This is a genomic window from Xanthomonas sp. NCPPB 1062 (assembly GCF_041481705.2).
GTDB classification, from domain to species: domain Bacteria; phylum Pseudomonadota; class Gammaproteobacteria; order Xanthomonadales; family Xanthomonadaceae; genus Xanthomonas; species Xanthomonas euvesicatoria.
The window spans coordinates 2564722-2621298 of sequence record NZ_CM192987.1; the positions used below are offsets into that span (position 1 = coordinate 2564722).

Annotated in this window: 52 protein-coding genes and 1 pseudogene (2 of these 53 cut by a window edge); 27 read left to right on the top strand and 26 right to left on the bottom strand. The window is 64.8% G+C overall.

The annotated features are described in order from the left end of the window. Positions 1-284: the 5' portion of a posphoenolpyruvate synthetase regulatory kinase/phosphorylase PpsR gene (gene ppsR, locus ACCQ16_RS11295; RefSeq protein ID WP_003482830.1), read on the bottom strand. It extends 538 nt beyond the left edge of the window; 284 of the gene's 822 nt are visible here — the first part of the coding sequence; it begins with the start codon at positions 282-284; the stop codon falls past the left edge of the window. A gap of 142 nt (positions 285-426) precedes the next feature. Between ppsR and ppsA the strand changes: the two genes are divergently transcribed. Together ppsA and ACCQ16_RS11305 are read left to right on the top strand one after the other, a co-directional pair. Next, entirely contained in the window at positions 427-2805 is a 2379-nt protein-coding gene (gene ppsA, locus ACCQ16_RS11300) for a phosphoenolpyruvate synthase (protein WP_372379956.1), read from the top strand. Next, positions 2805-3797 carry a mechanosensitive ion channel family protein gene (locus tag ACCQ16_RS11305; RefSeq protein ID WP_008577156.1) on the top strand — a complete coding sequence of 331 codons (993 nt, stop codon included), beginning with the start codon at positions 2805-2807 and terminating at the stop codon, positions 3795-3797. The genes ppsA and ACCQ16_RS11305 overlap by 1 nt, the downstream gene beginning before the upstream one ends. A gap of 220 nt (positions 3798-4017) precedes the next feature. On the opposite strand, the gene orn is transcribed toward ACCQ16_RS11305, so the two are convergent. The 3 genes from orn to mntR all read right to left on the bottom strand — a co-directional run bounded on the left by orn (position 4018) and on the right by mntR (position 5653). Continuing rightward, on the bottom strand, positions 4018-4602 hold the full coding sequence (gene orn / locus ACCQ16_RS11310) for an oligoribonuclease (RefSeq protein ID WP_008577153.1): 585 nt from the start codon (positions 4600-4602) through the stop codon (positions 4018-4020). A 71-nt stretch (positions 4603-4673) separates the two neighbouring features. Then, positions 4674-5189, bottom strand: coding sequence for a tRNA adenosine(34) deaminase TadA (gene tadA / locus ACCQ16_RS11315; protein ID WP_008577150.1), 516 nt, complete (start codon positions 5187-5189; stop codon positions 4674-4676). Continuing rightward, positions 5186-5653 carry a manganese-binding transcriptional regulator MntR gene (gene mntR / locus ACCQ16_RS11320; protein ID WP_011347418.1) on the bottom strand — a complete coding sequence of 156 codons (468 nt, stop codon included), beginning with the start codon at positions 5651-5653 and terminating at the stop codon, positions 5186-5188. The genes tadA and mntR overlap by 4 nt, the downstream gene beginning before the upstream one ends. A 141-nt stretch (positions 5654-5794) precedes the next feature. Between mntR and ACCQ16_RS11325 the strand changes: the two are divergent. Together ACCQ16_RS11325 and ACCQ16_RS11330 are read left to right on the top strand one after the other, a co-directional pair. Further along, positions 5795-7126 (top strand): annotated as a pseudogene (locus ACCQ16_RS11325) (Nramp family divalent metal transporter); the annotation flags it as partial. A 773-nt stretch (positions 7127-7899) separates the two neighbouring features. Then, positions 7900-8724, top strand: a complete 825-nt coding sequence (locus tag ACCQ16_RS11330) for an alpha/beta fold hydrolase (protein WP_011347416.1) — start codon at positions 7900-7902, stop codon at positions 8722-8724. A gap of 304 nt (positions 8725-9028) precedes the next feature. Here the strand turns inward: ACCQ16_RS11330 and ACCQ16_RS11335 are convergent, their stop codons facing one another. The 7 genes from ACCQ16_RS11335 to ACCQ16_RS11365 all read right to left on the bottom strand — a co-directional run bounded on the left by ACCQ16_RS11335 (position 9029) and on the right by ACCQ16_RS11365 (position 14609). After that, positions 9029-9187 (bottom strand): XapX domain-containing protein, encoded by a 159-nt coding sequence (locus ACCQ16_RS11335; protein ID WP_008577142.1) that lies wholly within the window; start codon positions 9185-9187, stop codon positions 9029-9031. Beyond that, positions 9184-9414, bottom strand: a complete 231-nt coding sequence (locus ACCQ16_RS11340; protein ID WP_011347415.1) for a DUF1427 family protein — start codon at positions 9412-9414, stop codon at positions 9184-9186. Before ACCQ16_RS11340 ends, ACCQ16_RS11335 begins: the two co-directional genes overlap by 4 nt. Before the next feature lie 4 nt (positions 9415-9418). Further along, positions 9419-11047 (bottom strand): MFS transporter, encoded by a 1629-nt coding sequence (locus tag ACCQ16_RS11345; RefSeq protein ID WP_372379957.1) that lies wholly within the window; start codon positions 11045-11047, stop codon positions 9419-9421. Between the two features lie 94 nt (positions 11048-11141). Continuing rightward, entirely contained in the window at positions 11142-12989 is a 1848-nt protein-coding gene (locus ACCQ16_RS11350) for an amidohydrolase (RefSeq protein WP_011347413.1), read from the bottom strand. Between the two features lie 113 nt (positions 12990-13102). After that, a complete protein-coding gene (locus tag ACCQ16_RS11355) occupies positions 13103-13537 on the bottom strand; it encodes a DoxX family protein (protein WP_011347412.1) in 435 nt (144 codons plus the stop codon). Further along, complete coding sequence (locus ACCQ16_RS11360) at positions 13534-14190, bottom strand: hydrolase (protein ID WP_011347411.1); 657 nt, start codon at positions 14188-14190, stop codon at positions 13534-13536. Before ACCQ16_RS11360 ends, ACCQ16_RS11355 begins: the two co-directional genes overlap by 4 nt. After that, entirely contained in the window at positions 14187-14609 is a 423-nt protein-coding gene (locus ACCQ16_RS11365; RefSeq protein ID WP_029819527.1) for a helix-turn-helix domain-containing protein, read from the bottom strand. Before ACCQ16_RS11365 ends, ACCQ16_RS11360 begins: the two co-directional genes overlap by 4 nt. A gap of 517 nt (positions 14610-15126) precedes the next feature. Between ACCQ16_RS11365 and ACCQ16_RS11370 the strand changes: the two genes are divergently transcribed. From ACCQ16_RS11370 to ACCQ16_RS11385, 4 genes are all read left to right on the top strand, one after another. Next, positions 15127-18219, top strand: coding sequence for a sensor histidine kinase (locus tag ACCQ16_RS11370; protein WP_277572737.1), 3093 nt, complete (start codon positions 15127-15129; stop codon positions 18217-18219). Next, complete coding sequence (locus tag ACCQ16_RS11375) at positions 18212-18853, top strand: response regulator (protein ID WP_011347408.1); 642 nt, start codon at positions 18212-18214, stop codon at positions 18851-18853. Before ACCQ16_RS11370 ends, ACCQ16_RS11375 begins: the two co-directional genes overlap by 8 nt. Before the next feature lie 254 nt (positions 18854-19107). Then, positions 19108-20235, top strand: a complete 1128-nt coding sequence (locus tag ACCQ16_RS11380; protein ID WP_029819529.1) for a Cache 3/Cache 2 fusion domain-containing protein — start codon at positions 19108-19110, stop codon at positions 20233-20235. 44 nt (positions 20236-20279) lie between these two features. Continuing rightward, complete coding sequence (locus ACCQ16_RS11385) at positions 20280-20900, top strand: DUF8082 domain-containing protein (protein WP_031422913.1); 621 nt, start codon at positions 20280-20282, stop codon at positions 20898-20900. Between the two features lie 214 nt (positions 20901-21114). Here the strand turns inward: ACCQ16_RS11385 and ACCQ16_RS11390 are convergent, their stop codons facing one another. Then, on the bottom strand, positions 21115-22038 hold the full coding sequence (locus tag ACCQ16_RS11390; protein ID WP_372379958.1) for a LysR family transcriptional regulator: 924 nt from the start codon (positions 22036-22038) through the stop codon (positions 21115-21117). Positions 22039-22153: 115 nt separating this feature from the next. Here ACCQ16_RS11390 and ACCQ16_RS11395 point away from each other — a divergent pair, with 115 nt between their 5' ends. The 5 genes from ACCQ16_RS11395 (at position 22154) to ACCQ16_RS11415 (ending at position 27253) form a co-directional block, all read left to right on the top strand. Further along, positions 22154-23284 carry a YeiH family protein gene (locus ACCQ16_RS11395; protein WP_031422916.1) on the top strand — a complete coding sequence of 377 codons (1131 nt, stop codon included), beginning with the start codon at positions 22154-22156 and terminating at the stop codon, positions 23282-23284. A gap of 182 nt (positions 23285-23466) precedes the next feature. Then, a complete protein-coding gene (locus ACCQ16_RS11400; protein ID WP_372379959.1) occupies positions 23467-24378 on the top strand; it encodes a helix-turn-helix domain-containing protein in 912 nt (303 codons plus the stop codon). Between the two features lie 132 nt (positions 24379-24510). Continuing rightward, positions 24511-25692: a cytochrome P450 gene (locus ACCQ16_RS11405; RefSeq protein WP_011347403.1), complete on the top strand. Its 1182-nt coding sequence runs from the start codon at positions 24511-24513 to the stop codon at positions 25690-25692. Positions 25693-25701: 9 nt separating this feature from the next. Continuing rightward, positions 25702-26010: a 2Fe-2S iron-sulfur cluster-binding protein gene (locus ACCQ16_RS11410; RefSeq protein ID WP_277572735.1), complete on the top strand. Its 309-nt coding sequence runs from the start codon at positions 25702-25704 to the stop codon at positions 26008-26010. A 22-nt stretch (positions 26011-26032) separates the two neighbouring features. Beyond that, on the top strand, positions 26033-27253 hold the full coding sequence (locus tag ACCQ16_RS11415) for an NAD(P)/FAD-dependent oxidoreductase (protein WP_277572734.1): 1221 nt from the start codon (positions 26033-26035) through the stop codon (positions 27251-27253). A gap of 156 nt (positions 27254-27409) precedes the next feature. Here the strand turns inward: ACCQ16_RS11415 and ACCQ16_RS11420 are convergent, their stop codons facing one another. Next, positions 27410-28300: a LysR family transcriptional regulator gene (locus tag ACCQ16_RS11420; protein WP_057682188.1), complete on the bottom strand. Its 891-nt coding sequence runs from the start codon at positions 28298-28300 to the stop codon at positions 27410-27412. Between the two features lie 109 nt (positions 28301-28409). Between ACCQ16_RS11420 and ACCQ16_RS11425 the strand changes: the two genes are divergently transcribed. The 4 genes from ACCQ16_RS11425 to ACCQ16_RS11440 all read left to right on the top strand — a co-directional run bounded on the left by ACCQ16_RS11425 (position 28410) and on the right by ACCQ16_RS11440 (position 33781). Then, positions 28410-29981 carry a proton-conducting transporter transmembrane domain-containing protein gene (locus ACCQ16_RS11425; protein WP_218499749.1) on the top strand — a complete coding sequence of 524 codons (1572 nt, stop codon included), beginning with the start codon at positions 28410-28412 and terminating at the stop codon, positions 29979-29981. 27 nt (positions 29982-30008) lie between these two features. After that, the gene (locus ACCQ16_RS11430; RefSeq protein ID WP_506175196.1) at positions 30009-32447 is read left to right on the top strand and encodes a YbcC family protein; all 2439 of its coding nucleotides are present in this window, start codon (positions 30009-30011) and stop codon (positions 32445-32447) included. A 597-nt stretch (positions 32448-33044) separates the two neighbouring features. Beyond that, positions 33045-33248, top strand: coding sequence for an aldo/keto reductase (locus ACCQ16_RS11435; protein ID WP_228737344.1), 204 nt, complete (start codon positions 33045-33047; stop codon positions 33246-33248). Then, entirely contained in the window at positions 33248-33781 is a 534-nt protein-coding gene (locus ACCQ16_RS11440) for an aldo/keto reductase (protein ID WP_277572732.1), read from the top strand. Before ACCQ16_RS11435 ends, ACCQ16_RS11440 begins: the two co-directional genes overlap by 1 nt. A gap of 162 nt (positions 33782-33943) precedes the next feature. Here the strand turns inward: ACCQ16_RS11440 and ACCQ16_RS11445 are convergent, their stop codons facing one another. Next, positions 33944-34849 (bottom strand): LysR family transcriptional regulator, encoded by a 906-nt coding sequence (locus tag ACCQ16_RS11445; protein WP_029819539.1) that lies wholly within the window; start codon positions 34847-34849, stop codon positions 33944-33946. 96 nt (positions 34850-34945) lie between these two features. Between ACCQ16_RS11445 and ACCQ16_RS11450 the strand changes: the two genes are divergently transcribed. The 4 genes from ACCQ16_RS11450 (at position 34946) to ACCQ16_RS11465 (ending at position 37855) form a co-directional block, all read left to right on the top strand. Continuing rightward, the gene (locus tag ACCQ16_RS11450; protein WP_011347397.1) at positions 34946-35281 is read left to right on the top strand and encodes a nuclear transport factor 2 family protein; all 336 of its coding nucleotides are present in this window, start codon (positions 34946-34948) and stop codon (positions 35279-35281) included. After that, on the top strand, positions 35272-36057 hold the full coding sequence (locus tag ACCQ16_RS11455) for an SDR family oxidoreductase (RefSeq protein ID WP_065627473.1): 786 nt from the start codon (positions 35272-35274) through the stop codon (positions 36055-36057). The genes ACCQ16_RS11450 and ACCQ16_RS11455 overlap by 10 nt, the downstream gene beginning before the upstream one ends. 108 nt (positions 36058-36165) lie before the next feature. Beyond that, complete coding sequence (locus ACCQ16_RS11460; protein ID WP_011347395.1) at positions 36166-36747, top strand: DNA-3-methyladenine glycosylase I; 582 nt, start codon at positions 36166-36168, stop codon at positions 36745-36747. 136 nt (positions 36748-36883) lie between these two features. Continuing rightward, positions 36884-37855 (top strand): zinc-binding dehydrogenase, encoded by a 972-nt coding sequence (locus tag ACCQ16_RS11465; RefSeq protein ID WP_277572731.1) that lies wholly within the window; start codon positions 36884-36886, stop codon positions 37853-37855. A 161-nt stretch (positions 37856-38016) separates the two neighbouring features. Here the strand turns inward: ACCQ16_RS11465 and guaA are convergent, their stop codons facing one another. The 3 genes from guaA to folD all read right to left on the bottom strand — a co-directional run bounded on the left by guaA (position 38017) and on the right by folD (position 42254). Continuing rightward, positions 38017-39582 (bottom strand): glutamine-hydrolyzing GMP synthase, encoded by a 1566-nt coding sequence (gene guaA / locus ACCQ16_RS11470; protein WP_014090311.1) that lies wholly within the window; start codon positions 39580-39582, stop codon positions 38017-38019. 121 nt (positions 39583-39703) lie between these two features. Beyond that, positions 39704-41161, bottom strand: a complete 1458-nt coding sequence (guaB, locus tag ACCQ16_RS11475; protein ID WP_008572372.1) for an IMP dehydrogenase — start codon at positions 41159-41161, stop codon at positions 39704-39706. A gap of 181 nt (positions 41162-41342) precedes the next feature. Continuing rightward, the gene (gene folD / locus ACCQ16_RS11480; RefSeq protein ID WP_008572374.1) at positions 41343-42254 is read right to left on the bottom strand and encodes a bifunctional methylenetetrahydrofolate dehydrogenase/methenyltetrahydrofolate cyclohydrolase FolD; all 912 of its coding nucleotides are present in this window, start codon (positions 42252-42254) and stop codon (positions 41343-41345) included. 49 nt (positions 42255-42303) lie between these two features. Here folD and ACCQ16_RS11485 point away from each other — a divergent pair, with 49 nt between their 5' ends. After that, the gene (locus tag ACCQ16_RS11485) at positions 42304-42624 is read left to right on the top strand and encodes a DUF1244 domain-containing protein (RefSeq protein WP_029819542.1); all 321 of its coding nucleotides are present in this window, start codon (positions 42304-42306) and stop codon (positions 42622-42624) included. Between the two features lie 270 nt (positions 42625-42894). Here the strand turns inward: ACCQ16_RS11485 and ACCQ16_RS11490 are convergent, their stop codons facing one another. From ACCQ16_RS11490 to cmk, 9 genes are all read right to left on the bottom strand, one after another. Continuing rightward, positions 42895-44745, bottom strand: a complete 1851-nt coding sequence (locus ACCQ16_RS11490) for a monovalent cation:proton antiporter-2 (CPA2) family protein (protein WP_277572730.1) — start codon at positions 44743-44745, stop codon at positions 42895-42897. 173 nt (positions 44746-44918) lie between these two features. Continuing rightward, on the bottom strand, positions 44919-45812 hold the full coding sequence (gene galU, locus ACCQ16_RS11495; RefSeq protein ID WP_008572379.1) for a UTP--glucose-1-phosphate uridylyltransferase GalU: 894 nt from the start codon (positions 45810-45812) through the stop codon (positions 44919-44921). Continuing rightward, entirely contained in the window at positions 45812-47719 is a 1908-nt protein-coding gene (locus ACCQ16_RS11500) for a polysaccharide biosynthesis protein (RefSeq protein WP_372379961.1), read from the bottom strand. The genes galU and ACCQ16_RS11500 overlap by 1 nt, the downstream gene beginning before the upstream one ends. A 13-nt stretch (positions 47720-47732) precedes the next feature. Then, complete coding sequence (locus ACCQ16_RS11505; protein ID WP_218554675.1) at positions 47733-48701, bottom strand: MraY family glycosyltransferase; 969 nt, start codon at positions 48699-48701, stop codon at positions 47733-47735. Beyond that, positions 48701-49879: a lipopolysaccharide assembly protein LapB gene (lapB, locus tag ACCQ16_RS11510; RefSeq protein WP_003489647.1), complete on the bottom strand. Its 1179-nt coding sequence runs from the start codon at positions 49877-49879 to the stop codon at positions 48701-48703. The genes ACCQ16_RS11505 and lapB overlap by 1 nt, the downstream gene beginning before the upstream one ends. A 6-nt stretch (positions 49880-49885) precedes the next feature. After that, positions 49886-50191, bottom strand: coding sequence for a lipopolysaccharide assembly protein LapA domain-containing protein (locus ACCQ16_RS11515; RefSeq protein WP_003489650.1), 306 nt, complete (start codon positions 50189-50191; stop codon positions 49886-49888). A 66-nt stretch (positions 50192-50257) separates the two neighbouring features. Then, positions 50258-50569, bottom strand: coding sequence for an integration host factor subunit beta (locus ACCQ16_RS11520; protein ID WP_008572387.1), 312 nt, complete (start codon positions 50567-50569; stop codon positions 50258-50260). Positions 50570-50657: 88 nt separating this feature from the next. Continuing rightward, entirely contained in the window at positions 50658-52343 is a 1686-nt protein-coding gene (gene rpsA / locus ACCQ16_RS11525; protein ID WP_003489652.1) for a 30S ribosomal protein S1, read from the bottom strand. A gap of 182 nt (positions 52344-52525) precedes the next feature. Then, positions 52526-53209 carry a (d)CMP kinase gene (gene cmk, locus ACCQ16_RS11530; RefSeq protein ID WP_277572728.1) on the bottom strand — a complete coding sequence of 228 codons (684 nt, stop codon included), beginning with the start codon at positions 53207-53209 and terminating at the stop codon, positions 52526-52528. Between the two features lie 172 nt (positions 53210-53381). Between cmk and ykgO the strand changes: the two genes are divergently transcribed. The 5 genes from ykgO to ACCQ16_RS11555 form a co-directional block, all read left to right on the top strand. Further along, on the top strand, positions 53382-53507 hold the full coding sequence (gene ykgO / locus ACCQ16_RS11535) for a type B 50S ribosomal protein L36 (protein WP_005913193.1): 126 nt from the start codon (positions 53382-53384) through the stop codon (positions 53505-53507). Positions 53508-53747: 240 nt separating this feature from the next. Next, a complete protein-coding gene (locus ACCQ16_RS11540) occupies positions 53748-54089 on the top strand; it encodes a hypothetical protein (RefSeq protein ID WP_007970129.1) in 342 nt (113 codons plus the stop codon). A gap of 235 nt (positions 54090-54324) precedes the next feature. Beyond that, positions 54325-55359: an agmatine deiminase family protein gene (locus ACCQ16_RS11545; RefSeq protein WP_011347667.1), complete on the top strand. Its 1035-nt coding sequence runs from the start codon at positions 54325-54327 to the stop codon at positions 55357-55359. A gap of 125 nt (positions 55360-55484) precedes the next feature. After that, a complete protein-coding gene (locus ACCQ16_RS11550; RefSeq protein ID WP_011347668.1) occupies positions 55485-56369 on the top strand; it encodes a carbon-nitrogen hydrolase in 885 nt (294 codons plus the stop codon). A gap of 3 nt (positions 56370-56372) precedes the next feature. Further along, positions 56373-56577, top strand: the beginning of a protein-coding gene (locus ACCQ16_RS11555; protein WP_071117386.1) for a GNAT family N-acetyltransferase. Its footprint extends 335 nt past the window's final position; 205 of the gene's 540 nt are visible here — the first part of the coding sequence; it begins with the start codon at positions 56373-56375; the stop codon falls past the right edge of the window.

Consider the following 56577-nt stretch of genomic DNA (forward strand, 5'->3'; position numbering starts at 1 on the left):
AAGGGCGCGAACACATCCAGCATCAGCGCGCCACTTTCGGCCAGGATCATGCTCAATTGTGGATCGACGCACGAATTGACCACGACCGGCCGCACCTGGTACCGCTCGCCTGCGGCGCGCACACGCATGGCGGCGTCGCGCGCTTTATCTGCATCATCGATGAACGACATGCGGTCGGTGACGAAGTTGAAACCGCTGAACTGCGTGAGCAGGCTATGCCCAATCGTTTCAGCGGTGATACCGGTTCCATCGGAGACGTAAAACACCGGCCGAATTGTTGACATCAAGACCACCTCTTTGAACTGGTGTCCAAAACTTACGGATTCATGCTTGTGCAGGCTCCGCTGTGCACTGCATCATAGCGGCTTCTTCCTACGGTCGCGGCCATTCAGCCCGCTCGGGCGATGGCCTTACGGAGCATCGCGCTTGAACGAGAATATCCTGTGGTTGCATGAGCTACGCCTGGCCGACCTGGCCCGCGTAGGCGGTAAAAATTCCTCACTTGGCGAGATGATCGGCAACCTGGCTGGGTTGGGCGTCTCGGTTCCCGGTGGATATGCGACGACCGCGGAAGCTTTCAAGGACTTCATCGCACACAACGATCTGTCCAAGCGCATCTTTGACAAGCTGGCGACGCTGGATGTCGAAGACGTCAATGCACTCACGCTGGCCGGCAAGGAAATCCGCGGCTGGGTGATCGATGCCCCGCTGCAGCCGGAACTGGACCGCGACATCCGCACCGCCTACGCCCAGTTGTGCGCCGAGAACGGCGGCGGTGACGTTGCCGTGGCCGTGCGCTCCTCGGCAACCGCCGAAGACCTGCCGGACGCCTCGTTCGCAGGCCAGCAGGAGACCTTCCTCAATGTGACCGGCGCCGACGATGTGGTGCACAAGGTCAAGGAAGTGTTCGCCAGCCTCTACAACGATCGTGCGATCGCCTATCGCGTGCACCACGGCTTCAAGCATGAAGACGTGTTCCTGTCGGCCGGCGTGCAGTTGATGGTGCGCTCGGGCGTGGGCGCGGCAGGCGTCTTGTTTACGCTTGACACCGAATCCGGTTTCCGCGACGTGGTGTTCGTCACCTCCAGCTTCGGTCTGGGCGAAATGGTCGTGCAGGGCGCGGTCAACCCCGACGAGTTCTACGTCTACAAACCCACGCTGACCGCGGGCAAGCCGGCAATCCTGCGCCGCTCGCTCGGCAGCAAGGCCATCCGCATGGTCTATTCGGACGTGCCCGGCGAGCGTGTGCGCACCGAAGACACCCCGGTGGAACTGCGCAACACCTTCTCGATCAGCGACGAAGACGTGCAGGAGCTGTCCAAGCAGGCGTTGGTGATCGAAAAGCATTACGGCCGCCCGATGGATATCGAGTGGGCCAAGGACGGCGTCAGCGGCAAGTTGTTCATTGTGCAGGCGCGTCCGGAGACGGTGAAGTCGCGCAGCCATGCGACCCAGATCGAACGTTTTGCGCTGGAAGCCAAGGACGCCAAAATCCTGGCCGAAGGCCGCGCGGTCGGTGCCAAGATCGGTAGCGGCGTGGCACGCGTGGTGCGTTCGTTGGACGACATGAATCGTGTCCAGGCTGGCGATGTGTTGATCGCCGACATGACCGACCCCGATTGGGAGCCGGTGATGAAGCGCGCCTCGGCCATCGTCACCAACCGCGGCGGCCGTACCTGCCATGCAGCGATTATCGCGCGTGAGCTCGGCGTGCCGGCCGTGGTCGGCTCGGGCAATGCCACCGCCGTGATCAAGGACGGCCAGGAAGTCACCGTCAGCTGCGCCGAGGGCGACACCGGCTTCATCTACGAAGGCAAGCTGGCGTTCGAGCGCACCACGACCGATCTGGGCAACATGCCGCCTGCCCCGCTGAAGATCATGATGAACGTCGCCAACCCGGAACGCGCGTTCGACTTCGGCCAGCTGCCCAATGCCGGCATCGGCTTGGCGCGCCTGGAAATGATCATCGCCTCGCACATCGGCGTGCATCCCAACGCCCTGCTGGAATACGACAAGCAGGATGCCGATGTCCGCAAGAAGATCGACGCCAAGATCGCCGGCTATGGCGATCCGGTCAGCTTCTATGTCAACCGCCTGGCCGAAGGCATCGCTACGCTGACCGCATCGGTCGCGCCGAGTACCGTGATCGTGCGTTTGTCGGACTTCAAGTCCAACGAGTACGCCAACCTGATCGGCGGTTCGCGTTACGAGCCGCATGAAGAGAACCCGATGATCGGCTTCCGCGGCGCCAGCCGCTACGTCGACCCGTCCTTCACCAAGGCCTTCGCGCTGGAGTGCAAGGCGGTGTTGAAGGTGCGCAACGAGATGGGCCTGGACAACCTCTGGGTGATGATCCCGTTCGTGCGTACGCTGGAAGAAGGCCGCAAGGTGATCGAAGTGCTGGAGCAGAACGGGCTCAAGCAAGGCGAGAACGGTTTGAAGATCATCATGATGTGCGAGCTGCCGTCCAATGCGCTGCTGGCCGACGAGTTCCTGGAGATCTTCGACGGCTTCTCGATCGGCTCCAACGACCTGACCCAGCTCACCCTGGGCCTGGACCGCGATTCTTCGATCGTGGCGCACCTGTTCGATGAGCGGAACCCGGCGGTCAAGAAGCTGCTGTCGATGGCGATCAAGTCGGCGCGCGCCAAGGGCAAATACGTGGGGATCTGCGGCCAGGGGCCGTCCGACCACCCGGAACTGGCCGAGTGGCTGATGCAGGAAGGAATCGAATCGGTGTCGTTGAATCCCGACACCGTGGTCGACACCTGGCTGCGTCTGGCCAAGCTCAAGAGCGAGGACTGATGGGACTGATGGGTGCGATGTGGGCAGCAGCTGCAGGAGCAGCTGCTGCAAGACCGGTTGCTGCAGCAGGAGCGGCAGCCGCGAAGCCCGCCGCGACCAGCGAGCCGGCATTCAACTGGGCCGCCATTCCGTGGGCGCAGTACGCGGTCAACTGGGGAGTGGCACTGCTGATCGTCGTGGTCGGCATGTGGCTGGCCCGGCAACTCAGCCAGTGGTTGCACCGCGCGCTCACCCGCGCACGCGTCGAGATCACGCTGACCAATTTCCTGCGCAACGTGATGTACGCGTTGTTGCTGGTGCTGGTCTTCGTCAGCGCATTGAGTCAGATCGGTGTGCCACCGACCTCACTGATCGCAGTGCTCGGCGCAGCAGGCCTGGCGGTCGGCCTTGCCCTGAAGGATTCGCTGTCCAACATCGCCGCAGGCGTGATGCTGATCGTGCTGCGGCCGATGCGCGATGGCGACCACGTGTTGATCGCCGGGCAGGAAGGCATCGTCGACGAGATCCGGATCTTCCAGACCCGGATCCGTTCGTTCGACGAACGCATGATCACCCTGCCAAACAGCACGATTACCACCGCCCCCATCGTCAACTACAGCACCCTGCCCAACCGCCGCCTGGAAGTGACGGTCGGCGTGGGCTACCAAGACGATCTGAAGAAGGCGCAGCAGCTGTTGCTGCAGATCGCCAAGGACAACCCGAACATCCTGGAATCGCCTGCACCATTCGTGCAGGTGACCAATCTGGGCGAGAGTACGGTGGATCTGATGTTGTTCGCGTATGCGACCAACGGCAATTTCGGCGCCGCCAAGAGCACCACGCTGGAGCAGATCCGCAATCAATTGCTGGAAAACGGACTCAACATCCCCTACCCGCAGCGCGACCTGCACGTGTATCACCACGATGCCGATGGCAAGCCGATCTCCGACCTGTTGCTGAAAGGCATCGCCGACGATGGCGACCTGAGCAAGGGGCCTTCGTTGGCGCGCTGACGTACACAATGGCGCGATGGAAAGGCAAAAAAGGCCGCATCGAACGATGCGGCCTTTTTGTTGATGCCTTTCTTGTTGGATGCTTTTGTTGGATGGGTCGCCATCGAGTGGCCTGCACCCCGCGCAGTCGACTGAGGAGTCAACTGGCGCACGCATGCGTGCCATTGGAATGGGACACCGGCGACACGCCAACAGCCTGCAACAACGCCGTGGCCAACGCTCAGCCCTCCACACCCGCCGCAGCATCGCCACCGAGCGCGCCCATGAACTGACGGTAGTGGCGCAACTCGTCGATCGAATCGCGCACATCGCTCAGGGCGGTATGCGCCGAACTCTTCGCAAACCCGTTCGCCACCGAGGGCGCCCAACGTCGCGCGAGTTCCTTGATGGTGGACACGTCCAGATTGCGGTAATGGAAATAGCGTTCCAGGCGCGACATCTGACGGTGCAGGAAGCGGCGATCCTGGCAGATCGAGTTGCCGCACATCGGCGAGGCGCCCGCACGGATCCACTCGCTCAGGAATGCCACCGTCTGCGCTTCAGCCTGCGCGTGGGTCACCTGGCTGTCGAGCACGCGCTGCCACAGACCCGAACGGCGGTGCTGATTGCGGTTCCATTCGTCCATCGCTTCCAGGGTTTCCAGCGGATGCGCAATGGCCAGTTCCGGCCCCTCGGCAAGCACGTTCAACTGCGCATCGGTCACGATGGTGGCGATCTCGATGATGGAATCGCGATCGGTATCCAGGCCGGTCATTTCCAGATCGATCCAGATCAGTCGGTCGTTGCCTGCAAGGTTCTCTGCCATATCGCCGTCCTGTGGAGGCCGTCGCCGGCCGGATGCTGAAGAGGGCGCGCATCATACCGCGGCCACGTCGCTCAGGGCGCAAGTGGTGGCTTGCCGCGCTTGGCCCTGAAGTAATTGGTCAGCCGCAGGCTCGCCTCGGCCGCAAGCACGCCACCGCACACCTGCACGCGATGATTGTGGCGCGGGTCGGCAAGCAGGTCGAAGACGCTGCCGCAGGCGCCGGTCTTGGGATCGCTGGCGGCGAACACCACGCGCGCGATCCGCGCATGAATCATCGCCATCGCGCACATCGCGCACGGCTCCAGGGTGACGTACAGCGTGCAGCCGATCAGACGGTGATTGGCCAGACGGCGCCCGGCTTCGCGCATTGCCACGATTTCGGCATGTGCGCTGGGGTCGTGGCTGGCGATATTGAAATTCCAGCCTTCGCCAAGCACGTTGCCTTGCGCATCGACCAGCAGCGCGCCGACCGGGATTTCGTCATAGTCGCGCTCGGCACGCTCGGCCAATTGCAAGGCATGCCGCATCCAGTGCTCATCGATCGCCGCGTACGGCGTTTCGGTCGGCGCATCGATGGGCACACTCACGTGGCCGCACCGCCCTGGCGGTCCAGGAACGCGGCGAACGCGGCAACCGTGGCTTCGCTGACATGGTGTTCGATGCCCTCCGCGTCGCGGCGCGCGGTGGCTTCGTCGATGCCAAGCGCAAGCAGGAAGCGCTCCACGATCTGGTGGCGCTGCCGGCTGGAGGCGGCCAGCGCCTCGCCGGCCGGGGTCAGGAACACTCCGCGGTAGGGGCGCTGCACGACCCACCCATCGCGCACCAGCCGCTTGAGCATCTTGGCCACGGTGGGCTGCGCCACACCCAGGCGCGCCGCGATATCGACCTGGCGTGCCTCGCCGCCATCCACCAGCAGATCGGAGATGAGCTCCACGTAGTCTTCGACCAGCTCGGCGCGGCGCGCTTCGCGTACCTGACGGAAGCTCTCCATGTGCACCTGCGCATCGATCAGGACCGGCGCGGCCGCTTCCACCTTTTCGCTCTTGCCCACCCTCGTCCTCGTCATCGTCGCCGGCGTCGATGCCGGGCGCATAGTTTGAAGCACACGGCAGATCAATACGATTCAAATTGCCAATGCTCAACAGCATAGCAACTGCTATATGATGCATTGACCCCGTTGTGACCCGAGTGCATGTCCGCCAACACCGCCGCCTCAGCGCCATCGCCAGCCACCGCCAACGGCGGCCTGGGCGACCACCAGGCCAGCGTCTCCGTGCCCAAGGGCGGCCATTGGTGGTTCCGCCTGCTGGCCTTCCTAGGACCGGGCTACATGGTGTCGGTGGGCTATATGGACCCGGGCAACTGGGCTACCGATCTGGCCGGCGGCTCGCAGTTCGGCTACCTGCTGCTGTCGGTGATCCTGTTGTCGAACCTGATGGCGATCGTGCTGCAAGGCCTGTCGGCGCGGCTGGGCATCGCGACCGGGCTGGATCTGGCGCAGGCCTGTCGCGTGCGTTATCCGCGTGGCGTCAACCTGGCGCTGTGGGGCATTTGCGAACTGGCCATCATCGCCTGCGATCTGGCCGAGGTCATCGGTACCGCGATTGCGTTGAAGCTGTTGTTCGGGATTCCGCTCACCATGGGCGCGATCATCACCGCGGTGGATGTGGTGCTGGTGTTGCTACTGATGAACCGCGGCTTCCGCGCGCTGGAAGCCTTCGTGATCGCGCTGCTGCTGATCATCTTCGTGTGTTTCGGCATCCAGATCGCGCTGGCCGCACCGCCGGTTGCGGCGATCCTGGGCGGTTTCATTCCGCGTGCGCAGGTGGTCACCGACCCGCAGGCGCTGTATCTGGCGATCGGCATCATCGGGGCGACGGTGATGCCACACAACCTGTATCTGCATTCCTCGATCGTGCAGACGCGCGCGTATCCGCGGACCGATGTCGGCCGGAAATCGGCGCTGCGTTGGGCGGTCACCGACAGCACCGTGGCGTTGATGTTCGCGCTGTTCATCAATGCCTCGATCCTGATCCTGGCTGCGGCGGTGTTCCATGCGCAGGGCCGCACCGACGTGCAGGAGATCGAACAGGCGCATGCGTTGCTGGCGCCGATGCTGGGCGTCGGCCTGGCCTCGACGCTGTTTGCGGTGGCGCTGCTCGCCTCGGGCATCAACTCCACCGTGACCGCAACGTTGGCCGGGCAGATCGTGATGGAAGGTTTCCTGCAATTACGCCTGCCGCCGTGGATACGGCGCTTGCTCACCCGCGGTATCGCCATCGTGCCGGTGGTCATCGTGACCTGGCTGTATGGCGAAGCCGGTACCGCACGGTTGTTGGTACTCAGCCAGGTGGTGTTGTCGATGCAGCTGCCGTTTGCGGTGATTCCGCTGGTGCGCTTCGTGTCCGACCGGCAATTGATGGGCGCGCTGGTAGCGCCAGCGTGGCTGGTACGCATCGCGTGGGTGATCGCGGCGGTGATCGTATGCCTCAATCTGAAGCTGCTGTGGGATACCGCGCTGCATTGTGATGCGGCATCGGCTCGGGTGTTGCACCGGCGTTCGATCAATTGTTTCGCATCGCCCGGACAGCTGGAAGACGACGTCGCGCTTTCTTCCCTTCAACGCGCACCATCGCTGTTGGTGATGCTTGAGAGCTTACCCAGCGTGTCCTGCGATGATGGCTGGACACGCTCTCTGCAGCAGACTCGACTGACTCGAGGTGGCGGTGCCCTCGCCGCTCGCAGGACACGCCGCAAGTACCTCCCATGTAGGCTCGATGTCGGGATCCATGCTGCCAACGGTGAGCACACCGCACCAGACAGGTGCTCGGTGAGGTGATTGAAGAGCGAAACATCACGCTACCGCTTGAGCCCGTCGCCAGCGCTGTGCGCATGTATACGTTTCTTCCATTACGGCCTGCGCATCGCTCGAATCGACCACATTCTGCGCCAGTTCGCGCACTGCGCACGCATGTGCAATCTGCCTCGTGCCCCACGCGCTCTACTTGGCGCATGCACCGGTGTGTCTTTTGCCTGCAGTGGCCTTGCGCTGCGTAGGCATGCCTTGCATGACGCGCCAACGCGCGCATGCGACCGCCGGGCTGCATGCCCTCGCCTGCAGGAGTTCTTATGGATCCGTTCGAGACGTATCCGGCCGATGCCGGGCGCCGCCAATTTCTCATTTCCGGCACGGCAGCCGTGGCAGCGTTATCGCTGCCACATCTCGCCAGCGCTGCCGCGGCCACGCGCATGCCATCCACCTCCTCGCCCCACTCGTCCACTCACGGAGTCAAGCAGATGTCCAATTTCGTCAAACGTCCCGACGGCGCCAACATTTTCTACAAGGACTGGGGCAAGGGCCAACCGGTCGTGTTTTCGCACGGCTGGCCGCTCAGCGCCGATGCCTGGGATGCGCAGATGTTGTTCATGGGCCAGCACGGCTTCCGCGTGATTGCGCATGACCGCCGCAGCCACGGCCGTTCGTCGCAGACCTGGGACGGCAACGATATGGACACCTACGCCGACGATCTGGCCGCGGTGATCGAGGCGCTGGATCTGAAGGATGCGATCCTGGTGGGCCATTCCACCGGCGGTGGCGAAGTGGCGCATTACGTTGGCCGCCATGGCAGCAAGCGCGTGGCCAAGGTGGTGCTGGTAGGCGCCGTGCCGCCGCAGATGGTCAAGAGCCCGACCAACCCGGGCGGCCTGCCGATGAGCGTGTTCGACGGCATTCGTGACGGTGTGGCCAAGGATCGTTCGCAGTTTTATCAGGACCTGACCACGCCGTTCTTCGGCGCCAACCGCGATGGCCACAAGGTCACCCAGGGCATGCGCGATGCGTTCTGGCTGCAGGGCATGCTGGGTGGGCATAAGGGTCAGTACGACTGCATCAGGGAATTTTCCGAAGTCGATTACACGCCCGACCTGAAGAAGATCGATGTGCCGGCGCTGGTGGTACATGGCGACGACGATCAGATCGTGCCGATCGATGCGTCCGGCAAGATGTCGGCCAAGATCATCAAGAATGCAGAATTGAAGATCTATGCCGGCGCGCCGCACGGCCTGACCGTGACCCATGCGGACCAGTTCAACAAGGATCTGCTGGCGTTCGCAAAAGCCTGACCGAAGTTGGATGGATCGGCGAAAGGCCGGCTCGACAGAGCCGGCCTTTTTTGATCTGGCGCTAGTGATCGCGCAAGCACAGCTCACGCCCGGACAGGTTGTTGTCGGGCGGTATCGACGCTGCGCTCGGACCTACACCTTGCCAGTGATGGATCCCGATTCGCACACTGGCCAGGTCTGCCTGACGGTGAGAGTCGTTGCTGTTCGCTGCGCTTCTCAGGCTCAGTCGAGATCTTGGTTGACTGAGGGCATCATGCGCTCGCCGCTCTCAGGACACGCCGCATGCTCCCGGCACCGTGGCGCTTCAGCGCAGCAACCAGTCGGCCAGCAGGAACCCCACGCTCATCGCCACGACGAGCAATGCACCGGTCAGACGTGGCGGAGCGGGCAACGGCAAGTCAAGCAACCGGCAGCCGATGCCGATCGCCAATGCGAGCAGGACCCCGAGCACTGCCAGGCTCATGCATCGCCCTGCCGGCCAACGCGGCCGCTGGGTCCGCCGCAATGCTCTAAATTCCTCGCGGCACGCCGGGCCAGAAAGCGGTCGGCCAGTGCATAGCCGCACGTCATTGCCAGCACCAGCAGCGCGCCGACGAAGGCCGTTGGTGCAGGCGATGGAATGCCGGCCACACGGCAGCCGAAGCCGATTGCCACACCCAGCGCGACACCGCTGATGAACTTCCAATTCATGGCATCAGATATCCGAGTGCGCGTGCGGCGGCAGCGCAGCACCGCCGCCACCGACGAAGTGGCGCACCACCGGCGCGCGCTCGCCGTGATGCAGGGCGCGGATCTGTTCTTGCAATTGGCGGTCGTCGCCGGTGACGCGTTCGTGCTGCCGCAGATGCTCCAGCCATGAGGCGACGATGAAGTATTCCAATTGCACACCCGGCGTTGCAGCGTCTTCGGCAATGCCCCAGACCACGGCGCCGTCGCGGCGGCGCGCGTTGCCCAGTTGCGTCATCAACTGCAAGAACGCGACGCGTGCCTCGGCAGCGATACGGTATTCCACCGTGACCAGCACCGGGCCGCGGTCGTGCTCGACGCGATCGGTTTGCGCAGGTGCAGGCCAATGTCCGCCGGGGGCGAGGTCCAGCTGTTCGGTTCCGGCAATCCGCGCGCGTTTGACCAATAGCGCGGCGATCACTGCACCGGCAGCGGCGATCTGCAGTGCTGTCGCAATCGACGTGCGTTGCGCCAACGCACCCCATAACAGCGAGCCGCTGGCCATGCCTGCGGAAAACACCACGATGTACAGCGACAATGCACGCGCACGCACCCACGCAGGGACGGCGGTCTGTGCGGCGATCTGCAACGACGACAGCACCGTGATCCAGGCCAGACCGTTCACCACCATCACCACGCACAACACGCCAAGCAGCCGCGCCAACGCCAACCCCAGCAGCGATGCGGCGCACACCAGGGTGGCAACGAACACCAGCAGATCGCGGTCGTAGCGCGCACGCAGGCGCGGCAACAGCAAGGCGCCGCTGATTGCGCCCATGCCAATGCAGCCGAGCAAAATGCCGTAGCTGCCAGCGCCCAGCTGCATATCGCGGCGGACCACCAGCGGCAGCAGCGCCGTCAACGCGCTGGCGAACACGAAAAAACCGGCAGCCTTGATCAGCACCGCCTGCAGGCGACCGGCGCGCGCGGCGTAGCGCAACCCTGCGCGCAGGCCTGCGCCAAAGCTCTCCGGCGGCAGCGCCGAGGCACGCACATCGCGGCGCCACCGCCACAGCACGTACAGCATCATCCCAAAGGTCAGCCCGTTGAGCAGGAAGGCCCACGGCGGGCCGAATTGCGCCACGATCAGCCCACCCACGGCCGGGCCGATCGATCGCGCGATGTTCATGCCGATCGAATTGAGCGCCACCGCCGAAGCCAGCATCGGGCGCGGCACCAGTTCCGACACGATCGCCGCCTGCGCCGGCATCGCCATTGCTGCGCCCACGCCCATTGCAAAGGTGAGCGCCACCAAGACCCACGGCGTCAGCAACTGCAGATGCGCCAATAACGCGAGCATACCGCCCACCAGCAGCATCCAGGCCTGGGTCAACAGCAGGTAGCGACGACGGTCGACGATGTCGGCCAGCGTGCCGGCGACCAGTGCCAATAGCACCACCGGCAAGGTGGTGGCCGACTGCACCGCCGCCACCATCAATGGCGAGCCGGTCTGTTCGGCCATCACCCAGGACGCGGCGACATCATTGATCCAGGTACCGACGTTGCTGCCCAGGATCGCCAGCCACAAGGCACGGAAGACCGGCTCACGCAGCGGCGCCCAGGCACCACCTTCGGCAGGTGCGGCAGAAACAGTCATCGCGGCAAGGCTCCAGGCAATGGGACGAAACAGACAACGCACAGGTGTGCCGCGCGCAACGCACAGGCACGCAGATGTGCTGGCGATACCGCCATCAGAACGCGAAGCACGCGCATCCCAAGGCGCCCCAGAAGCTACGTAGATCATCGGTTGGGACCGCATGTCGCCCGGCGTGCGCGTGCGCGCCGTGGGCACGACACGCGTGGCCGTGTGCATGCGTGTGCGTTGCAGCGGACAGCCCGCTTACCGCGCCTCCAACCTGGTAGCCGCCGAACCGATTCACCGGCGACCAGTCCGGCATGGCAGGCGGCAGCGTGGGAGCGAGCGCAGCAAAGTCGCCATCGCCATGCACAACACGCCCGCCCAGCACGGTCAGCACGCTGGTGATGTCGGCGATGGCCGCATCGTCGATGCGGAAGTAATCGTCAGACAACACGATGAAGTCGGCCAACTGCCCTACCGCCAAGGTGCCCTTACGGGTCTCGTCGCCGGAAAACCAGGCGCTGCCCTGCGTCCACAAGCGCAACGCTTGTTCGCGATCGAGCAGATTCTCCTCGCCATACAGGGCCAGACCGCCTACCGTGCGGCCGGTGACCAGCCACGACAGCGCCACCCACGGGTTGTAGCTGGCCACGCGCGTGGCATCGGTGCCTGCGCCGACCGGAATTCCCGCTGCGAGCATGCGTCGCACTGGCGGCGTCTGTTTTGCAGCCTGCACACCGTAGCGCTGCACGAACGCCTCGCCCTGGTAGGCCATACGATGCTGCACGGCGATGCCGCCGTTCAAGGCGCGGATGCGGTCGATATTGCGCGGGGTAATCGTTTCGGCATGGTCGATGAACCAATGCAGGCCGTCGAACGGGATGTCGGCGTTGACCTTTTCATAGACATCGAGAATGCGCGCGATGCTTTGGTCGTATGTCGCATGGATACGAAATGGCCAGCGCTTTTCCACCAATAGCCGCACCACCTGCTCCAGCTCGGGCTCCAGCGCCGCCGGCAGCTCTGGGCGCGGCTCGCTGAATTGTTCGAAGTCTGCCGCGGAAAACACCAGCATCTCGCCGGCGCCGTTGTGACGCAGCAGGTCATCGCCCTTGCGCACCGGCAGTAAGTCGGTCCAGCCGCGGAAGTCCTCGACCTCCCTGCCCTTGTTCTGGGTGAACAGGTTATAGGCAATGCGCACGCTCAGTTGGCCGGCTGCGTGCAGCTGTTCGATGACCTGGTAATCCTCCGGATAATTCTGGAAACCACCACCGGCGTCGATCACCGAGGTGATCCCGAGCCGGTTGAGCTCGCGCATGAAATGGCGAGTGGAATTGGCCTGGTATTCCAGCGGCAGACGCGGGCCTTTGGCCAGACTTGCGTAAAGGATCAACGCGTTGGGCTTGGCCAGCAGCAACCCCGTGGGGTTGCCCAACTTGTCGCGCTCGATGCGCCCGCCCGGCGGATCCGGCGTGGTCTTGTCGTAGCCGCAGGCTCGCAGCGCGGCACGATTGAGCAAGGCACGGTCGTACAGATGCAACAGAAACACCGGCGTGTCCGGCGCGATGGCGTTGATCTCCTCGAGCGTGGGCAGGCGCTTTTCAGCGAACTGATGCGCAGTGAACCCGCCAACCACGCGCACCCACTGCGGCGCTGGCGTGCGATCGACCTGCACCTTCAGCATGGCCATGGCGTCGGCCAGCGAGCGCACGCCATCCCAGCGCAGCTCCAGGTTGTAGTTCAGACCACCACGGATCAGATGGGTGTGGCTGTCGTTGAGGCCGGGCAGCAACCGCCGCCCCTGCGCATCGATGGTGCGCATGCCCTGCGCCAAGGCCATGATCTGCGCATCGTCGCCGACTGCCACGATGCGTCCATCGGCAACGGCGATGGCAGTGGCACTGGGCTGGCGCGGATCGAGCGTGGTAATGCGCGCATTGCGAACGACGAGATCGACCATGGGAGACTTCCCTGACGCAGACGAGGCAGCCGGCAATGCACCCAACGCAAGACCGGCTGCGGCGCCCTGCATCCACAAGCGTCGACCGGCATCGTGATTGCCCGCAGTGGGGCTCATGCCGCGCGCCTACGCAGACGATCCAGCGACCAGTCGCCACCACCGACTGCAGCCAGTGACAGCAAGACGACCATCCACATCAGCGGATACTCCATGCCGCCGTGCATCCAGAACCATCCGTTGGGAATGGCAACCAGCACGGTGGTTGCGATGAACAGCGCTGCCAATGCGGCGCTGGCACGCGTCCACATTCCCAGCAAGACCGCCAGCCCGGAGAGGGTCTGCATCAGGGCCAGCAGCAGCGGTAACGGTGCAGCGGATGGAAGGCCGAACTGCTGCAACTCGGCGGCGAACCCGGTCAGGCCCGGTCCACCGAACCAGCCCAGCAACTTGCCCAGCCCATGCGGCAGCAGGAAGCCGCCGCCGGCGATGCGCAGCATCAGCAACGCTGACGAAAGTCCGGCGGTGCCACGTGGTGCCGATAGGTTCAATGCCCGCCTTCCTGCGCACCGAACATGCTCTTGGCGTACTGGATGCCGATCCCGTAGCCGCCAGCATGCGCGCGTGCAATGCCGGTGGTCAGCGCATAGGTGTCGCTACGTGCCCAGTCGCGCTGCAATTCCAGCAGGTACTGCACACTGGTCATGGGCGCAGCGCCGGCCTGCACCATGCGCATAACGGCACGTTCGTGCGCCTCGTCGCTCACGTCGCCGCAAGCATCGGTGATGACGTACACCTCGAACCCTTGGTCGATCGCCGACAGTGTCGGGCCTACGATGCACACGCTGGTCCACAGACCGGCGATCACCAGACGCTGCTTGCCGAGTGCGTTGATGCGATCGATCACGCCCTGGTCTTCCCAGGCGTTCATGCTGGTGCGATCCAATACCGGCTCATCCGGAAAGATGTCCGGCAACTCCGGGAACAACGGGCCGGAGAACGATTTTTCTGCGACGGTGGTCAGGATCACCGGCACCTTGAAGCCTTTGGCGCCCTTTGCAATCAAGGACACATTGTTGCGCAGCGCCGAAATGTCGATGGTGTGCGTGGCGAACGCCATCTGCGATTGATGGTCGATCAGAATCAGGGTGTGATCGCCAGGCGATAGCAAGGATGTGCCGGGCACGGCAATTGCAGTGGTCATGCGGGTTGCTCCATGGAAAGTGACACCGATTCATCGCCGCGCCGCTGCGATGAGGGCATGTGTGCAGCCCCGCATGTCTCCATCGCCGTCTGCGCGGCGAAACGCGCCGGCGTGCACCCGGTGGCGTTGCGAAAGCTGCGAACGAAGTGGCTTTGATCGAAGAAGCACAGATCGGTGGCGATCTGGCTGATGGTGTGGCGGCCTTCGCGCAACATCGCCTGGGCACGTTCGAGCCGACGATGACGCAGGTATTCCATTGGACTGGCGCCGACCGCATCGCGAAATACGCGGGCGAAATGGAAGCGGCTCAGACAGGCAGCTTGCGCGAGATGCGCCACGCTGACAGGTTCGTACAGATGCGTGTCGATGTACTGCATTGCGCGCGCAACAGCGCGCACACGCGGCGCCTGCGTTTGCATGCGTCCTGCAGCACGCGTCTCGGGGCAAGCGATGGCAGTCAGAGGTGCCACGGGGCGTCTCCGGGGGGAATGACCGCATGGTGCCGGGGACAGCCTCGTTGCCCTACCCCTGATGGTGAGGCGAATCTTTCCCTCTTTCGGGGGAGCGCTTGCACGTCTTCGCCACGGGCAGCGGCCTGGATGCAATGCGCGTTCGATCGAGCGCGGCGTCATGCCCCGGTGCAGTGCCAGTGCGATCCAGAGAGCGCAGACGCATCGCCACACATCGCGCTGATCAGACGGCGCGCGGTTGTTCAATATCGCGATCAACATGCAACAGCGCGTCGCGGCGACCGCCAAGCAACCGCAACCGCAACGCGGTGCAGTGAGGCTGCAGCATGCCGAGGCGTTGCGCGCCGCCCTACGGTTCGCGCATCACGCGCGCGGCCTGAGTCAGTCGCTAAACGAATTCTTCCCGCACGTCCCTCCCCCGAAAGAGGTGGTGGTGCTTCCCCCGATCCCGCCCGACAATGATGCGATGCCGCATGCGTCCGTCATCCATTCGCTTTGCTTGTCGCGCTTGCGCGCGGCAGCGGTGGTGGCGCTGTGGTGGCTACTCCTGCTCTGTCGTCCTGCCTGCGCAGCCGGCATCGCCGCGACTCGCGACGGGCTGCTGCAGTTCCACCACACGGCCTGGAGCATCGAGCGCGGTGCGCCGGCCGACATCTGGGACATCCAGCAAGCCGATGGCGGCGCGCTGTGGCTGGCGACTGGCTTCGGGCTGTTCAAGTTCGACGGCGAACACTTCACCCGGCAGGCAGCGCCGGAGGGCGAAGCCTATGCATCGCACAACATGACCGCACTGTCGCTGACCACCGACGACGGCGCGTGGATCGGCTATTTCAATGCCGGCATCGATCGCCTGGCCGACGGCCATCTCACCCATTTCGTCCCCGGCAAGGATGTGCCGGATGGGATGGTCTTCCGCATCGAGCGCGATGGCAGCGGCCGTCTGTGGGCCGCCATCGATGGCGGGCTGTGCTGGTTTGACGGACAACGCTGGCATCGCGCCGGTGCCGACTGGGGCTACCCGGAATCCAGCGCGCAATGGCTGCTGCGCGATCGCCGCGGCATCTTGTGGGTGAGCGATGGCAGCCGCATCCTGTCGCTGCAACCGGGTGCACGACGCTTCGAATCCAGTGGCCAGCAGGTCGGGCACTTCACCACCATGGCCGAGCACCCGGGCGGCGCGATCTGGGTCGCCGATCCGCACCGCGGCGTGTTCGCGCTCACCGATGCGCATGGCGTGGTGTTACCCGCCGTGGCACGCAACCGGCTGCAGTTTCCCGGCTTGTTCGCGCACCGCATCCGTTTCATGCGCGATGGCGCGCTGTGGGGCAGCGACTACATCGCAGGCGGGGTGTTCCGTGTCGCCCAACCCACATCGCCGGCGCCGGTGCTCGAACGCTATGGCCCGCTGCAGGGTCTGACCTCCTCCACTGCCGGCCCGCTGCTGGAAGACCACGAAGGCAACCTCTGGGCCGGCACCAATCTGGGGCTCAACCGCTTCCGCCATCGGGCCCTGCTGCCGCTGGCGGCATTGCTGCCCGGCCAGACCACGGCGGTGGCGGTCTTTGCAACCGTCGCCACGCCAAGTGCACCGGTGTTGCTGGCGGTCCTGCGCGACGAGCGCCAGCTGGCATTGACGCGGACCGGCATCCAGGCCCTGCAACGCGGCGCGCCTGTCGGCGTGCTCCAGGTGCCGTCCAACGCCAACGGCTGGTTGCTCGGCGACAACCGCCTGCTGCGCCTGCACGCAGGCCGCACTCACTCCCTGCCCCTGCCGCAGGATGCGCGCACCGGATCGATCCGCGCGTTTGCCGTCGATGCCCAGGGCTCGCCCTGGGCGTGTCCCGATGCCAGCGGCCCGCAGCGCTGGGACGGCCATCGCTGGCAGCCGATTGCGAGCTTGCAGGACCAACCCTGTTCGGTCCTGGTGGCCGCGCCCGATGGCGCGCTGTGGGTAGGCAGCGTCACAGGCGAGCTCAGCGTGCTGCGTGGCGGGCAGGTGCAGCACTACACCGCCAACAACGGCTTGTCGGTCGGCCCGATCACCGCCATTTGGCGCAGCGCAGCCCTCACCCTGGTGGCCGGCGAAAGCGGGCTGGCAGTGCTCGGCAGCGATGGCCGCTTCCAGCAGGTGGCCGATCAGGCCAATCCGGTGTTGCAGGGCATCACCGGCATCGCGCGCGACCGTCACGACACCTTCTGGTTGAACGGCAATCGTGGCGTCGTGCAAATCGGCCGGCAGGCATTGCTGCGCAGCCTGCGCAACGGCCTGGTCAGCCCCACGCTGCGCCTGTACGACATCATGGATGGCCTGCCCGGCGTCGCCCAGCAGGCCACCCCGGTGCCGACCGCGATCGCCGCGGCCGATGGCCTGCTCTGGTTCACCACCAACCAGGGCCTGGCCTGGCTCGACCCCGAGCGAACCTATCGCAACCCGACCGCGCCGAAGGTCTTCATCACCGAGGTGGTTGCCAACGACCGGCCTTACCCGCGTCAGGACGGCCTGCACCTGCCCAAGTGGACCGACCGTCTGCGCATCGGCTACGACGCCATCAGCCTCACCCGCCCGGAGCGCGTGCGGTTCCGCTACCGGCTGGAGGGGGTGGATGCACGCTGGCAGGACGCCGGCAACCGCAACGAGGCCTTCTATACCAACCTTGCACCGGGGCGTTACCGCTTCCGTATTGCGGCCGCCAACAACGACGGCCTGTGGAATGCACGCGGCGACACCCTGGCCTTCGTCATCGAACCGGCCTTCATCCAGACCTGGCAGTTCAAGGCCTGCTGCGCGCTGACGTCGCTACTGGCGCTGGGCGTTGCCTGGCGCATGCGGACCCGGCAGGTGGCCGGGCGCCTGCGCGCGCGTCTGGAAGAGCGCTACCGCGAACGCGAACGCATCGCCCGCGAATTGCACGACACCTTGCTGCAGGGCACCCAGGGGCTGATCCTGCGGCTGCATACTGCCAGCCGCTCGCTTCCCTGGAACGATCCGCGCCGGCTGGAGCTGGAACAGGCGGTGGATCTGGCCGAAAACGCGCTTGCCGAAGGCCGCGACCGCGTCAACGGCTTGCGCGACAGCCAGTCCCTGCACGAAGACCTGGCCGCCGCCCTGCAACGGGCGCGCAACGCCACCATGCCGCCGCCAACGGCCGCACTGCAGGTCTGCGTCGAAGGCCGGCCCATGCGCCTGCGTCCCTTGGTGGCCGACGAGCTGTTCCAACTCGGGCGCGAAGCGCTCGCCAATGCCGACCGGCACGCCAACGCCACCGCCATCGCGCTGGAACTGCGTTACGGTTCTCGTGACTTCACGCTGCGCATCCGCGACGATGGCCGCGGCCTGGACCCGGACGTGCTGCACGGCCACGCCCGCACCGGGCACTGGGGCCTGACCGGCATGCAGGAACGCGCGCAGCGCATCGGCGCCAAGATGCAGCTGTGGTCGCGTCCCGGCAGCGGCACCGAAATCCAGATCACCCTGGCCGCCCGTGCCGCCTACCTGCGCGCCAAGCGGTGGTGGTGGCCATTTCACACCGCACGACCCACGGAGAGTTCCAATGGCTGACATGGCCCGACCAACCGGGGTGCTGGTGGTAGACGACCATCCACTGCTGCGCGATGGGCTCAGTGCCATGCTCGCCGCCGAGCACGACATGCGCGTGGTTGGCGAAGCGGAAGACGGCGAGCAGGCAGTGGCCTGCTACATCCGCCTGCGCCCGGACGTGGTGTTGATGGATCTGCAGATGCCGCGCGTGGACGGGGTCGAGGCCATCCAGCGCATCCGCCAGGTCGACTCCGCCGCCAAGGTCATCGTGCTGACCACCTATACCGGCGACGTGCGCGCGGTGCGCGCCCTGCAGGCAGGCGCCTGTGGCTACCTGCTCAAGAGCGCGCTGCGCCGCGAGCTGGTCGACACCATCCGCGACGTGCGCCGGGGCCAGCGCCGGCACGTGCCGGCCTCGGTTGCCGAAAACATCGCCGCCCATGTGCTCGACGATGCCCTGTCCGCGCGCGAGACCGAAGTGCTGAACCTGGTCGCCACCGGCTGCTCCAACAAGCAGATCGGCAGTGCCTTGAGCATCTCCGAAGAAACCGTCAAGGCCCATATGAAGAACATCCTGGGCAAGCTCGGCGTGCGCGATCGCACCCATGCGGTCACCGTCGCGCTGCGGCGGGGGATCCTGTCGCTGGAGACCTGAGCGGCGGCTCGCCCATCCTGGGCCCAGCCAGCGGCGGCTTTTGCTACGCGGTCGACCATTCTTGAACGCGAGGCGACACGCGCGATAGCTCCGCGCGCTCAAACCGATCGGCTTACGCTATCGTATGCACCGCCAAGCGGCATGGGGGCCGCTTCAGCATCTGGTTCGGCAGCCGATAACGGCTACGTCCAACCGCCGCACTGCGCTGCGGCGGCACTCGACTCACTCATTTAAACGCGTTCAGGGGAATTGCGATGCTTCGTCACTCTTTGCGGGTGCGCCTGCTGTTGCCGGTGCTGGCCTTGGTGCTGGTTGTGGTGGTGGCACTGACGGTCATTCTGGCCATTACCGAAGCGAACCGGGTCAAGTTCGAAGCAGGCGACGCGATCGAACGCCAGTCGGTGTCCTTGCAGACCTTGTTCGCGGTCACCCGCGCGATGATGCTCGACCGCGTCAATTCCTCCATGCGCCAGCTGCGCAGGGAAGCCAACAAGGAGGGCGCTCCCAGCGTTGGCGGCGACGTCCGCGTTGCCGATCGTAGCGCCAACGACCTGCTGCTGGGCCAGCGCTCGCAGGCAAATGCCTTCACCTTGGTGGACGAGGTCACCGCCATCCACGAAGGTACCGCAACGCTGTTCTCGCGTACCGGCGACGACTTCGTGCGTATCTCCACCAACGTCAAGAAGGACGACGGCAGCCGCGCCATCGGCACCGTGCTCGATCCGAACGGCCAGGCCGCTGCCAAGCTGCGTAACGGCGAAAGCTTCTACGGCGTGGTCGATATTCTCGGCAACCCGTACGTCACCGGCTACGAGCCGATCTTTGCCGGCAACGACAAGCGCGTGATCGGTGCGTGGTACGTCGGTTACAAGGCAGACACCCAGGCGCTGGAAAACGTGGTCAGCAGCCGTCGCGTGCTCGACTCCGGCTTCATTGCCGTGTTCGACAGCAAGAACAAGCTGCGCTTCCAGTCCACCACCGGCGCCACCACCGATACTGCCACCATCGAGCGTATCGTCAAGGACACCCCGGATGATTGGGTCGTCACCAAGGAACAGGTACCCGATTGGGGCTTCACCCTGGTCTCGGCCTATCCCAAAAGCGACGTCAATGGCGTGATCGTGCGCCAGTCGCTGTGGATCGCCGGCATCGGTCTGCTGGTCTGCGCCTTGTTGCTCGGCCTGCAGTGGGCCTTGATCTGGAGCCGCGTGTTGCGCCCGATCCAGCACTTGACCACCGTGGCCGAAGAACTGAGCCTGGGCAAGTGGAACCACACCATCGCAGAGGTCAACCTCAAAGATGAAATCGGTACCCTGGCGCGCGCCATCTCCCGCTTGTCCAACAGCGTCCGGTTGGCCATGGAGCGCCTCAGCAAACGCTGAGTCGCTGTCACCCATTCCGTACCTGATGCTGCAAGGAAGACGCCATGTCCACTGAATTCCGTCCGCTGATCGAGATCCTGCGCGAGCTCAAAGCGCTGGCATTGAAGAAGGCGTCCGGCTTTCTGTTCATCGTCACCGAGGAAAACCACTCCTGCATCGTCCGCATCAACAGCGGGCAGATCGAAGAAGTGGTGTTCCGCATGCTGCGCAATGACGAGGCGGTGCAACGCCTCACCATGGTCAACGCGGCCAAGGCGCGCTTCCAGGCCGACCCCGGGGCCGGCCTGGGCAAACCCTCGCTGTTGAGCGACGACTCGCGGCAGTGGTTGATGGGCGGTTTTGAACAGGATCTCGGCGGCGCACCGTCGCCGGTGCGTGCGCCGGTTGCCCCGACACCGGCACCTGCCGCAGCTGTCGCAAGCGCGAGTGCGGCGCCGGTCGCCGGTGGCGACAACGCCGGGCCCGACGAGCGCGTTCGCAGTGCACTGGAATCGGTCGCGCTGAACTACCTCGGCCCGATCGCCGGCATGCTGTGCGATGAAGCCTGGGACGCCTCCAGCGACATCGAGCAGGTGCTCAGCCAGCTCGCCGCCAACCTGGCGACACCCCAGGAAGCACAAAAGTTCATGGCCGACGCCCGCGTGGCATTGGCCAAGGTTCGCTGAGGAGCATCTTCAGTTCGGCTCCTGCATCAAGGCCGCGCACTGCGCGGCTTTTTTTTGTGGGCGCAGCAAGGGCGCCGGCCATGCGTTGCAACATCAAGCCACGTCGAGGCAGGCCGAACATCGGCTATGCGTTGCTGGTCTGCGAAGCGTGCGCAGTGGCCAGCGTGACGATAGATCATGGCATCCGACCCAGGCTCGGCCTGTCGGCCATCCATCAGCAAGCGCGCAGCTCATGCAGATCGCAATGCGCCACGAAGCGCTGCAGATTGCCCGACAGACGTTTTTGCCGGTGCTGGATCCGGTAAAAGCGCCGCGTCAGCCGCGGCAAGGTGGTCTGCAGAATCACCAGCCGGCCCAGCGTCACCAGGTCCTGCACCGCGCACAGCGATAGGCAGGCCAGCCCCAGTCCTTCTGCCGCCGCCTGCTTGATCGCCTCGGTGCTGCCCGGCTGCAGATCGCTGTGCAGATGATGCAGGTGCGGCAGTAAGACCCGTTCTACCGCCTCGCGCGTGCCGGAGCCGGGCTCGCGAAGCAGCCAGTGCGCCTGTCGCAAGGCCTTCAACGGAACCCGTGCCCGCATGGCGGCCTGCGCCACTGCATGCGTCGGTGCCGCCACGATCACCAACTCGTCCTGTCGCCAAGGCACGACCTGGAGGTCTGCCTCATGGCACGGGCCTTCGATCAAGCCGATATCCACCTCCAACCGGCTCACCGCGGCGGCCACCTCGCGTGTGTTGCCGATGACCACGTCCACCGCCGCGCCCGGCCACGCGCTTCGATAGCTGGCAATCAGCGACGGCAACACATAGTTGCCGATGGTGGTGCTGGCCCCCACGCGAAGGCGCGTGAGCAACGGCGCAGCCGCGGCAGCGGCACTCCCAAGGCCGAACTGGCCTTCGATCTGCTGCACGCCATCGAGCACTGCCCTGGCCTGCGGCAGCAATGCACGGCCATTGTCGTTGAGCATTAAACGCTTGCCGATGCGGTCGAACAGCTGCGCGCCGAGCAGGCTCTCCAGTTCATTGAGCGCACCGCTGGTAGCCGACTGCGACAGCGCCACACGCTCTGCGGCCGCAGTAGTGCTGCCGGTATCGGCCACGGCCGTGAAGATCAGGAGCTGCCGCAGGGTCAGGCGCATGGAGCTATCGATTACCTGTTTTATCGCTAGGTTATAACGAAATTATCCGTTTGTTGGATAGTTCCGGGCAGTCCACAGTGCGCTCCTGCCTGCCGCGCGTTGCGATGAAACCACCATGTACAGCACACCTGCCCCACCCAACCTTTTGCAAGGCCATGCCGCTGGGGCCACCCGGCGCCTGCGCCAGTTGGTGCCCGGTCTTGCATTGACGGGCCTGCTGGCTGGCGCGTCGATGCAGCTGGGCAAGATCGGCGGGCTGCAGGCCAACGGCGTCAGCGCGCTGACCCTGGCCATCCTGCTCGGCATGCTGGCCGGCAACACGTTCTATCCGCGCCTGGCTGCGAACGCCGACCCGGGCGTGCGTTTTTCCAAGGCCACCCTGCTGCGGCTGGGCATCGTCCTGTACGGCCTGCGCCTGACCTTCCAGGACATCGGCAACGTCGGCTGGACTGGTGTTGCCATCGACGCGGCGGTGCTGTGCAGTACCTTCGGCCTTGCCTGTTTCGTTGGCATGCGCGTGTTCGGCCTGGACCGCACCACGGCGATGCTGATCGGTGCGGGTAGCTCGATCTGCGGTGCAGCCGCCGTGATGGCCGCCGAACCCGTCGTCCGCGGCCGCGCCGAACAGGTGATGGTCGCGGTGGCCACGGTGGTGGTGTTCGGCACGCTGGCGATGTTCCTGTACCCGGTGCTGTATCACCTGGTCGCGCACTCCCGCGGGTTCGCCCTGTCGCCGGCGGCATACGGCGTCTTTGCCGGTTCCACCATCCATGAAGTGGCACAGGTGGTCGCTGCGGGTCGCGCCATTGGCGAGCAGGCCGCAAATACCGCAGTGATCGCCAAGATGGTGCGGGTGATGCTGCTGGCGCCGTTTCTTATCGCCCTGTCGGCCTATCTTTCTCGAACCAGGGGACAGCACGCAGATCCCTCAAAGTGCGATGGCGGTACCGACCAGAACGCGCGCACGCAGCCCGGCAGCGTCGTGATGCCCTGGTTCGCGCTTGGGTTCATCGCGGTTGCTGGACTCAACTCGCTGGCGTTGCTGCCACCGACGCTGGTGCACCAGGCGATCGACATCGATACCGTCCTGCTGGCGATGGCCATGGCCGGCCTGGGATTGACGACGCACGTCTCGGCCATCCGCAAGGCCGGCATCAGGCCGCTGGCGCTTGCAGCCATTCTGTTTGCATGGCTGGTTTGCGGCGGCTTTGCCCTCAATGTGGGCATCACCGCAATGTTCCACTGACGTGGAATTCGTGATGGGTGCATCCCATCACGGCATGTGGATCTCACCCCCGCGGAATCAGCCAGCCGCTCGCCAACCTGCAGATTGATGCGCCGCAAAACGACAGGGGCGCAATCGCGTGCATCATCTTGCGACCCGCCCCGGGTCAGCCAGCCGTTGCTTCCGTTCCGGAGGACGTCGCCATGCCAACCACCGAGCTGTTCGACACCACGGCGATCCAAGCCGGCGCGCGCCTGCGCTATTGGAAAGACCTGGTAAGAACGGCCTTCGACAACATGGAGATCGAGCCGGCATCGCAACGCTTCTGCGCGCGCATGCAGAGGCGAGGCTTCGGTTCGATGCACCTGACCACCGTCGAGTCGACTCCCGTGGCGATCGATTCCAGGCGCAGCAGCAACTACAATGGCGTCTACCTGATGCGCAACGAGCATGGCAGCTGCGACGTCTATCAGCATGGCCGGCAGGCGCGTTTGCAAGCCGGCGAACTGGTCGTGTTGCGCGCGCGCGATCCGTATCGCATCGAATGCAGCCGCGATCACCGCACACGCGTGCTCTACCTGCCCGGCACCGATCTGGCCGATCAGTTGGCTGCGCAGAGCGCCACCGCTTATCGCGGCGAACAGTTCCAGTTGCTCGGCAATTTCATCGCGCATCTCGATCACCTCGGCGCCGGGCAGCACGTTTCGACGCTGCTGACCACCGCCTGTGCCCTATTGGCGCTGACCTGGCCTGCGGCTGCCGGCACGCATTCGGGAAGGAGCACCGCGCTCACCTGGCAGGCGCGCCTGCGCCAGCATGTGCATCAGCATCTCGCCGATCCGGGGCTTGGTGCGCAGAGCATCGCCCAGCATTTCGGCATCACGCCCCGCTATGTGCAACTGCTGTTCGCTGCCGCGCACACCTCCCTCGGTGCGTATGTGCTCGAACAGCGCCTGCAGTGGGTGGCCGAGCGCCTGCGCGATCCGGTCGCCGCGCCCATCGGCGAGATCGCGCTGGAGGCAGGCTTCAGCGACGTCTCGCATTTCTGCCGCTGCTTCCGCAAACGCTTCGGCAGCAGCGCACGTGCCTACCGCAACGGCGCAAACGCCGGTTAGCGTGCAGCGCTGGATGCCGATTTCGCTCCTGGTCAAGTTTGCTTCGTCGCTCGCCAAGCGCTGCCGCCGTCGCGCTCTCTAAGCTGCGCGTGCCCATGTCGGGTACGAACCACCAGCCGGAGGCGGCACCGCATGAATGCCTTGAGTCGCATCAGCAGCGATATCGATCTGTTTACCGACGACGCGTTGCACGACCCCTACCCGCTCTATGCCGAACTGCGCAATCTCGGGCCTGCCGCCTACCTGCGCACCTATGACCTCTACTACCTGGGCCGCTACGAGCAGGTGCGCAAGGCGCTGATGGATTGGCAGACATTTTCGTCCGCGCAGGGCGCCGGGCTCAATCCGGTCATCAACAAGCAGTGGGAACACGCGCTGATCTGCGTCGATCCGCCCATGCACGGTGGCACCCGCAAGCTGTTCACCGAACGTCTCGGTCCACGCCATCTGCAGCACGTCCAAGACACCATCCATCAACGCGCCGACGAACTGGCAAGAAGCCTGCAGCAGCGCGAGCAGTTCGATGGCGTACGCGACGTCGCCCACGACCTGCCGGTCAATGTCATTTTCGATCTGATCGGATGGCCGGAAGAAGCGCGCGGCGAACTGGCGGCGCTGGCCGCCGGCTGCTTCGACGCCTGTGGCCCGGACTCCTTACGCATGCGCGCGGCCCTGCCACGCCTTGAAGCGATGCGGGCATTCGTCGCCGACACCTACGACCGCGATCGGCTTACGCCCGGTGGCTTCGGTTCCACGGTCGCCGCCGCCGGCAAGCGCGGCGAGATCCCGCGCGAAGCGGCCATCGGCCTGATGGAGGGCTATGTGATCGCCGCCTTCGACACCACGATCAATGCCATCAGCAATGGGCTATGGCAGTTCGCGCAACATCCCGAGCAGTGGGAAAGGTTGCGCCAGGATCCGGGCAAAGCACCTGCCGCCTTCCAGGAGATCGTACGCATCGACAGCCCGCTGCAGCACCTCTCGCGCGTGACCACCCGCCAGGTCGATCTGGGCGAAGGTGTCGTGCTTCCCGCAGGCGCGCGGGTGATCGTGAGCTATGCCTCGGCCAATCGCGACGAACGCCATTATCCGGAACCGGACCGCTTCGATATCGAGCGCAACCCCGTCGATCACCTGGGATTTGGGCTGGCGACGCACAATTGCGCAGGCCAGGCGCTCGCCAAGCTGGAAGGGATGGCCACATTCGCAGCGTTGGCCCGCTACATCGACCACTTCACGCTGACCGGGCCGGTGCAACGCATTCCCAACAGCATCACCCGTGGGCTGTCGCATCTGCCCATGCGCGCGCACTAGGAAGCGACCATGCCCACCATCACCTACATCGAACCGAGCGGCGAGACCGTGGCGGTCGACCTCGCGCCGGGATGGACCCTGATGCAAGGGGCCATGCATCACGGCATCGATGGCATCGAAGCGCAGTGCGGCGGCTCCTGTGCGTGCGCCACCTGCCATTGCTACGTGGAGGCCGGCGGCCAGGACCTGCCACCGCTGGACATGGAGGCCGGCATGCTCGACAGCGTGGCGGCCGAACGGCGCAGCAACAGCCGGCTGGCGTGCCAGCTCGTACCGACATCGGACATGACCGTACGCTTTCCGGATCGGCAGACATGAGCCTGCGCACGGCAGGTGCGCGATGAGCGGCATGGTCATCGTCGGTGCGGGTCAGGCGGGCCTGCAGACCGCCGAATCCCTGCGCAGCGGCGGCTATACGGGCTCCATCGTGTTGCTGGGGGACGAGCCCTGCGCGCCCTATCACCGTCCACCGCTCTCCAAGGGGTTTCTGCTGGGCGAGGTGAGCGAGACCCAGCTGTACATTCGCGCACCCGAGGCCTTGAACCGCAAGGGCATTCAGTGGCACGCCAGCGCCCGGGTGATGCGCATCGAACACGCCACCCGCACGCTGCACCTGGATGACGGCAGCACCCTGGGCTACACGGGGCTGTGTCTTGCCACCGGCGCACGCGCCCGCCGGCTGGAGGTCCCAGGCGCCGGGCTCGGCCATGTCTGCATGTTGCGCAACATGGCCGACACTCGCGCGCTTGCCGCGATCCTGCCGCACACCTCGCAGGTGGTGGTGATCGGTGGCGGCTTCATCGGGCTGGAATTCGCCTCCATCGCCAGGCGGCTCGGCAAGCAGGTCGTTGTGCTGGAGGCGGCCGATCGGCTGATGGCGCGCGTCGTCAGCCCGCAACTGGCGGACTTCTTCCTTCGCCTGCATCGAGACAACGGCGCGACCATCGAACTGGGCAGCAACGTCCGCGCATTGAGCGGCAGTCGCGGCGTGGTGACTGCCGTCCACACCGCGGACGGGCGCGTGTTTCCGGCAGACCTGGTCGTCGTCGGGATCGGCGTCATCCCCAATGGCGAACTGGCCCAACAGGCCGGACTGGCTTGCGATCGCGGGGCATTGATCGTGGACGCGTGCGCACGCAGTAGCAGCCCCGGCATCGTCGGTGCCGGCGACTGCACGGTGCGGCAGCGGGCAGGCAGCGGTTTGCTGCGGCTGGAGTCGGTCCAGAATGCAATCGAACAAGCCAAATCCGCTGCCGCCTCACTGCTGGGCGAGCACCGCCCCTACCCTGCGTTGCCCTGGTTCTGGTCGGAGCAGTACGAGGTCAGGCTGCAAATGGCCGGCTTTGCCGCAGGCCACACGCAGGCGGTGGTGCGCGGCGACCTGGCGACCAGCACGTTCTCCCTCTTCTACTACGTCGATGGCGAACTCTGCGCCGTGGACTCGATCAATCGGCCACAGGATTATCTGGCGGCCCGCAAGCTGCTCGAACTGGGACGCTCGCCGACGCCGCAGCAAGCCGCCGACCCCAACTTCGCTTTGACCAGCCTCATCCCCGCCTAGCAATGCGGCTGGTCGATCCGGCTCGAGCCCGCGCGCCTGCGCTTCGGCGGTGCGGCTGCACGCGCGCCTTGCGTTCAAGACCGCACTGCAGCGGCTTGGCGCCCCCTGTCAATGCATGGGTCTGCATGCCTGCCCGCAGATGGCAACCGAGCAGCATTACGGGCTGTCTGGCCTGGTCGAGGGCTGCAGCAGAAGCCTGAGCAGAGGATTCGGGAAACGTCGCGACATGGTCACCGCATGGAAGGTCTCCACGATGTCCGGCAATTGATCGCCTTCCATCAACGCGCCAGCGGCAATCTCGTCCTTGACCACGATCGGCGGAAGAACCGCCAGGCCGATGTCCTCGCGGGCAAGCAGTCGCATCATCGCCATGTCCTCCACTTCCGCCACGATCTGCGGCCGCACGCCCAGCCGGTCGGCCAATGCGTCGAAGCCGATGCGCACGCTGCTATCCACCGTCGGCAGGATGATGGGGTGGCTGCGAAGGCGGTCGGCGAAGCTGGCCGCATGGCCCAGGCGATCCGGCGTCCCCACCAGGCTGACCGGGTACTCCGCGAGCCGGTGAGTGACGAAGGGGGACAGCGCGTCGCCGGCAGGTGCCCGATTCAGCAGCACCACGTCGAGATTGAGCGCCTCCAGTGCGCGCAGCAGTTCACCCGCGCTGCCCGAACGCAGGATGAGGTCGATGTCGGTGCGGCCCAGCAGCGGCCGCAGGAATTCCATCTGGAAGTTGCGCGACAGCGTGGCAAGCGAGCCGACCCGCAGCGCCTGCCGCGCCGCACCTGTCTGCCGCAGCGTGCCGAGCAGCTCATCGCCGGTGGCAAAAATCGCATCGGCATGGTCGAGCGCGATCTGCCCGGCCTCGGTCAGATGCAGTTGTCGCCCGCGGCGTTCGAACAGCGCATGGCCCAGGCGCTCTTCCAGCTTGCGGATTTGCACCGAAAGCGCCGACTGGGTGAGGTTGAGACGCTCGGCAGTACGGGTGAGGTTGCCGTCGTGCGCGACCGCCCAGAAGTAGCGCAGATGGTTGTAGTTCAAGGCGGCCATATCATTCGATAATAACGAACGAATCTGCAAGAACAATGAATTTTTATTCAACCCCACCGATCGCTATCGTGGCGCGGCCCGCCACCACGTTCGTTCTTAGGGGATTGCCTTGTCGCTCTATCTACTCCCACTGTTCGCACCACTCCTGTTGCTGACCGCCGCTGTCGTCGCCTTGGGGCGCGGCGGTCGGCCTCCACTGAAGATTCCCCTCCTCGCCGAAGGCGCCGCGCTCGGCGCGCTCTGCATCGCGATCGCATCGCTGGCGCTGGTGCTCTTGCGAGGCACCGGCGCCAGCCCGCTGATCGGATGGGGCGATATCGGCCTGTCCGCGCGGCTGGACGCGGTCAGCGTGACGATGCTCCTGCTGGTGGCCTTCGTTGGCTGGATCGTGGTGCGGTACGCGCGCACCTATCTCGACGGCGAGGCACGCCAGGGCTATTTCACCGGCTGGCTGTGCATGGCGCTGGCGGCAGTGCTGCTGCTGGTGCAGGCCGGCAACCTGGTCCAGGTCGTCATCGCCTGGATCGCCACCAGCATCGCGATGCATCGCCTGCTGCTGTTCTACCCCGAGCGCGTCGAGGCGCAGCGCGCCGCACGCAAGAAGCGCGTGTTCTCCACCACCGGCGGTATCGCCCTGACCTGCGGCGCGGTGCTGATCTGGAAAAGCATGGGCACGACCGATATCGCCGCGATCAATGCGCTGGCCGCGCGCGGGCAGCACTCCTGGGCGCTGGTCGCGGCGGCCGCCCTGATCGCACTCGCGGCGGTGCTGAAATCGGCGCAATTCCCGACCCACGGCTGGCTCACCGAGATGATGGAAGCGCCCACGCCGGTATCGGCCTTGCTGCACGCTGGCGTGGTCAACGGCGGCGGCTTTTTGCTGATCCGCTTTGCCGACCTGATGCTCGCCGCCCCCGGCGTGCTCGCCGTGCTGGCCATGCTGGGCGGGTTCACCGCCTTGTTCGGCGCGCTAGTGATGCTGACCCAGCCGGCGGTCAAGACCTCGCTGGCCTGGTCGACGGTCGCGCAGATGGGATTCATGATGCTCCAGTGCGGTCTGGCGCTGTTCCCGCTGGCCCTGCTGCACATCGTGGCGCACTCGCTCTACAAGGCGCACGCGTTCCTGGCCTCCGGCGGAGCGGTCGAGCAGGTGGCGGCCATCCGCCGGCCCGGGCCGGTCGCCGTTCCGAACGGGTCGGCGGTCGGCCGCGCATTTTTGATCGCACTGGCGATCTATATCGGCATCGGCACTGCCTTCGGGTTCACCTTCGGCTTCGAGCACAAGTCGCCACAGGCGCTGGCACTGGGCGCGATCCTGATCTTTGGTGTCGCCTACCTGCTGGCCCAGGGCCTTGCCGATGCCGCGCCACGCCCTCTCACCCGCAGGACGGCGATCTACGCCAGTGCCGCAGCGATCGGCTACTTCGCGCTGCAGACCGCTGCCGAATGGCTGACGGCCGGGGTGCTGCCGGGCACGCCCGCACCGGGGCGGCTGGAGTGGACGCTGATGACGCTTGCGGTACTGAGCTTCGGGCTGGTGGCGGTGGCGCAGGCGCTGTTTCCGCTCTGGGCCTCGCACCCCGCGGCCGCCGGGCTCCGCGTCCACCTCTCCAATGGGCTGTATGCCAACGCCACGATCGATCGCCTGCTCGGCGGCTGGTCCATTCGCAAGACCTCCTGAACCCCTTCACCCCAGGCCCCCACGCTGATGACCACCACGCCCACCGCCATGCCTGTGTCCCCGTCCCACGATGTGATCATCGCCGCCGCCCAACGTGCGGCACGCGCCATCCCGCCGCTGTGGCCGCTCGCCTCCAGCGTTGCGGTCAACCCCTTCCTCGGCCAGGGCAGCGAGCCGTTGGAAATGGCGGGGGCGCGACTGCGGCGCGCGTCCGGTATCGCGATCACCATGCCGCGGTCCTGGTATGCAGAGCGGCTACAGTCCGGCCAGATCGCCGAGCAGGATCTGCAAGCCGCCTTGCAGAACGCGCCGGCAGCCCTGCGGCCGCCGAACTTGCCCGCCCTGAAACAGGCGGTCCAAGCCGCACGCCCTGCCCCGCAGGCGCTCCCCACGGTCGCCGAGCTGGCCCGCGACGCGGATGCGGTCGACTGGCCCGGCATCGTCAACGAGCGCATCGGTCACTGGGCAGCCGGCTATTTCGACCACGGCCAGGCGCTGTGGGCGGTCGGCCAGTCCGGTGGCGCCTACAGCACCTGGCGGATCATCGCGACCCACGATCTGACTCCGGAAATCGCCGGCCTGGCAGGTTTCGCACGGTATGTGGCGGAGGCGCCAGCCAATGCCGAAGACGCCATCGTCGACTGCGTCGCTCGCCTGGGACTTTCGCAGGACGCACTGGACGGTTATTTCCACCGCTTGCTGACCACGTTGGGCGGCTGGGGCCAGCTCGCCCGGTATCGGCTCTGGCAGGCAGAGTTGAGCGGCGCAACCGATGCATGCGTCACCGACCTGCTCGCCATCCGCCTGCTCTGGGAAGCCGCGCTGCTGGGCAACGGCGCCTGCACGCTGGTGCCTGGCTGGCAGAGGGCCGTTGCCGCCTACGCCGAGCCGGTCGCTGCAACGTCGGACGATGTCATCGACAGCATCCTGCAGGAAGCGGCCGAACGTGCCGCGCAGCGCAAGCTCAACGCCGTGCTGGCCGCGCCATCGCCGGCCCAGGTCGCATCTGGGCGTGTGAAGCTGCAAATGGCGTTCTGCATCGATGTGCGCTCGGAAGTCTTCCGCCGCGCGCTGGAAAGCCTCGATTCGGGCATCCAGACCCTCGGGTTTGCAGGGTTTTTCGGCTTGGGCATCGGGCATCGCCGGTTTGCCTCGGACGTGGTCGAAGCGCGCCTGCCCGTATTGCTCACGCCAGGTGTGACCACCTGCGCGGGAGATGCAACGTCGTCGGCAGCCGCCTCCGACCTCAGCGCACGGATCGCGGCACGTGCCAAGCGCGCCTGGGGCCGCTTCAAGCTGGCGGCCATTTCCTCGTTCGCCTTCGTCGAGGCCACCGGCCCGATCTACGTTGCCAAGCTGCTGCGCGACGGGCTGGCGCTGGCCCGCCCGCATGCACCGGACGAGCCAGCGCCACGCCCTGCCGACGGGCTGGACCTGGAGACCCGGCTGACCATGGCCACGCGCATCCTCAAGGCGATGTCGTTCACCGGCGGCTTCGCCCGGCTGGTGGTACTCGCCGGCCATGGTGCGAAAGTGGTCAACAACCCTCATGCGAGCGCGCTGCACTGCGGCGCATGCGGCGGCTATTCGGGCGAAGTGAACGCGCGGTTGCTCGCCTCGCTGCTCAACGATAGCCAGGTGCGCGCCGGTCTTGCCGCACGCGGCATCGTCATTCCCGCCGACACGTTATTCCTGGCTGCACTTCACGACACCACGACCGATGCGGTCACCCTCTACACCGCCGATCACCCTTCGCCCGGGCATGCCGACGATCTCGCCCAAGCGAGGCAGTGGCTGGCCGCAGCCGGGGCGCTGGCGCGCGGGGAACGTGCCGTGCGCCTGCCCCGCGCGCATCGCAGCCAGGACATCGCACATCGTGCCCGCGACTGGGCCGAGATTCGCCCCGAATGGGCACTTGCCGGCTGCCAGGCCTTCATCGCCGCACCGCGCTCGCGCACTGCCGGGCGCGATCTGGCCGGACGCGCCTTCCTCCACGACTACGACTGGCGCTACGACGACGGCTTCGGCGTGCTGGAGTTGATCCTGACCGCACCGGTCGTCGTCGCCAGCTGGATCAGCCTGCAGTACTACGGGTCCACCGTCGCGCCCGAGAGTCTTGGCGCCGGCAACAAGCTGCTGCACAACGTCACCGGCGGCATCGGTGTGGTCGAGGGCAACGGCGGGATCCTGCGCACCGGGTTGCCGTGGCAATCGGTGCATGACGGCCAACGCCTGACCCACGAGCCGCTGCGGCTCTCCGTGCTGATCGAAGCACCGCCCGAAGCGATCGCCACCATCCTCGAACGCCACCCGCAGGTCCGCGCCCTGTTCGACAATCGCTGGCTGCACCTGTTCGCGCTGGACGACGAAGGCCGCATGGCGCAGCGCTATGCAGGCGACCTGCGTTGGGAGCAGAACGCCAGCGGCGCACGCAGCTGCGATCACTCCGTGCCGATGCTTGCATGACACACACTCGCCTACCCCGCCACCGGACCGGAGGCGGGAGGGCAGGAAGTGGATTTTCTCCAAGCCAACGAAAACCCCGCCGGATCGGATCAACACCTTGGAATGATGGGTTGTCCGCCGGCAATGGCCGAAAGCAGCTGAGTTCGTTCAACCCCATCCTCGGCAGAGCTCCGAATCCACATCCTTGAAGAAGTGGCCGTGATGGGCATAGGCCTCTGCCGTCAGCAGCACAGGTCTTGCATTCGTGGGAGATACAGCGAGCCGGCCGGGCAGCGACAGGCTAACGTCAGTGTCTCGTACCACGGCAGCTTTCAATATTCGCTTGGCAGACGGCACGCGTGAGATTGTTGCGGGTGCACTCACCAGCATCTCCGTCTACCGACAGGATGGGAACGCCGTGTCCGGCGCCCCTGCGCATCCCTGCGTGGTCAGCAGGCTGCCGAAGCGGAGCAGCGAGAAGGCGTCGAACAGGGTCCATGCCTGGCCGGTGGATGATGAAATGCGTCGCTTCGATAATGGATTGGAGAGGGCTGCCGCTCGATAATGTGATCTCCCCGTGTCCTGCGATCCTCTTCCCTACGGCAGCGAGGACCTCTCATGCACTACGCCCAGTTTGGTCGCACCGGTCTTTTCGTGTCGAAGTTCTGCCTCGGCGGCATGACCTTCGGTGGTGCCACGACGCCTGCGGGTGCAGCCATTGGGCGCCTGTCGCAGCAGGAGACGAACGCCATCGTCGACCAGGCCCTCAATGCCGGCATCAACTTCATCGATACAGCGGACGTCTACGGCGGCGGCGATTGATGCGGTGCGCCTCCCTTCAGGCCTACTACTCCATCGCGGGGCGGGACATCGAACATGAGCTGGTGCCTGCGGTCATGGATGCACAGATCGGCCTGCTATGTTGGAGTCCGCTGGCCGGCGGACTGCTCTCCGGCAAGTTCGATCGCCATGGTCACACAGACAACACCGCGCGCCGCGCGTCGATCGCCTTTCCGCCGGTTGACGAAACACGGGTGCACGACATCATCGACACCTTGAAGACCGTGGCCGCGCGGCATGACGCGACCGCTGCCCAGATCGCGCTCGCATGGCTGCTCTCTCGTCCGGCGGTCACCAGCGTCATCGTCGGCATCAAACGCCCCGAGCAACTGACCGAGAACCTCGGAGCGCTGGAACTGACGCTTTCGAGCGAGGACCTGGCCGAACTCGACCAAGTCAGCCGACCCGCTGCCGCATACCCGGGTTGGATCCAACGCTATAACGCCAGAAGCCGGGTTCCAGCCGGTCATGCATTCGAGGGACCGAGTTGGAGCCTTGGCGAGCGTCCGCTCTAGCCCGACCTGCCTGCGTCTGGAGCGGACGTGGTCCGGGCCTAGACGGCGAGAACGCCACGGAGCAGTGAGAAGGATGGCAAGTCCGGGATGCAGCTCCAACACGGAGAGGTCGGCGCACCATCCACAAGTTCCAGGACTAGACGTACGTGATGCCGAAGCGGGCTACGCAAGCCGTCCGGCCGTGTAGTCACGTGCCAGCGCGATGAAGGCCTGGAAGGCCGCAGAAGAATTGCGCCGGTTGTAGTAATACAGGCACAGCGGCGCGAGCGGCGGCGTCCAGTCTTCGAGGATGCGCACGAGCCGCCCTGCGGCGATGTCTTCGCGGATATCGGCCTCCATGAAATAGCCGATCCCCACCCCATTGGCCACCGCGATCCGCGCCAGCGATGCCTCGTCGAGCGTGATCGGTCCCTGGACCTCCAGCTGCAGCTCTTCACCGCCCTTCTCGAACCGCCACCGGAGCAATGTGCCATCAGGAAGCCGCCCGCGAACGCAGGGGTAAACGAGCAGATCCTGCGGCACTTTCGGGATAGCCCGGTTTTCGAAGAAGGCGGGAGAGGCAGCCACCGCCATGCGCCGCCTCTGCCCCAGCGGTATGGCGATCGCGTCGCTGGGCACCAGATCGGCACTGCGCACGGCCAGATCGAAGCCCGCCGCCACTACGTCAACCAGTCGCCCCTCGGTGACGATGTCGATATGCACCAGCGGATAGCGCTGCAGGTAGCTCAGCACCAGCGGCGCCATGATCTCGCGCGCCGCGGTGGCGAACGCATTGATGCGCAAGGTGCCGGATGGCGTCTCCTGATGGGAGCGCACCGCGTTCAGCGCATTCTGGATGCCCTCGAAGGCAGGCTTGATGCGGTCGACGAACATCCGCCCCGCATCGGTAAGCGAGACGCTGCGCGTGGTGCGGTTGAACAACCGCACGGCAAGGTCTCGCTCGAGCTTGCCTACCGCGCTGCTGATAGCCGTGGTCGACATGTCCAGTTCCAGTGCCGCCGCACGAAACGAGCCGCAGCGCACGATGGCGAGAACCGCTTCAAGCTCGATCAGCGAATGACGCGTCATTATCCCGCTTTCCGTGATACTCCATGCGCCTTTATCTGGCTTATCAGGCGAAAAGTCCACCGCTAAATTGACGCCATCACCGCCGAGGAGATGACCATGTCAATCAAGCTACCCAACCCGATCGCCGACTACATCGAGGCAAACATCCGTCTCGATCTCGACGGCATGATGAAACACTTCCACGAGGACGCCGTTTTCATCGACAACGGCAAGCAATACGTGGGGCAGGCCAGAATCCGCCAACTGCTCGAGGAAGAAGGGATCGCGGTGAAGGCGATCTTCGAGCCCGATACCGTGCGTGAAGAGGACGGCGTCGTGGTCCTCGAAGGCCCCACCCATGGCGACTTCCCCGGCAGCCCGCTGCGCTTCACCTATCGTTTCACGATGGTCAACGATGCCATCAAGACCCTGGAGACAAGGGTATGGGCATGAAGGCAGATCCGACCGAATTCGCCGGCAAGCGCGTGCTCGTCAGCGGTGGCACCAAGGGGCTGGGCCGTGCCACGGTCGAGCGCTTCCTCGCTGGCGGCGCCCGTGTCATCACCGCGGCTCGCACGATCAACACCCCTATCGAAGGCGTCGAATACGTGCAGGCCGACCTGACGACCGCGGAAGGCGGCCAGGCGTTTGCCACGGCGGCGCTTGAGCGGCTGGGCGGCGTCGACATCCTGGCCCATGTCGTCGGTGGCTCCTCTTCGCCAGCCGGAGGTTTCGCCGCGCTGACGGACGAGCACTGGCTTGCCGAACTGAACCTCAACCTGCTGGCGACCGTGCGACTCGATCGGCTGTTGATTCCGCAGATGCTGGAGCGTGGCAGCGGCGTTGTGGTGCACATCACCTCGATTCAGTCGGTTCTGCCGTTGCCCGAGTCGACGACAGGCTATGCCGCCGCCAAGGCCGCGCTGCGGACCTACAGCAAGTCGATTTCCAAAGAGCTCGGCCCCAAGGGCGTGCGGGTCAATGCCGTCTCACCGGGCTGGATCATGACCGAGGCCACGCAGGACTTTCTGGAAACGCTCAGCAAATCTGGCGGCACGATCGAGCAAGCGCGTCAGTCTGTGCTCGATGCCCTGGGCGGTATCCCGATCGGGCGCGCAGCCGAACCTGAAGAGGTGGCTGATCTTATCGCCTACCTCGCTGCCGATCGTGCGGCGGCGATCCACGGCGCCGAGTTCGTCATCGATGGCGGCACGATCAGGACGGTGTAGGCATGGCTTTGCGGTATTCCCGCAAGCGCGCCGCTCACCTCCCCTTGCCGGTGGATGAAGTGGTTGCCCAATGCCAGCCCGCGGATTGATTGAAGAGAGGCCAACACCATGCCTGAGAACCCATCTTGCGAACGCTGCAGCTGGGCCCAGAACGACCCGCTGATGCGCGACTACCACGATGCCGAATGGGGCGTGCCCCAGCGCGACCCAAGGATGCTCTGGGAGATGCTCATGCTGGAAGGGTTCCAGGCAGGTCTGGCCTGGATCACCATCCTGCGCAAGCGCGAAGCCTTTCGCGCTGCCTTCGCGGGTTTCGATCCGGTCAAGGTCGCCGCTTTCGACGAGCAGGATATCGAGCGGCTGATGGCGAACCCCGGCATCGTGCGTGCGCGGGCCAAGATCGAAGCCACCATCAAGGGCGCGCGAATCTACTGCGACATGCAGGATCGCGGCGAAGACTTCTCGGCCTTCTGCTGGTCCTTCACGGCTGGCGTTCCCATCCTGGGTGACGGTGTAAGCCTGGTGGCCAGTACGCCACTGTCCGAGAACATCTCCAGGGAACTGAAGCGACGCGGCTTCAAGTTCGTCGGACCGACCATCATCCACGCCTGGATGCAGGCGGTCGGCATCGTCAACGACCATTCGCTTGGCTGCTTCCGACGCCATCTCGAGCACCAAGGAACCCGCTAGGGCGCAGGGCTCATCAGCTGGACCCATGGAAGCCAGATTTCAACTGCGGTACCGCAGGGCAAACCTTGCGCCAGCGCTCACTTCGACTTCACGTGCGCGCCGCACAAAACGTCCAACCGACTGAAGGAGAACGACCATGTTTGCCGTCTACGCCAAAGAAGCCAACGTCGACGACCCGCTTGCCTCCGTCGTCGTCGGAGAGCGCCCCGAGCCCATCGTGCAAGAGGGCTGGGTACGCGTGAAGGTGACCCATGCCAGCCTTAACCGGCACGACATTTTCACCCTGCGCGGCATGACCTCCCAGGAGCAGCCGATCCCCTTCCCGATGATCCTGGGCAACGATGCCGCAGGCGTGCTCGAAGACGGCACGCCCGTCGTGCTCTATCCGGTACTGGGCAGCGACGACTGGAAAGGCGACGAGACCCTCGACCCGCACTGGCACGTTATCAGCGAACTCGTGCCCGGGACGATGGCCGATTATGTCGCCGTCCCGAAACGCAACGCGGTCCCTATTCCTGACGGTTTGTCACCGCTTCACGCCTCGCTGCTCGGCACCGCGTGGCTCACGGCCTATCGCTCGCTCTTTACCAAATCACGGTTGATTCCGGGGCAGACGCTTCTCGTACAGGGCGCTTCGGGCGGTATGTCGACGGCGCTCATACAGATGGGCCGTGCTGCCGGCTTCGAAGTGTGGGTCACCACCCGCAATGATGAAGGGGCCGCCATTGCCGAACGCCTTGGCGCCAACCGGGTATTGCGACATGGCGAGCCCTTGCCACGCCGCGTTGACGCAGTCGTCGACAACATCGGCGCGGCGACATGGGCAGATAGCCTGAAGGCGGTCAAGCGCGGTGGCGTCCTGGTGATCAACGGCATCACCACCGGGAACATCGCCGAAACCGACGTGCTGCGCATCTTCGTCGAACAGATCGACATCCGCGGCACCATCATGGGCACGCTTGAGGAAATGAAGGCCATGATGCAATTCGTCATCCGCAACAACATCGCCCCCGAAGTCGGAGCGGTGGTGCCGATGACCGAAGCCCGCGACGCGATCCGCAACATGATCGACGGTCGCACCCGGGGCAAGACCGTGTTCACGAGATAATTGGTAGAGCAGCGTAAAGCACAGAAGCAAAAGCCCGCCCAACGGAGCTTTCGCTGGCTAAAACACTACCCGAACTTGCCAGACCCAAAAACCCAAAGCCCGCAGTTACGCGGGTCTCAGGACATTTTGCTAGACCGTGCCGGGCAGTGCCGCACGCGGGATCACTCCCACTCGATCGTCGCCGGCGGCTTGCCGGAGATGTCGTAGACCACGCGCGACACACCACGCAGTTCGTTGATGATGCGGTTGCTAACGGTGCCGAGGAAGTCGTACGGCAGGTGCGCCCAATGCGCGGTCATGAAGTCGATGGTCTCCACCGCGCGCAGCGCGATCACCCATTCGTAGGCGCGGGCGTCGCCGACCACGCCGACCGACTTCACCGGCAGGAACACGGCGAAGGCCTGGCTGGTCTTGTCGTACAGGTCGGCCTTGCGCAGTTCGTCGATGAAGATCGCGTCGGCCTTGGCCAGCAGCTCGGCGTACTCGCGCTTCACCTCGCCGAGGATGCGCACGCCCAGGCCGGGGCCCGGGAACGGATGGCGGTAGACCATGGTGCGCGGCAGACCGAGTTCCACGCCAAGGCGACGCACCTCGTCCTTGAACAATTCGCGCAACGGCTCGACCAGGCCCAGCTTCATGTGCTCGGGCAAGCCACCGACGTTATGGTGGCTCTTGATCACGTGCGCCTTGCCGGTCTTGCTGCCGGCCGACTCGATCACGTCCGGATAGATCGTGCCCTGCGCCAGCCACTTGGCATTGGCCAGCTTGTTGGATTCTTCGTCGAAGATCTCCACGAACAGGTTGCCGATGATCTTGCGCTTGGCTTCCGGGTCGCTGACGCCTTCCAGCTTGGCGAAATAACGGTCGGCGGCGTTGACGCGAATCACCTTGACGCCCATGTGCTCGGCGAACATCGCCATCACCTGGTCGCCTTCCTGCCAACGCAGCAAGCCGGTATCGACGAACACGCAGGTCAGCTTGTCGCCGATCGCCTTGTGCAGCAGCGCGGCCACTACCGACGAATCGACGCCGCCGGACAACCCAAGAATCACTTCATCGTCGCCCACCTGTTCGCGCACGCGCGCGATCTGGTCCTCGATGATGTTGGCCGCGGTCCACAGCGTCTGGCAGCCGCAGACATCCACCACGAAGCGGCGCAGCAAGGTCTGGCCCTGCAAGGTATGCGTCACCTCAGGATGGAACTGCACGCCGTACCAACGCTTGGCTTCGTTGGACATGGCCGCCACCGGAATGCGGTCGGTCGTGGCGGTGATGGTGAAGCCCGGTGGCACCTGCGACACGTGGTCGCCGTGGCTCATCCATACATTCAGGCGCGAGGCGCCGGCGTGGTCGGTGAGGCCGGAGAACAAGGCATCTGCCGCCACCACGTCCACTTCGGCATGGCCGAATTCGCGTTGATCCGCTGCCTCGGTCGCACCACCCAATTGCGCGGCGAGGGTCTGCATGCCGTAGCAGATACCGAACACCGGCAGGCCGCTATCGAACACTTCCTGCGGCGCCACCGGTGCGCCCGGCAACGTGGTCGACTCCGGGCCGCCGGACAGGATGATGCCCTTGGCACCGAAACCGGCAATCTCCGACGGATCGTGATCCCACGCCCAGATCTCGCAGTAGACCCCGATCTCGCGAATACGCCGCGCAATCAGCTGGGTGTACTGCGCACCGAAATCGAGGATGAGGATCTTGTCGGTATGGATGTTGGTCATTGAGAGCCGGGAATCGAGAATCGGGATGAGGGAATCGCAACAGCAAACGCAGCGCCGACCGCTATCGGATGAGGAGGCGGCGGGCTCTTACGATTCCCGATTCGCGATTCCCCATTGCCGGTTACCCGGCGCGATAGTTCGGCGGCTCTTTGGTGATCTGCACGTCGTGCACGTGGCTTTCGCGCTGGCCGGCGCCGGTGATCTTGACGAACTTGGGCTTGGTCCGCATGTCTTCGATGGTGGCGCAGCCCACATAGCCCATGGTCGCGCGCAGGCCACCGATGAGCTGATGGATGATGCCGCCGACCGGCCCGCGATACGGCACGCGGCCCTCGATGCCTTCGGGAACCAGCTTGTCGGCATCGGAGGCATCCTGGAAGTAGCGGTCCTTGGACCCCTTTTCCATCGCACCCAGGCTGCCCATGCCGCGGTAGCTCTTGTAGCTGCGGCCCTGGAACAGTTCGACCTCGCCCGGCGCTTCTTCGGTACCGGCCAACAGGCCGCCGACCATCACCGTCGAGGCACCGGCCACCAGCGCCTTGCCGATGTCGCCGGAATAGCGGATGCCGCCATCGGCAATCAAGGGGATGCGGTCCTGCAGCGCTTCGGCCACCATGTCCACCGCAGTGATCTGCGGCACGCCCACGCCGGCAACCACTCGCGTGGTGCAGATCGAACCCGGGCCCACGCCGACCTTGACCGCGTCTGCACCGGCATCCATCAACGCCAATGCCGCATCGCCGGTGACGATGTTGCCGCCGATCACCTGCAACTGCGGATAGGTCTTCTTGACCCACGCCACGCGATCGATCACGCCCTGCGAATGGCCATGCGCGGTATCGACAATCACCACGTCCACGCCGGCTGCGGCAAGCAGCTCGATGCGCTGCTCGGTATCGCCGCCCACGCCCACCGCCGCGCCCACCAGCAAACGCTTGGCGCTGTCCTTGGCGGCATTGGGGTTGTCGGTCTTCTTCTGGATGTCCTTGACCGTGATCAGGCCGCGCAGCTCGAAGCTGTCGTTGACCACCAGGACCTTTTCGATCCGGTTGCGATGCAGCAGCTCGAGCACTTCCTCATCGCTGGCGCCTTCGCGCACGGTAATCAGGCGGTCCTTCTTGGTCATGATGTGCCGGACCGGATCGTCGAGCTTCTTTTCGAAGCGCATGTCGCGGCTGGTGACGATACCGACCAGTTCGCTGCCATCCACCACCGGCACGCCGGAGATGTTGCGCGCGCGCGTCAGTGCCAGCACTTCGCCGATGGTCGTGTCCGGACTGACGGTGAACGGCTCGGTGATCACGCCGGATTCGAACTTCTTGACCCGTGCCACTTCGCCGGCTTGCTGCTGCGGGGTCAGGTTCTTGTGGATGATGCCGATGCCGCCCAGCTGGGCCATGGCCACCGCAAGACGGTGTTCGGTCACTGTGTCCATTGCCGCCGACAGAATCGGCAGTTTCAGGCGCAGGTCGCGCGTCAGCCGGGTTTCCAGGCTGACGTCCTTGGGCAGGACGATCGAATGAGCGGGGACGAGCGAAACGTCGTCGTAGGTGAGAGCTTCAGCCTGGATGCGTAGCATCGGCGGACCCGAGTTTTGGGGAAGCGCGGCATTTTAACGCATTGGGGCCGGGATTGGGGAGTCGGGATTCGCAACAGCGCGCCTTGCACCGTCCGCCGTTCGCTTGTTTGTCAGGATGCCGATGGCCGGCCGATCCCGGACGCAATCCGGATCGGCCGACGCGTGCGCTTGGCCGCTGCGGTTAACCAATCCCCAATCCCGAATCCCCACTCCCGGCGGCATCGGCGGCCTCGATGGTGTTCTGCATCAGCGTGGCCACCGTCATTGGCCCTACCCCGCCCGGCACCGGGGTGATCCAGGCCGCGCGCTGCGCGGCGGCGTCGAAGCCGACGTCGCCCACCAGGCGGCCATCATCGAGCCGGTTGATGCCGACATCGATCACCACCGCGCCCGGCTTGACCCATTCGCCCGGAATCAGGCCCGGGCGGCCCACCGCCACCACCAGGATGTCGGCATTGCGCACGCTCGCTTCCAGCACATCGGGCGGGGTGAATTTGTGGCAACTGGTGACCGTGCACCCGGCGATCAATAGCTCCAACCCCATCGGACGGCCCACGTGGTTGCTCACCCCCACGATGGTAGCGTTGCGGCCGCGCACCGGTTGGTCGGTATGCCCGAGCAAGGTCACGATGCCGCGCGGCGTGCACGGGCGCAGCCCGAATTCGCGCAAGGCCAGATGCCCGACATTCTGCGGATGGAATCCGTCCACGTCCTTGCGCGGGTCGATGCGCTGAATCAGCCGGTTGGCATCGGGGATGCCCGGCAGCGGCAGCTGGATCAGAATGCCGTGGATCTTGGGGTCGGCATTGAGCTCATCGATCAGCGACGCCAGCTGGGCTTCGCTGGTGCCCTGCGGCAGGTCGTAATCGAAGGCTTCGATGCCGACCTTCTCGGCCGCGCGCCGCTTGTTGCGCACATACACCGACGATGCCGGATCGCCACCGACCAGCACCACCGCCAGCCCGGGTCGCGCCTTGCCGGCGGCCAGCCGCGCATCCACCCGCAGCTTCAATCCGTCGAGCAATTCCTCGGCAATGCGGCGACCATCGAGAAGGCGGGCCGAAGCGGAGGCAGCTGGCGCAGAAGCGGTCATGGGGCGTCAGGTGTAGAGTCGAAGGCCGTCTATTGTCCCCGATTCCGCCATGACCGACACCACCTCACGCACCGATTCAAGCACCACTTCGATCGAAGCGGCAGCATTTCGCCGTCTCTTGCAGCATCTCAATCGGGACCGCACCGATGTGCAGAACATCGACCTGATGATTCTCGCCGGCTTCTGCCGCAATTGCCTGGGCGATTGGTACCGCGAAGCGGCCGAAGCGCAAGGCCAGGCCATGACCAAGGAACAGGCGCGCGAAGCCGTTTACGGCATGCCATTTGCCCAGTGGAAACAGCAGCATCAGAAAGACGCCACGCCCGAGCAGTTGGAAGCCTTCGCCGCCGCCCAGCGCAAGCATGGCTAGTAGGCATCGGTGAGCGCGCCTGCCAGAACGTCCCGTCAATCTTTGGCGGGATGTGGGCGCACTGAGGAGCCGGAGCGCCCGAGCGATCCGTACCGCATCGAGCAGGGGTGGCGCACCCGACGCCTGCGCAGGCGTGTGTGCCCGCTCCTGGCGGCCAACAAGACCTAGCGAGCAGTCGTCCAGTTGCGGCTATCGCACCGGACGACTGGCGCACCGCATCGCGCACTGGTCATGCCGCAGAGCGCCTGCGCAGCGGGTTTGTGGCCGCCTTTAGTCGCGCGTCTGTCTCTCTGCTGGCTCAGCCTGCGGCACCGCATCGGGATTCAACGTGCGGCTGCCACGACGCGGCCGCGTGAACGGCGTGGGCCGGGGCGCGGTCGGCAGGGTGTTGCCATACATCAGCTTGGCTCCGGCGCGTGCATCGCCGGCAGCAATCTCCAGTTCGAAACGCTCGGCATCGCGGCGGCGGATCTGACGCGAAATCATGCCGGCTTCGTCCTCGTCCACCCCCAGCTCCACCAGCGCCACTTTGCCGAAGAGCACCGCCGACTCGAAGGTCTCGCGGATCTGGTAATCCACTCCCGCAGCGACCAACTGCAGCGAATGCTGGCGGTCGTACGAACGCACCAGCAGCTTGGCATGCGGAAACTCGCGCGTTGCCAGCTCGACGATGCGATTGGCCGCCTCCTGGTTGTCGACGCACACCGCAATCGCACGTGCGCTGTGCGCGCCGGAGGCGTGCAACACATCGAGCCGGGTGCCGTCGCCGTAGTAGATCTTGAAACCAAATTCTTCCGCGCTCTGGATCATCTCGATGTCGTTATCGATGATGGTCACATCCACGTCGCGCGCCAGCAGCGACTGACTGGCCACCTGTCCAAAGCGCCCAAAGCCGATGATCAACACGCTGCCGGTCTGGCCACTGGCTGCTTCCACGCCATCCAGCGAGACCGCCGCCGCCGGCGTCAGCCGCCGTTGCAGCAGCACGAACAATGGCGTCAGTGCCATCGACAACACCACGATCGCGGTCAGGCTGGCATTGACCTGGGCATCGATGACGCCGGATGCCGACGCGGCGGCAAACAGCACGAATGCGAATTCGCCGCCTTGCGCCATCAACACACCACGGTCCAGCGCCTGGCGATGGTCGCTGCGCATCAGCCGCGCCACCGCATAGATGCACACGCCCTTGCCCACCATCAGGGCCAGCACGCCCACCACGATCAGGCGCCAGTCCGCCGCCACCACGCGCAAGTCCAGGCTCATGCCGACACCGAGAAAAAACAGCCCCAGCAGGATGCCGCGAAAAGGTTCGATATCCGCTTCGATCTGATGCCGGAACGTGGACTCGGACAACAGCACGCCGGCCAGGAACGCCCCCATCGCCATCGACAGCCCGCCCACCTGCATCAACAGCGCGGCGCCCAGCACCACCAGCAATGCCGCTGCCGTCATCACCTCGCGCGCCTTGGATGCGGCCAGGATGCGGAACAAGGGATTGAGCAGCCAACGCCCGGCCGCCAGCAAGCCGACGATGCAGGCCAGACCGATGCCGATTCCCTGCCAACGCTGCGATGCCGCCTGCGGGTCGCCGCTGGCTCCCATCCAGGCCACGATCGCCAGCAACGGCACGATCAACAGGTCTTCGAACAGCAGGATCGCCACGATCTTCTGCCCCGGCGGCAAGGCGACGTCGCCACGCTCTGCCAAGAGCTGCATCACCACGGCAGTGGATGTCAGCACGAAACCGGACGCCGCCACGAAGGCCACCGGTAGCGCAAAGCCGAGCAACATGCCGACGCCGGTCAACACCAGCGCGCAGACCGCGATCTGCAGCGTGCCGAGTCCGAAGATTTCCTTGCGCAAACTCCACAGGTGCGAGGGGCGCATTTCCAGCCCGATCACGAACAGAAACATCACCACGCCCAACTCGGCCACATGCAGGATGGCTTGCGGCTCGTTGAACAGGCCCAACCCGAACGGACCAATTGCCAGTCCCGCCGCCAGATAACCCAACACCGAGCCCAGGCCCAGACGACGGAACAACGGAATTGCCACCACGGCAGCGCCGAGCAGCACTACCACGTTGATCAGTTCACTGGATTCGGCAGGTTGGCTCATGCCCGGATTCTAGCGGCACTTGCGCGGCCCCAGCCTGCATCAGGGTGCGCATCTTTGTCCCCGCTTGGGCTTGCCAAGCCGAGCTCTGCCGGCGCGGCAAGGCATACGGCAAGCCCCTAAACGACGAACGACGCCAGCTGGCGTCGTTCTTGGAAACAGCGATCAGGCAACACTCAGCCGCGCGCGTCGGCCTGGGCCAGTGCATTGCGCAGGATTTCCTTCGCTGGGCCGCCATGCTTTTCGTGCTCAAGCGCGAAATGCACGGTGGCTTCGATCAGGCCGATGTGCGCGCCGCAATCGAAACGGCGACCTTCGAAACGGAAGGCATCGACTTGCTCTTCCTTCAGCAACTCGGCAATCGCATCAGTGAGCTGGATTTCGCCGCCCGCGCCTGCACCGGTGGCTTCGAGCAGGTCGAAGATCTTGGGGCTCAGCACGTAACGACCGACCACGGCCAGATTGCTTGGCGCGACTTCCGGCTTGGGCTTTTCGACGATCGCGTTGATGCGGCCCTTGCGGCCGTCGAACGCGTCGGTGGAAACGATGCCGTAGCTGGCGGTCTTGTCGTGCGGCACGTCTTCCACGGCGATCACGCTGCCGCCCGAGGCTTCGGCCACGTTGGCCATCTGGGTCAGCGCGGCATCGCCGCGGTTCCACATCAGATCGTCCGGCAGCAACACCGCGAACGGCTCGTCACCGACAACGGCCTTGGCACACAACACCGCATGGCCCAGGCCAAGCGCCTCTGCCTGCGTGACAAAAATGGCGCGGACGCCCTCGGGCAATGCATGGCGCACCAGCTCCAGCTGCTCCAGCTTGCCTGCGCGCTCCAGCTTCTGCTCGAGCTCATAGGCTTTGTCGAAGTAGTCGGCAATGGAGTGCTTGTAGCGGTTGGTAACGAAGATCAGCGTATCGCAACCAGCCTGGATGGCTTCGTCGACGGCGTACTGGATCAATGGCTTGTCGATGATTGGCAGCATTTCTTTCGGCACTGTCTTGGTTGCCGGAAGAAAGCGGGTCCCAAGACCTGCGACGGGGAATACGGCCTTGCGAATACGCTGGCTCATTACAGTCTTCTGACCTCACGTGCGGGGAATGGAACGACCGTATCAGATCGCGCGTCGACTTTCCGTCGAGCAGCCGCGAAATCCGGCATCAGGCTGCCCAATACAGTCTCCATCGCGTTGATGTCATAGCGGTTAACGGCCTCGCGCAAGCGCGTCACCAGCTGCAGCACCTGCTCATGCGAGAACTCGCGCACACCGGCTTCCAGAATCTTGGGGTGCGCGGTGGGACGATAGTCTTCGTCGGAATAGAACAGCGTCTCATGCAGCTTCTCGCCCGGCCGCAGGCCGGTATAGAGAATCGCCACGTCCTTGCCCGGCTGCTTGCCGGCCAGTCGGATCATCTGCTCGGCAAGCAAGCGAATCGGCACCGGCTCGCCCATGTCCAGCGTATAGATCGCACCATGCGATGCAGATGCAGCCGCCTGGATGACCAACTGGCAGGCTTCGGGGATGGTCATGAAGTAACGCGTGACATCCGGATGCGTCACGGTCACCGGGCCGCCCTGGCGGATCTGTTCGCGGAACAACGGCACCACGCTGCCGGCCGAATCCAGCACGTTGCCGAAGCGCACGGTGATGAAGCGCGTCGGCGCATCGCGCGCGTCAAGGCTCTGGCAGATCATTTCTGCATAGCGCTTGCTTGCGCCCAGCACATTGACCGGCTCGACCGCCTTGTCGGTGGAAATGAAGACGAACGTCTCGATACGTGCCCGCTGGCAAGCGCGCGCCACGTTCTCAGTCGCCAGCACGTTGTTGCGCACCGCCTCGCGCAACTGCTCTTCCAGCAACGGCACCTGCTTGTACGCAGCCGCATGAAAGACCGCGTCAGGCGTGGCAGTGTTCAACGCATGCGCCACGACCGCCGGGTCGCCGCAATCGCCCAACACGCGCACCACTTCGATATCCGGAAACAGCCGGCGCAGATCCGAGTCGATGGTCAGTAGCGCCAGCTCGTCGATTTCCAGCAGCACGATCCGGCGCGCGCCATGGCGTGCGCACTGGCGGCAGACTTCCGAACCGATCGAACCGCCGGCGCCGGTCACCATCACGGTCTTGTTGGTCAGCCAGTCGCGGATCAGGCGCCAGTCGGGCGTGACCGGCTTGCGGTTGAGCAGGTCCTCGATCGCGACCTCCTTCAACTCGCCCGGCAAGGAGCGCCCTTCCAGCACGTTGATCAGCTTGGGCACCATGCGGAACGGCAAGCCGGTGCTTTCGCAAATCGCCACCACGCGCTGCATGCCGGAGGCATCCAGCGATGGAATCGCGATCACCAGTAATTTGGCAGCAGTCTCTTTGGCAATCGCGGCGGCCTGGTCCAGATTGCCCAGCACATTGAGGCCCTGGATCTTGGCGCCATGCAGGTTGCTGGCATCGTCCAGATAGCCAATCGGCACAAACGCGCCGGTACGGCGAAGATCGCGCACCAACCCTTCGGCGGCGCGCCCGGCGCCGAGGATCAGCACGCGCTGCCCCGCATCACCGGAATGCGCGATCTGGTAGTCCTTCCAAGCGCGATACAGCAGACGCGGCGTACCCAGCATGGCCGACAACGCAAAGGGATAGACCACCAGCACCGACAGCGGCACGCCATCCAGACGGTCGTACGCCAACGCCAGCACGATCGCGACCAATCCGAGAAAACTCGACTTGAAGATGTTCCACAGGTCCGGCACCGAGGCGAAGCGCCACAACCCGCGATACAACCCCATCTTCCAGAACACCAGGCCCTGCGCCAGCAGCACCACCGCGGTGCGCCAGTCCCACAGCGGCAGATCCGGCGCGTCGCGTAGCATCGAGTAGCGGCCGGCATGCAGGAGCTGCCAGCACACCCACACCATCAGCAGGTCGTGTACCACGACCGCTATCTGCGGCAGGGCCTTGGTCAAACGGTCACGCCAGGAAATCATAAAAGTCCATTAGTCAGGAATTGCGCAATCCATCGCGCAGAAAATGCCAGATTGCAGTGGTGCCCATGCCCCATGCCAGCGCGCCGGACACCTGCAGCCAGAACGGATCATGACGGATTAACAGGTACAAGCAGACGGCAATGAGGCTGAAAGCGAAATAAACGCACGTTACCGGAACGTGCGTCTCAAGACGACGCGCCAGACGTTGATAGACGTGCTGGGCATGCGGTTCCCACCAGCGTTGCCCAGAAAGCATGCGAGCAAGCAGTGTGAAGCCGGCGTCTACAACAAAGACCGTCAACGGGAACCAGCTGATCCACCAGCTCACCTGACCACCCGCTACGTTCAGCGCCAATAGCGCCGCCAGTACATAGCCGAGCGCACCGCTGCCGCCATCGCCCATGAAGATGCGTGCGCGTGGGAAATTGAACGGCACAAACCCAAGGCACGCCGCTGCAACCGCCAGACCTGCCCACGACCAACCGGCAGGCGCTACCAGCGAGAATCCGAGCGCGGCCAACGCCGCCTGGGTGCTGGCCAGTCCATTGATGCCATCCATGAAATTCCAGATATTGATCAATACCACGGACGCAGCGGCAGTCAGCAATCCATCCCACACGCTGCCCGTGTCATGCCAAACCAAGGCGCCCAATGCCGCCGACGCGGCCAGGTGAATCGAAAACCGCAGCCTTGCCGAAAGCGGACGATGATCGTCCCACCAGCCTACGCCGGCCACGGCGATCAGGCCCGCTGCGAACCAGCAGACCGTCAGCCGCGACGTCGGCCACAGCGCGCAAGCTGCAACGCAGCCCAGCAAGATCGCCGCCACAATCGCCATACCGCCGCCGCGCGGGGTAGCGACCACGTGGCTACGCCGTTCACCGGGATGATCGAGCAGGCGGCGGTGCAAGGCATAGCGCCGCAGCCCCCAGGTCCCCAGTGCCGCGACCAGCAGGTGCAGCGCGCACCACAGCCACGCCATCAGACCACCGCGTAGTTCAACAGCGGTTTGACCGTACCCCATTCCTTGCAGCTCGGGCATTGCCAATGATGCGTCTTGGCACCGAAGCCGCAGCGCGTGCATCGGTAGCTCGGATTGCGCACCAGCAATTGGTCGGTGATGTGCTTGAGGTCCTGCAAGGTGCCGACCGGGTCGCTTCCCTCGGCCAGGGTGAGATCGATCAACGCCGACTCACCACGCACCGACGGCCGATCCTTGAGCTGGCGGCCAAGATAGGCCAGCGCAGGCGCGACGCCATCCTGGGCTTCCATCAACTGGGTCAGCGCCAGCACCGGAGCGATGCCGCGATAGTGCTCGGTCATCTCCGACAGGAAGTTGCGCGCCCCAGCGATATCGCCGACCCGTCGATACGCGGCCATCAATGCAGGAATGATCTCGGGCAGGTATTCCGGATCATGCCGGGCCGCCCGTTCGAAAGCGCGCACTGCCGCTTCGTCGTGACCGCGCTCGGCTTCGATGCGCCCTTCCAGAATGCCGGCGCGCACGGAGGTGCCATCGGCCTGGTAGGCACGTGCGATGGCTTGTAGCGCATCGTCGGTCTTGCCCAGGCCGCGATAGCGATCAGCCAGTTCGCATTCGAATTGCGAGATCAGTTTGCCCATCGGCTCGCCGGTCACTTCTTCATAGCGGGTGGCGTTGTCGATCGCCTTTTCCCAATCGCGCTCGGCCTGATAGATGCCGATCAGATGGCGCAGCGCCTGCGGCGCACGCTGGTCCAGTTGCGCCAACTCGGTAAAGACCGTTTCGGCACGATCCAGCAGACCCGACTTCATGTAGTCCTCGCCGAGCGCCAGCAGAGCCTGGACGCGCTGCTGATCGGTCAGGTCGCCACGCTGCACCAGGCCCTGGTGCAGGCGGATCGCACGGTCCACTTCACCACGGCGACGGAACAGATGCCCCAACGCGACCTGGGTCTCGAAGGTTTCCTTATCCAGTTCGGCGATATGCAAGAACAGCTCGATCGCCTTGTCCGGCTGCTCGTTGAGCAGATAGTTCAACCCACGGAAATAAGTACTGGAAAGACGACTGACCTGCGTGTCGCCATGGCGTTGGCCGCCACGACGGCCCACGATCCAGCCACCTAGCGCAGCCAGCGGCACGAACAGGAAGAACCAGATCCACTCGGTCAGAAAGTCCATACGTCGTTACAGTCCATCGATGGGGCGCGGCTCGACGGTCGCAGGCGTGACAGGCCTGGCGTCGGCGCGACTGACCGCAACAGCCTTGTTGGCCTGGCGCAGTTTGGAATAGAGGGGAATGACCACACTGACCAGCACCATGCCGGCACCGATCAACACACCGACCAGCAGCGCGACGATGATCGCGACGCCTGAACTGGTATGCACGCTGGAGAACAGGAAGTCGAGCGTGACGTCCTGGGAATTGACCGCACCGATGATCAGACCGACCAACAGGAAGGCCAACATCACCAGCAAGCGAAGCACCTTCATGGCGAGACTCCGTCGGGAAGCATGCTAGCTTAACCGAGACGACATAAACGCAGCGCCAGACGGGCTTCAGTCTGCCGTATCGACCACATCCACGGGCACCACGGAGCTGACCCGCTCACGCAATTCCTTGCCCGGCTTGAAGTGGGGAACATGCTTGCCCGGCAGCGCGACCGACTCGCCGGTCTTGGGATTACGTCCCAGACGTGGCGGACGGTAATGCAGCGAAAAACTGCCGAACCCGCGAATTTCGATCCGATCGCCATCGGAGAGCGCCTGCCCCATCATTTCCAGCAGCGACTTCACTGCCAGATCCACGTCGTCCGACTTCAGATGCGCTTGGCGTCGCGCCAGGATTTCAATCAATTCGGACTTGGTCATGGGAAGACTTGCTTTTTTCGACTGACACATCGGAATCGGCCCGGGCAAGCCCGGGCCGATCCATTACGCTCTTGCGAGCGCTACGCGCTTACTCGGACTTGTTGTTGTTCAACTGTGCACGCAGCAGCGCGCCCAGCTGAGTCATGCCGCCCGACGCGGAGGCGGACTGGTAGTCCTCCAACGTTTCGCGCATTTCGGCATCGTCCTTGGCCTTGATCGACAGCTGCAGGGTGCGGCCCTTACGGTCCATGCCCACGAACTTGGCTTCGATCTTGTCGCCAACCTTCAGGTGCTGAGTGGCGTCGTCGACGCGCTCGTTGGCGATGTCGCGTGCAGCGACGTAGCCTTCGATGCCATCGGCCAGGTCGATCGTGGCGCCCTTGGCATCCACTTCACGCACCACGCCTTCGACCTTCGAGCCCTTCGGGTTGGACGCCATGTACTGACCGAACGGGTCCTGCTCCAGCTGCTTGACGCCCAGGCTGATGCGCTCGCGCTCCGGGTCCACTGCCAGCACCACGGCTTCCAGCGTGTCGCCCTTCTTGTAATTGCGCACGACATCTTCGCCGGTGGTGTTCCAGCTGATGTCGGACAGGTGGACCAGACCGTCGATGCCGCCGTCCAGACCGATGAAGATGCCGAAGTCGGTGATCGACTTGATCTGACCGGACACCTTGTCGTTCTTCTTGTGGGTGGCAGCGAAGGTTTCCCACGGATTGGCGGCAACCTGCTTCATGCCCAGCGAGATGCGGCGACGCTCCTCGTCCACGTCCAGGACCATGACTTCGACTTCGTCACCGACCTGCACGACCTTGGACGGGTTGACGTTCTTGTTGGTCCAATCCATCTCGGAAACGTGCACCAGGCCTTCGACGCCCGGCTCGATCTCGACGAACGCGCCGTAATCGGTGACGTTGGAGACCTTGCCGAACACGCGGCTGTTGGCCGGGTAACGACGCGCGATGTTGTCCCACGGATCTTCGCCCAGCTGCTTCAGGCCGAGGCTGACGCGGTTACGCTCGCGATCGAACTTCAGCACGCGCACGTCCAGCTCGTCGCCGACGTTGACCACTTCGGACGGATGGCGCACGCGCTTCCAGGCCATGTCGGTGATGTGCAGCAGGCCGTCGATACCGCCCAGGTCCACGAACGCGCCGTAGTCGGTCAGGTTCTTGACGACACCCTTCAGGATCGCGCCTTCCTGCAGCTTGTCCATCAGCTGCTCGCGCTCTTCCGAGTGCTCGCTTTCGACCACTGCACGACGCGAGACAACGACGTTGTTGCGCTTGCGGTCCAGCTTGATCAGCTTGAACTCGAGTTCCTTGCCTTCCAGGTAGGCCGGGTCGCGCACCGGGCGCACATCCACCAGCGAACCGGGCAGGAAGGCGCGGACATCCTTGATGTCCACGGTGAAACCACCCTTGACCTTGCCGCTGATGCGGCCGGTGATGGTTTCGTTCTTTTCCAACGCTTCTTCCAGCTCGTCCCACACCATCGCGCGCTTGGCCTTCTCGCGCGACAACACGGTTTCGCCGAAGCCGTTCTCGATGGAATCGAGGGCGACCTTGACCTGGTCGCCTACGCCGACATCGATCTCGCCAGCGTCGTTACGGAACTGCTCGATCGGCACGATGCCTTCGGACTTTAGGCCAGCGTTGATCACCACCACGTCGCCGCGGACTTCCACGACGGTACCGGTGACGATGGAGCCCGGCTTCAGCTTCGCCAGATTGGCTTGGCTGGCTTCGAACAGTTCTGCAAAAGATTCTGTCATTTGAATTTACTCAGTTGAACACACGGGCGCCGATCGTCGGGGTGCGACAGATGCGAACCGCCCAGCCTGTTGGTCGACTCCGGACAGCGAGTCGGTTGGAAGTCATAGAACCGCCACGCAGGATGCGCGACGGAGCTTTGGAACGCCTTACGGTCGGCGGGACAAACCCGCTTGCGAAACGCTTACGACGGCGCACGGTCTGCGAGCAACCCGACCACACGCTGGACGACATCTTCGATTCCCATTCCGCTGGTATCGATCAGCACGGCGTCTTCGGCCGGCCGCAATGGCGCCACCACCCGCTGCGCATCACGGGCATCACGGGCCATGATCTCGCGCAGCAGGTCGTCAAAGATAACCGAAACACCCTTTTCCATCAACTGTTTATGGCGACGGCCCGCACGTTCTTCGGCACTGGCGGTCAGAAACACTTTGTAGGCCGCATCGGGGAAGATCACCGTGCCCATGTCGCGCCCATCGGCAACCAGTCCGGGGGCGCGCCTGAATGCGCGCTGGCGCTCTTTCAGGGCGCCGCGCACCTCGGGAATGGCGGCAATGGCCGAGGCCAGCGCGCCCGTAGTTTCCAGGCGCAGCTCACTGGTCGCATCTGCGCCATTGACCAGCACGCGCAGCCCTGCCTCGCCCGCATCGTCGAACTCCACCCTGGTGTCGAAGGTGCAACGCACCAGCGCTGCCGGGTCGGAGACATCCAGGTCGGCCCAGCTCGCCGCCACACCCACCGCGCGATACAGTGCACCCGAATCGAGGTAATGCCAGCCCAGCCGGGCGGCCACGATCCGGCTCACGGTGCCCTTGCCGGCACCGGAAGGGCCATCGATGGTGAGAACGGGCGACAGGTCGGTCATTCAGGTTTCCGGAAGGTCATCAGCGCGTAGTGTAGCGCCGCTCGCAGCGATCGCGCTGCAACCACTTGAAAGCACGACGAAAAGCCGGTTAGAATCGCCGGCTTAATTCCGGGTGCACCCTCGACCGTGGGCACTCTTCCATCGAATCCAACCGTTTACGCCGAGGTGTGCCATGAAAGTCCTGTCCTCCCTGAAGTCTGCGAAGACCCGTCACCGCGACTGCAAGGTGGTCCGCCGCCGCGGTAAGGTCTTCGTGATCTGCAAGTCGAACCCGCGTTTCAAGGCGCGTCAGCGCTAAGCCTTCGCGGCGCGTGCAAGACCCGAGAAAGCCGCCTTCGGGCGGTTTTTTCTTGGCCGCTGCTTCATCGTGATTGCCATACGGATCTACTTTGGCCTGCCCACGCAGGACATCGCCGTCCCTGGGCCGAGGCGCCCGGGCAATCGCGGTCAGGCCAGGTCAGCCGTGTCGCAACAGCGCCTGTCGTCGTTTTTTGCTGTAATCACCATCTGAAATCTTGTCCACTGGGGAGTAGATGACATGCGTAACCGTTTGTTTGTGATGCCGCCGGTCGTGCTGACAATCGCGCTGATGGGGATCAGTGCCGTCGCTTCGGCCGATACGTTGCTGGTCGACCGCGCACAGCAGAAGCCTGCCGCTGCCCTGCCCTTGCGCGGCGAGAGCATGAGCCAGGTCGAAGGCCGCTACGGCGCGCCACAGGAAAAGCTCGACCCACGTGGCGGCCAGAAGCGCCAGTGGCCGACCATCCATCGCTGGGTGTATCCGGCCTTCACCGTGTACTTCGAAAAGAGCAAGGTGATCGACGTGGTGGCCAACAAGGCCGATGCCAACGAGATCGGGCCCAAGCCGCCGATCCGCTGAGGCGTCGGTGACGGCTCGACCGGAGGTTTCGGCATCCGGTCTTCGCACGCCGGCCGTCACGATTCGCATCGCAAGGTGCACCGGGTCCGTCAGCAGCCGGACATGCGTTGCTGCAATGCTGTTACAAGGCCGGCGCGGCGATCAGCGCCCGGATCGCAAGAGCCCGCATCCACGTGCGGGATATCGATGAACGAGCGGGCGATGGCCTGCACACCAAGATGAGTATTTGCCTGGCATGACCGACCGTCTTCGCTTTCCCGCCGAATGGGAACCCCAATCCGCCGTGTTGCTCGCGTGGCCGCATGCCGGCACCGATTGGGCCGAGCGCCTGGCCGACGTGGAAGAGACCTATATTGCGCTGGTCACGGCGATCTCCCGCTTCGAGCCGGTGGTCATCTGCGTGGCCGACGACGACCTGCAGATCTATGCCGAGGCGCGGCTGCGTTCGGCGCGGGTGGACATGACGCGCGTGCGCTTCGTGATCGCCGCGTACAACGACACCTGGCTGCGCGATTCGGGCCCGATCACGCTGCGCCAGGAAGCCGGCTTCCGGTTGATGGATTTCCGATTCACCGGCTGGGGCGGCAAGTTCGAAGCCAGCCTGGACGATCAGTTGGTGAGTTCGCTGGATGCCGCGCAAGTGTTCGTGCCGGCGCAGGTGGAGACCATCGACTTCGCGCTGGAAGGTGGCGCCATCGAGACCGATGGTGCCGGCACCCTGCTGACCACCTGGAAGTGCCTGCATGAGCGGCATCCGCAGCGCACGCGCGAATCGCTCAGCAGCGATCTGGCCACGTGGCTGGCGCAAGAGCGCGTGCTGTGGCTGGATCACGGCTACCTGGAAGGCGACGATACCGACGCGCATATCGACACGCTGGCGCGCTTTGCCGGCCCGGATGCGATCGTTTATCAGGGCTGCGACGTGCCCGGCGATTCGCATTACGTCGAACTGCAGGCGATGGGGGCCGAACTGGCCGCGCTGCGCAGGGCCGACGGGCAGCCGTATCGGCTGTTTGTGCTGCCGTGGGCACAGCCCATCCTCGACGAAGGCCGCCGGTTGGCTGCGTCGTATGCCAATTTCCTGATCGTCAACGGCGCAGTGCTGATGCCGGCCTATGGCGATGCGGCCGATGCAACCGCGCAGGCGGTGCTGGCGCAGGCATTCCCGCAGCACGAGATCGTGCCGGTGCCGTGCCGTGCGCTGATCTGGCAGAACGGCAGCCTGCATTGCCTGACCATGCAATTGCCGGCCGGCCTGCTCGCGGCCTAAGCGCAGTTGCGAACCTCGCCTGCGTCGCGGCCGCACAGACCGCGCGCGGCTTCCTGTTCCGGCCGGCAGGCCGGTGTTACGCCATGGCGCGCTACCTTAGTGCGCCACTTACGTTGGATGCTGCCATGACCCGTCATCTCCTTCCCGTCGCGCTGATCCAGGAGCGCAACCACGGCGACGCCGAGGCCAACCTGGCCGTCATCGCATCGCGCGTGGCCGAAGCCGCCGCGCAGGGCGCCAAGCTGGTGCTGTTGCAGGAACTGCACAACGGTGCGTATTTTTGCCAGCACGAGTCGGTGGACGAGTTCAACCTGGCCGAGCCGATTCCCGGCCCCAGCACCGAGCGCTTGAGCGCGCTGGCCAAGCAGCACGGCGTGGTGCTGGTCGCCTCGCTGTTCGAGCGTCGCGCGGCCGGCCTGTATCACAACACCGCGGTGGTGTTCGAAAAGGACGGCCGGCTGCTCGGCAAGTACCGCAAGATGCACATCCCCGACGATCCGGGCTTCTACGAGAAGTTCTATTTCACTCCGGGCGATCTGGGCTTCACGCCGATCGATACCTCGGTGGGCCGCCTGGGCGTGCTGGTGTGCTGGGACCAGTGGTATCCGGAAGCGGCGCGCCTGATGGCGCTGGCCGGTGCGGAACTGCTGCTCTACCCCACGGCGATTGGCTGGGATCCGGACGACCAGCAGGCCGAGCAGGAGCGCCAGCGCGATGCCTGGATCCTCAGCCATCGCGGCCATGCGGTCGCCAACGGCGTGCCGGTGCTGTCGTGCAACCGGGTCGGCCATGAGCCCTCGCCGCTGGGCGCCTCGGGCATCCAGTTCTGGGGCAACAGCCATGTGCTGGGGCCGCAGGGCGAGTTCATTGCCGAAGCCGGCCAGGATCCGACCGTGCTGATCTGCGATGTCGACCTGCAACGCAGCGAACATGTGCGCCGCATCTGGCCGTTCCTGCGCGACCGTCGCATCGATGCGTACGGCGATCTGCTCAAGCGCTACATCGACTGACGCATGCCATTGGAGCTGCGTGCAGTCCGCGATGCGGACATCCCGGCGATCACTGCGATTTATGCCGAGCAGATCGCCGGGGTCAACACCTACGAATACAACGCGCCATCGCTCGATGAAATGCGCGCGCGGGTAAGCGCGATCGTGGATGCAGGCTACCCCTATCTGGTGGCAGAGCTCGATGGCGTGGTCGCGGGCTATGCCTATG

Excerpts from the sequence above, each read along its gene's own strand:
- ACCQ16_RS11305 (WP_008577156.1), top strand. The coding sequence starts at position 2,805 with ATGGGACTGATGGGTGCGATGTGGGCAGCAGCTGCAGGAGCAGCTGCT.
- orn (WP_008577153.1), bottom strand. The coding sequence starts at position 4,602 with ATGGCAGAGAACCTTGCAGGCAACGACCGACTGATCTGGATCGATCTG.
- ACCQ16_RS11330 (WP_011347416.1), top strand. The coding sequence starts at position 7,900 with ATGTCCAATTTCGTCAAACGTCCCGACGGCGCCAACATTTTCTACAAG.
- ACCQ16_RS11335 (WP_008577142.1), bottom strand. The coding sequence starts at position 9,187 with ATGAGCCTGGCAGTGCTCGGGGTCCTGCTCGCATTGGCGATCGGCATC.
- ACCQ16_RS11340 (WP_011347415.1), bottom strand. The coding sequence starts at position 9,414 with ATGAATTGGAAGTTCATCAGCGGTGTCGCGCTGGGTGTGGCAATCGGC.
- ACCQ16_RS11345 (WP_372379957.1), bottom strand. The coding sequence starts at position 11,047 with ATGACTGTTTCTGCCGCACCTGCCGAAGGTGGTGCCTGGGCGCCGCTG.
- ACCQ16_RS11350 (WP_011347413.1), bottom strand. The coding sequence starts at position 12,989 with ATGGTCGATCTCGTCGTTCGCAATGCGCGCATTACCACGCTCGATCCG.
- ACCQ16_RS11360 (WP_011347411.1), bottom strand. The coding sequence starts at position 14,190 with ATGACCACTGCAATTGCCGTGCCCGGCACATCCTTGCTATCGCCTGGC.
- ACCQ16_RS11365 (WP_029819527.1), bottom strand. The coding sequence starts at position 14,609 with ATGCAAACGCAGGCGCCGCGTGTGCGCGCTGTTGCGCGCGCAATGCAG.
- ACCQ16_RS11370 (WP_277572737.1), top strand. The coding sequence starts at position 15,127 with ATGCCGCATGCGTCCGTCATCCATTCGCTTTGCTTGTCGCGCTTGCGC.
- ACCQ16_RS11375 (WP_011347408.1), top strand. The coding sequence starts at position 18,212 with ATGGCTGACATGGCCCGACCAACCGGGGTGCTGGTGGTAGACGACCAT.
- ACCQ16_RS11380 (WP_029819529.1), top strand. The coding sequence starts at position 19,108 with ATGCTTCGTCACTCTTTGCGGGTGCGCCTGCTGTTGCCGGTGCTGGCC.
- ACCQ16_RS11385 (WP_031422913.1), top strand. The coding sequence starts at position 20,280 with ATGTCCACTGAATTCCGTCCGCTGATCGAGATCCTGCGCGAGCTCAAA.
- ACCQ16_RS11390 (WP_372379958.1), bottom strand. The coding sequence starts at position 22,038 with ATGCGCCTGACCCTGCGGCAGCTCCTGATCTTCACGGCCGTGGCCGAT.
- ACCQ16_RS11395 (WP_031422916.1), top strand. The coding sequence starts at position 22,154 with ATGTACAGCACACCTGCCCCACCCAACCTTTTGCAAGGCCATGCCGCT.
- ACCQ16_RS11400 (WP_372379959.1), top strand. The coding sequence starts at position 23,467 with ATGCCAACCACCGAGCTGTTCGACACCACGGCGATCCAAGCCGGCGCG.
- ACCQ16_RS11405 (WP_011347403.1), top strand. The coding sequence starts at position 24,511 with ATGAATGCCTTGAGTCGCATCAGCAGCGATATCGATCTGTTTACCGAC.
- ACCQ16_RS11410 (WP_277572735.1), top strand. The coding sequence starts at position 25,702 with ATGCCCACCATCACCTACATCGAACCGAGCGGCGAGACCGTGGCGGTC.
- ACCQ16_RS11415 (WP_277572734.1), top strand. The coding sequence starts at position 26,033 with ATGAGCGGCATGGTCATCGTCGGTGCGGGTCAGGCGGGCCTGCAGACC.
- ACCQ16_RS11420 (WP_057682188.1), bottom strand. The coding sequence starts at position 28,300 with ATGGCCGCCTTGAACTACAACCATCTGCGCTACTTCTGGGCGGTCGCG.
- ACCQ16_RS11430 (WP_506175196.1), top strand. The coding sequence starts at position 30,009 with ATGACCACCACGCCCACCGCCATGCCTGTGTCCCCGTCCCACGATGTG.
- ACCQ16_RS11435 (WP_228737344.1), top strand. The coding sequence starts at position 33,045 with ATGCACTACGCCCAGTTTGGTCGCACCGGTCTTTTCGTGTCGAAGTTC.
- ACCQ16_RS11440 (WP_277572732.1), top strand. The coding sequence starts at position 33,248 with ATGCGGTGCGCCTCCCTTCAGGCCTACTACTCCATCGCGGGGCGGGAC.
- ACCQ16_RS11445 (WP_029819539.1), bottom strand. The coding sequence starts at position 34,849 with ATGACGCGTCATTCGCTGATCGAGCTTGAAGCGGTTCTCGCCATCGTG.
- ACCQ16_RS11450 (WP_011347397.1), top strand. The coding sequence starts at position 34,946 with ATGTCAATCAAGCTACCCAACCCGATCGCCGACTACATCGAGGCAAAC.
- ACCQ16_RS11455 (WP_065627473.1), top strand. The coding sequence starts at position 35,272 with ATGGGCATGAAGGCAGATCCGACCGAATTCGCCGGCAAGCGCGTGCTC.
- ACCQ16_RS11460 (WP_011347395.1), top strand. The coding sequence starts at position 36,166 with ATGCCTGAGAACCCATCTTGCGAACGCTGCAGCTGGGCCCAGAACGAC.
- ACCQ16_RS11465 (WP_277572731.1), top strand. The coding sequence starts at position 36,884 with ATGTTTGCCGTCTACGCCAAAGAAGCCAACGTCGACGACCCGCTTGCC.
- guaA (WP_014090311.1), bottom strand. The coding sequence starts at position 39,582 with ATGACCAACATCCATACCGACAAGATCCTCATCCTCGATTTCGGTGCG.
- guaB (WP_008572372.1), bottom strand. The coding sequence starts at position 41,161 with ATGCTACGCATCCAGGCTGAAGCTCTCACCTACGACGACGTTTCGCTC.
- folD (WP_008572374.1), bottom strand. The coding sequence starts at position 42,254 with ATGACCGCTTCTGCGCCAGCTGCCTCCGCTTCGGCCCGCCTTCTCGAT.
- ACCQ16_RS11485 (WP_029819542.1), top strand. The coding sequence starts at position 42,304 with ATGACCGACACCACCTCACGCACCGATTCAAGCACCACTTCGATCGAA.
- ACCQ16_RS11490 (WP_277572730.1), bottom strand. The coding sequence starts at position 44,745 with ATGAGCCAACCTGCCGAATCCAGTGAACTGATCAACGTGGTAGTGCTG.
- galU (WP_008572379.1), bottom strand. The coding sequence starts at position 45,812 with ATGAGCCAGCGTATTCGCAAGGCCGTATTCCCCGTCGCAGGTCTTGGG.
- ACCQ16_RS11500 (WP_372379961.1), bottom strand. The coding sequence starts at position 47,719 with ATGATTTCCTGGCGTGACCGTTTGACCAAGGCCCTGCCGCAGATAGCG.
- ACCQ16_RS11505 (WP_218554675.1), bottom strand. The coding sequence starts at position 48,701 with ATGGCGTGGCTGTGGTGCGCGCTGCACCTGCTGGTCGCGGCACTGGGG.
- lapB (WP_003489647.1), bottom strand. The coding sequence starts at position 49,879 with ATGGACTTTCTGACCGAGTGGATCTGGTTCTTCCTGTTCGTGCCGCTG.
- ACCQ16_RS11515 (WP_003489650.1), bottom strand. The coding sequence starts at position 50,191 with ATGAAGGTGCTTCGCTTGCTGGTGATGTTGGCCTTCCTGTTGGTCGGT.
- ACCQ16_RS11520 (WP_008572387.1), bottom strand. The coding sequence starts at position 50,569 with ATGACCAAGTCCGAATTGATTGAAATCCTGGCGCGACGCCAAGCGCAT.
- rpsA (WP_003489652.1), bottom strand. The coding sequence starts at position 52,343 with ATGACAGAATCTTTTGCAGAACTGTTCGAAGCCAGCCAAGCCAATCTG.
- cmk (WP_277572728.1), bottom strand. The coding sequence starts at position 53,209 with ATGACCGACCTGTCGCCCGTTCTCACCATCGATGGCCCTTCCGGTGCC.
- ykgO (WP_005913193.1), top strand. The coding sequence starts at position 53,382 with ATGAAAGTCCTGTCCTCCCTGAAGTCTGCGAAGACCCGTCACCGCGAC.
- ACCQ16_RS11540 (WP_007970129.1), top strand. The coding sequence starts at position 53,748 with ATGCGTAACCGTTTGTTTGTGATGCCGCCGGTCGTGCTGACAATCGCG.
- ACCQ16_RS11545 (WP_011347667.1), top strand. The coding sequence starts at position 54,325 with ATGACCGACCGTCTTCGCTTTCCCGCCGAATGGGAACCCCAATCCGCC.
- ACCQ16_RS11550 (WP_011347668.1), top strand. The coding sequence starts at position 55,485 with ATGACCCGTCATCTCCTTCCCGTCGCGCTGATCCAGGAGCGCAACCAC.